Consider the following 55,103-nt stretch of genomic DNA (forward strand, 5'->3'; position numbering starts at 1 on the left):
GGTCGACAAGTTCGAATACCGCCGCGGCTACAAGTTCTCGACCTACGCCACCTGGTGGATCCGTCAGGCCATCACCCGCTCGATCGCCGACCAGGCGCGGACCATCCGCATCCCGGTCCACATGATCGAGACGATCAACAAGATCGTCCGCACCAGCCGCCAGATGCTGCACGAGATCGGCCGCGAACCGACCCCGGAAGAATTGGCCGAGAAACTGGCCATGCCGCTGGAGAAGGTCCGCAAGGTCCTGAAGATCGCCAAGGAGCCGATCAGCCTCGAGACGCCCATCGGCGACGAGGAAGACTCGCACCTGGGCGACTTCATCGAGGACAAGAACGCCATCCTGCCCATCGACGCGGCCATCCAGAGCAATCTTCGCGAAACAACGACGCGGGTGCTCGCGTCGTTGACCCCGCGCGAGGAAAGGGTCCTGCGCATGCGTTTCGGCATCGGCATGAACACCGACCACACCCTGGAAGAGGTCGGCCAGCAGTTCTCGGTCACCCGCGAACGCATCCGCCAGATCGAGGCCAAGGCCCTGCGCAAGCTGAAGCACCCGAGCCGGTCGCGGAAGCTGCGGAGCTTCCTGGACAGCTGAGGCGCAACGGCGCCAACGAAAACAGAGGGCCGCTCCCGCAAGGGGGCGGCCCTTTTTGCATCTTCCTTCTCCCCTCGTGGGAGAAGGTGTCAGGCGGAGCCTGACGGATGAGGGGGTGGTCGGTCCGCATGCCGGCGGACGGCGTCGAACACGATGTTGGGGTTGGTCAGGACTGCCTCGTTTCCGAACCTCAGAACCACGAAGCCCCGGCGGTTCAGATCGGCGTCCCGCAGCCGGTCCCGCGCCTCGCGCAGCCGGTGAATTCCGCCATCCAGTTCGATCACCAGCTTGAGCTCGTAACAGCAGAAGTCCGCGATCCACGGCCCGATCCGGGTCTGACGGCGAAATTTCAGGCCTTCGAACCGCCGGTCGCGCAGCAGCCTCCACATCGCCGTTTCCGCGAAGGTCATGCCTGCCCGCAGACGTCGTGTCTGGTCCGCCATACCCCTCATCCGTCTCGCTTCGCGAGCCACCTTCTCCCACAAGGGGAGAAGGGCGAAGCCTCCCGGACCGATGTTCGTTCAGGTACAGCGCAAGTACAGCGTCCCGCGGCGCTTCATCACCAAATCGACCAACCCCGAACGGCAACCTGACCAAAATCGCCAGCGGCTCCGACCGATTCTGGCGTACCGGCGGTCCATGATGCGCACATGACAGAGCGACGCGAGATCAAACAGCGGTCCCCGGCGGTGTGGGCCAGGGTCAGGGCGGCCTATCTGGCCGGCGAACCGGCGGCCTCGGTCGCGCGGCGGTTCGACGTCGGCCTCGGCAATCTCAGATATCGGGCCAATGCCGAGGGCTGGACCCGCAAGGCGATGATGGCCCGGGCGGAGACCGAAGAGGCGGATGACGACATCCGGCTGGCGGGTCGCGCGGATCCGGTACTCCCCGCGCCGGCCGAAGCGCCGATCGACATCGACCCGGAAGAGGCGAGCGAGGCCGGCATCCGCCATGCCGCGGCCCTGATCGCCGCCGGGAGGGGCGCCGAGGCGCTCAGCCTGCTGAAGGCGGTTCAGGGACTGGCGCAGACGCTGGAGGCCACGGCGGCGCCCCATGACGAGGAGCCGGAGGCCGATCACTTCGACTACAGGGCCTTGCAGAGACATTCGCTCGAGATGGCGGTGAAGAACGCCGAGGCCATGCTGGGCGACACCGGCTACGGCATCACCTGCGCCTTCGGCCATGCGGCCTATCACTGGCGCGCCGCCAACCTGGGCCCGGAGATCGCCCGACACGATTTCGAACAGGGTGTCAGCGGGGGCTGGGCGGCATCGTACTGGGAGGAAGACGGGACGCTGAAGCCGCTGGATATCCGGCCGCAGCGAAGCTGGTAGGTCAGGCCGCGCGCTTCGCGGCGAGATCGATATGAGCGGAATCGAATGGCCGCCGACCCCTTGTCTCCGCCACACAGTCGCACGAGACCCCTCTCCCGGCGGGAGAGGGCTTGAGGCTCGCAGAGCGAAGCGATGCGCCAGCCGAAAGGGTGAGGGGCTGGCGCTCGAAGTTGCGCACGATCGCCCCGAAACGGCTGACGCCGACTGATCCGCCAGCCCCTCACCCTTTCGCGCAAGAACGACGGCGAGCCGTCGTGCGCTCAAGCCCTCTCCCGCCGGGAGAGGGGGACTATGCCGCGCGCCTGGCGGCGAAGGTCCCGTTGGGCAGGGGGGTGATCTCGGCGTAGCGGACGAGGGTGTTGAGGGCCTGGACCACGCGTTGTTCGATGCCCTTGCCGCCGCGCTTGAAGGCGCGGGAGACGGCGGCGGCGTCCATGGGGCGGCCGGAGGCGACGAGGACGGCGCGGATGGCCATGACCTGTTCGCCCTTGTCCTTCGGGAAGGCGGGCAGGCCCTTGTCGAGGGCGACGACCGTGTCCTGAAGGTCCAGTTCGCCCGACTTCGGTGCGGCGGCGCCCTTGGCGAAGCGCGGGATCTGGTAGTCGGGGCGCAGCCAGCGGACGTGACCGGCGGCCTCTTCGGCCGCGCGCTCGGCGTTCAGGGCGACGAGGCGTTCGAGGATGATTTCGTCGAGCTTTTTGCTTTCGTCATCCTCCGGCGCGAAGCGACCGGGGGACGCTTCGTCATCCTTCGGCCGAGCGAAGCTCGGACCGGGGGAGGCGCCGAAGGCGATCTGTTCACGTGAGGTGTCAGAATCCGGCGTGTGTGACAGGTTCGCGCTCTCGCGCGCCGCTGCGCCCCCCGGTCTCCGCTGCGCTGCGCCGGAGGATGACGAAAGGGAGGGTGAAAGCAGGGGGATCAGGTCGTCCCAGCCGTAGGCCTGCATCGTTGCCCGGTCGATCTGGTCGTGCAGGTCCTTGAGGATCAACACCCGGCCGCGACCCTTGACGTCCTCGTCCTTCGCATCGAGCGGCGTTCCGGCGCGGACCTTCTCCAGCACATTGTAGAGGCCGGTCAGGGTCAGGTCGGGATGTTCGGCCTGAACCGTCTTGCGCGTGGCGTCGAGCTCCTCGCCGAGGTCGCGGAGGGTGGCGCGGATGACCTCGGAAGGGTCGGGGAAGGGGAAGGGGTCGAAGGATTGCTGCTTCACATAGACCGGCCGATCTTCCAACAATCCGCCGGTTGCGCTCGCCCAGACGAGGTGCGCTCGGGAGCTGAGAACTGAGAGCGCTTCGCCGGTGCTGGCCGCAATGGCGATTAGCTTGTTGTCTGGCAGAATGGACTGGTCGAGATACTGAAAGATGCGGTGCTTTGCGGTCTCGACCGTTGCGATGTAACGCGGCACTCCGCTTAAAGCCTTACGTGCCTCGGGAACATTTTCTCCGAAGAGCCACCAGTTTTCTCGCCTATAGGCTCGTGGATTCTGATCCCGCTCTGGCTTCACGTGTTCTAATACATGCTGATAAACCTCAGGGAAATCACGGCGAACGATCTCCGCTGAGAGGCCGAACAGGTCGATAACCATCACTCCACGTGGAGCAGCGGTGAGGTCGCGACCGTTCCGATAATCTCGGATGTGACGCTCCAAGCCAGGGCGAAGTCCGAGACCCAAGTGCTCCGCTTCATTGGGCAAAATGATGAAGCCAGCACCGTGAAGCACCACGCCTCGGGAGGCTAAGCCCGCGTTGGCTAGGAGCTTACCGGCCTTTGCTAGATCGACACCCACCGTAAGGTCCGAGTTGATCCGGCCCTCGCGAGCCTTCATTTCTATCCTCGGATCATCCGTATCGAGAGCCGCCTCAGCGACAATCTCTCGTACCTCGCCGTCATGCGACCCCGCCCGTGCCACGGTCATTCCAATCCGCACCGCCGCGCTATCCTTGGTAGCCTTGGTCCACGGATGGTCCGGTACCGCGAAGATGATCGAGACCGGTGCCTTGGCGTTCAAGTGGCGCTCCATCACCCGGCGCTGGAACACCTGACTGATCGAATTGGTCGTCACGAAGCCGAAACGGAGAAGCGGCGTCTTCTTGCGGGTCAGGAGTTCGGCCGCCCGATCCCACCAGTACATGACGAAGTCGGCGCTCTCGTTCATGTTCTTGTGCACTTTCCACAAGGCCTCGGCATAGCCGGGCATCATGCGGGAGCGCAGGTCCTTGCCACCGATGAACGGCGGGTTCCCGACGATGAACTCCGCAACCGGCCAGTCCGGCCGCCGGGCGTTCGGATAGACCTGGACCGCGACGCCGTCCCGCATCTCGAACTGAAGCTCGGGATAGCCGTCCCAGGTCAGGACGGCGTCCTTCTGCTGGATGTTGCCGAAGGCCTTGAGGATGGGTTCGGCCGGGTGTTCGGAGCGGTTGCGGTAATGCTGTTGCAGATAGCCGATCCACAGCACCAGTTCGGCGATGGCGGCGGCGCGGACGTTCAGCTCGATGCCGAGGAACTGGTGCGGGTCGACGGTCTCGAAACCGATCCCCTCGGTCTCGCCGAGTTCGGCCAGGGCCTCCAGCACCTCGCCCTCCAGCCGTTTCATCAGCTCCAGCGACACATAGAGGAAGTTGCCGGTGCCGCAGGCGGGGTCGAGGACGCGGGTGGTGCAGAGCTGGTGATGGAAGGCGCGCACGGCTTCCACCGCCTCTTTCGGTTCGTTGCGTTCGCGGGCGTCGGCAGCCTTGACCAGGGCCGTGTTCCAGTCGGCGCGCAGGGGCTCCATGACCGTGACCTCGACGAGGCGTTCGACATAGGAGCGGGGGGTGTAGTGGGCGCCCAGCTTGCGCCGTTCGCCCGGCTCCAACGCCTGTTCGACCAGGGTGCCGAAGATGGCGGGCTCGACATAGCGCCAGTCGTGCCGGGCGGCCGCCAGAAGTTCGCCGATCTCTTCGCGGCCCATGGGGAAGGCCTTGGCCTCCTTGAACAGGCTGCCGTTGAAATGCTTCAGGTGCAGGCCGAAGCCGGCATAGAAGCGGTTGTCGTAGTCGGGCGCGTCCATGCTGCGCCACAGGGCCTGGAGCATGGGTGCGAAGCTGTCGGGGTGGTCCAGCTGTTCCTGCAGCAGGGCGGTGAACCGGCCCCGGGGCAGGAGGTCGGTGTCCTCCGCGAACATCGTGAAGATGCAGCGCATCAGGAAATGGGCGACCTCTTCGGGCGGATGTTTGGCCTCCAGACGTTTGGAGACCTCAGCCAGGCGTTCGGCGATCTGGCGCGTGACGCGGGCGGCCTCCCGCGTCGGGTCCAGCGACTGCGGCTCCGTCCAGATGGCGGTGAGCCGTTTGACGACGTCCGGATCGCGCAGGTCCTCCAGCCGGATGCGGAAGCCCTTGCGGTCGGGGAAGTGGGAATAGGCGCGGCCGGAGCCGGAGAAGTCGGCATAGACCTCGAACACATAGCCGACGTCGCAGACGATGATGAAGGGCGGGGCTGGATGGTCGGCGGGCAGGCGGAAGACATAGTCCTCGGCCTGTTTGCGGGCGTTGCGCATCAGCACGTCCCACTTGCCCTCGGAGGCGGCGGTGGAGGCGGCCTCGTCGGCCTTAAACAGGGCCTGCTGGCCGTCGTCACGGTGGGCGGCGCGCGACTGTTTGGCCTCCAGAATGAAGGCCCCCTTCTTGTAGAGGTCGATCCGCAGGGTGGAGGCCGTGCCCTCGGACTCGCGGCGTTTGACGCCCCGTTCGAAGACATAGTCGTTGGTGCGGGTATCGTCGGAGGCGGGGTCGGGACGCGGGAGGTCGAGCGCCTCGCAGAGTTCGGACAGGAACATCTGGTAGTTGGCGCGCTCGGCGCCGCCGCGCGCCTGACTCCAGCGCTGGATGAAGGTCTCGATATCCACGTGCGGCGTTTCCCCTTGGGATGACCTTAGGGTTGCGCGGGCGCTCTGGGAAGGCGGGTCAGCGTCGGCCTGTTCCACCCCCCAAAAAAAGGGGCGGCTCATGCGAGCCGCCCCTGTCAGTTACACCGCGTCGTTCAGTCCGGTGGGGCCAGTCAGAACGGTCGGTAGTTGAGGCCGATGAAGAAGCGGCGGCCGTAGGGGTCGAAGTTGGAATAGAGGGTCTGGGCCAGGGCCGGGCTCTGTTCCGCATCGAAGGCGTTGACGACGCCGACCCGCACCGAGAGGTCTTCACGCACCTTGTAGCGGGCGGTGAAGTCGTTGCGGACGAAGTTGCCGGTGTCGTTGTATTCGGTCTCGCGGTTGTCGGCGTTCAGCACGAAGTCGCGGTTGCGCTGGATGTTGTTGGCCGACTGCCAGTCCGCGGTCCAGTTGACGCTCCAGGTCTCGTTGGGCGTGTAGGTCAGGGACGAGGTGAAGCGGACGTTGGGGTAGAACAGATTGCCCCGGTCGCTGGTGAAGTTGGTCGGAACCGCCGGATCCAGGAAGTTCTCCTGTTCGATCAGCCAGGAGCCGCCGATCGAATAGTCGAGACGACCCCAGGCGCGGCCCATCATCTCGTCGAAGTCGTAGCCGTAGCGGGCCGTGAAATCGAGACCGCGGGTGGTCAGGGCGGCGTAGTTGCCGGCGCCCTCGATGAAGCCGCCGATCGGGTCGTTCGCCGGCGCGCCCAGGCCGAACGGAACGGCCGGGTTGTTGCGGAAGATGACCGCGCAGGCGGCGCTGTTCAGGCCCGGGCCGCTGACGCAGTTGTTGGCGGCGGTCTGGGCCGAGATGAAGGCGATCACCTGGTTGATCTCGATCTCGTAGTAGTCGAGCACCAGGGTGAAGTTCGGGATGAAGCGCGGCTGGAGCACGGCCGAGACGGTGAAGGACTCCGACTCTTCCGGCGTCAGGAAGGGGTTGCCGCCGGTGACGCCGGACACGCCGCCGCCGTCGTACTGCGGGTTGAAGTCATCCGTGTTGGTGGGCGTCGCGCCGTTGAAGTCGAAGGTGCGGCCCTGTTGCGCGGCCAGGGCCGTGCAGTTCGCCACCCGGTTGGCGCGGATGTCCGCGTTCTGGACGATGATGTTGGCCGTGGCGCAGGGGTCGGCGAAGCCGTTGGCGAAGGTCTCGCCCAGGGGGGAGAAGTTCTCGCCCAGGTCCGGCGCGCGGAACGAGGTGTTGAAGCTGGTCTTGAAGGTGATGTCCTCGATCGGACGATAGACCAGGTTGACGCCGTAGACGTCGCCCTTGCCGGCGGTGGTGTAGTCGAACGAGCGGTAGGAGCCGCTGAGCTCGGCGTACTCGCCCAGCCAGGTGTCGCGGAACAGGGGCAGGGAGGCCTCGGCGAAGAATTCGTCGCTCTGGTACTCCGCGGCCGGGAAGTCCGGGCCGCCGTTCAGGAACAGGACGCGGCCGGCGGTCGAGGCGTCGCGACCGACGGCTTCGGTGTATTCGCGGCGGTGCTCATAACCCAGGGCCACGCCGATCGCACCGGCGCCCCAGAAGTCCCACAGCTGGCCGGCGACCGACCCGATGAAGTCTTCCTGTTCGTTGCGCTCGGTGTAGGTGATCTCGGCGTTGATATAGTCGCGCGCGGCCTGGCTCTGGTTGCCGACGCCGAAGACGTTCAGCGGCTGGCACTGGGCCACGGCGGCGGCGCCGACGGCCGAGTCGCGCAGGTCGTTGTTGCCGATCAGATAGTCGTCGACGACCCCGCCCTGGGCGGCGATGACGCGCGAGCGGCAGACGATCGCGCCGCGGGCGCCGAGCACGCCGTTGGTGTCGACGATGGCGTCGGAGGCCAGCAGGACGCGCAGGGCGTCGGTGCCGGTCTCGGTCTCTTCGACGTCGACCTGGCCGTAGGTGTAGGACAGGCTCCAGTCGATGTTCCTGACGAAGCTGAACTGGTCGTAGCTGCCCTGGAGGCCGACGACGTAGCGCTGCAGTTCGCGGGTGCTGATCTGGTTGCGATCCTCGCCGAACAGGGTGTGACGCGCGTAGGGCGCGGCGACGCTGCCGGTCGCGACGCTGGGGGCGTTACGGTCGGTCGAGCTGGGCGGTGCATAGGTGGTGATGCGGTTGGCCAGGATCGCGGACCGCAGGTTGGCCGGCAGGTAGGCGTTGTCCCCGAGGTTGATGCCGTAGACGTTGAAGCCATAGGCTGGCTGGACCTCATTGGTCCCGACCACGCCGTTGCGGATGATGAAGTCGTAGAAGTCGGGCTGGGACGAGAACTCGGTGTCCTCGGTCACGTATTTGGCTTCCGCGAAGGCGGAGATGTCGCTGGTCAGCTGGAAGTTGGCGCCGACCTGGTAACGCTGCGATTCCGACTGGGGTACGCGGGTGATGGTGCTGAAGGTCGCGGGGTTGTCGCCGTCGCCGCCGATGTTGTTCGGCCGGTTGGCGCCCGTCGCGCCGATACGCTCGCCGAAGTTGGCGAGTCGCGCGGTCGTGCCGTCGAAGACATAGGTGCGACCCGGCTCGACCGAATAGCAGGCCGCCGCCGTCAGGCCCGAGAGCGTCAGGCCGCAGTTGGCGTACGGGACGTCGGGATCGTTGAGGGCGCTGGCCTGCTGGTTGTTGGCCAGGGTCGTCTGCCCCCAGCGCGGACGCTGGAGCGTGACATAGTTGGAAAACAGGCGGGTGTCGGTGACGCCGTCATACCGCGTGGCCGCCGGGTCGGCGTCGACGCCGATCAGGCCGCGCGACTCCCGCAGCCAGTCGATGTCCAGCGAGTTGACGGCGTCCAGCGTCTCGTACTCGGCGAAGGCGTAGAGGTTCAGACGATCGTCGAGGAAGTTGTGGCCCAGCAGAGCCGAAATGCGCTGGCTGGCCTCGCCGTCCTGGTTGATCTGGCCGTAGTTGGCGTCGATCTCGAGCCCTTCGAAATCCTTGCGCAGGACGAAGTTGAGCACGCCCGAAACGGCGTCGGCGCCGTAGATCGACGAGGCGCCGCCCGTGACGATCTCGATGTCCTGGATCAGCAGGCGCGGGATGGTGTCGACGTCCACCGACAGGGAGCCGCCGGCAGACCCGACATGGCGACGACCGTCCACCAGCGTCAGGGTCCGGCCGGCGCCGAGCGAGCGGAGGTTGGCGAAGGACAGGCCACCGATGCCGAGGACGCCCGTGGTGTCGGACGGCACCTGGGAGTTCGACAGGGCCGGGATGGTGGCGAGATAGTCGATCACCGTCGACTGTCCCGTGGTCAGCAGCTGCTCGCGCGTGACCTGGATCAGCGGGGTCGGGGCGTTGGTGGGGTCGCGACGAATGCGCGAACCGGTCACGACGATTTCGTCGACCTCGGTCGCCTCGTCCTGGTTGACGTCGATGTCGGCGACCCGCGTGTCGTCAACGGCCGGGGCCTGGGTTCCGGCGGCGGGGGGAAGTTGCGCGTCCTGGGCGAAGGTCGGCAGGGCGAAACCCAGGCTGCCGACGAGAATGGTCGACGCCAGCAGATACTTACGCATAACGAACATTGATGATCCTGAGAACAGTCGGCCATCCGCATATGCCCGGAAACAGCCTGGAAGCGGCCACAAACGGACGAATGTGGTGACAACGTCAAGCGTTGCTGTAACAATTTACACGAAAGTGGGCGAATATATCTCAATTCGGACACACGGCGGCTCTCAGAATAAATCACCGATATTTATGGAACCAAATCCAGTATCGAGAAATCGAGACGAATATTTTTAGATTACTTTGTTATATCGACCGCTGCTTTGGACCGGGAATGGCGTCAGGGGTCACGAAGAAAAGGCGGCGTCTCGTGCGAGACGCCGCCTCCGGAGTTTGGGGGGAACTGCCGGACGTTCCCGGCGGGGCCTCGCGCCTCAGAAGAAGCCGAGCTTGTCGGGGCTGTAGCTGACCAGCAGGTTCTTGGTCTGCTGATAGTGGTCCAGCATCATGCGGTGGTTCTCGCGGCCGATGCCGGACTTCTTGTAGCCGCCGAAAGCCGCGTGGGCCGGATAGTGGTGGTAGCAGTTGGTCCAGACGCGGCCGGCCTCGATGCCGCGACCGGCGCGGTAGGCGGTGTTCATGTCACGGGTCCAGACGCCGGCGCCGAGGCCGTATTCGGTGTCGTTGGCGATCTCGATCGCTTCCTCGAAGGTGCGGAAGGTGGTGACCGACAGGACCGGACCGAAGATCTCCTCCTGGAAGACCCTCATGTCGTTGGTCCCCTTGAAGATGGTCGGTTTGACGTAATAGCCGCCGGCCAGGTCGCCGGAGAGTTCGGGCTGATCGCCGCCGGTCAGGACCTCGGCGCCCTCGGCGCGGCCGATGTCGAGATAGGAGAGGATCTTCTTCAGCTGCACGTCCGAGGCCTGGGCGCCGACCATGGTGTTCGGGTCGAGCGGATCGCCGGCGACGATGGCCTCGACCCGCTTGATCGCCTTCTCCATGAAGGCGTCATAGATGTCCTCGTGGATCAGGGCGCGCGAGGGGCAGGTGCAGACCTCGCCCTGGTTCAGGGCGAACATGGCGAAGCCTTCGAGCGCCTTGTCGAGGAAGGCGTCGTCGTGATCCATCACGTCCTTGAAGAAGATGTTGGGCGACTTGCCGCCGAGCTCAAGGGTGACCGGGATGATGTTCTGCGTCGCATATTCCATGATCTTCTGACCCACGGCGGTCGAGCCGGTGAAGGCGATCTTGGCGATGCGCGGATTGGTGGCCAGCGGCTCGCCGACGGCCTTGCCCGTGCCCGAGACGACGTTGAGGACGCCGGCGGGGATCAGATCCTGGATCAGTTCGATGACCAGCAGGATGGAGGCGGGCGTCTGTTCGGCGGGCTTGAGCACGATGCAGTTGCCGGCCGCGAGGGCGGGGGCCAGCTTCCAGGCGGCCATCAGGATGGGGAAGTTCCAGGGAATGATCTGGCCCACCACGCCCAGGGGTTCGTGGAAGTGATAGGCGACGGTGTCGTTGTCGAGCTGTGAGATCCCGCCTTCCTGGGCGCGGATACAGCCCGCAAAATAGCGGAAGTGATCGATGGCCAGAGGGATGTCGGCGGCGAGGGTCTCGCGCACCGGCTTGCCGTTCTCCCAGGTCTCGGCCTCGGCGATGGCCTGGAGGTTCTGCTCCATGCGGTCGGCGATGCGATTGAGCATGATGGCGCGTTCGGTGACGCTGGTGCGGCCCCAGGCGGCTTTCGCCTTGTGGGCGGCGTCCAGGGCCAGTTCGACGTCGGCGGCGTCGGATTGGGCGACCTCGCACAGGACGCGGCCGTTCACCGGGGACGTGTTCTCGAAATAGCGGCCGCCGACAGGGGCGATCCACTCGCCGCCGATGAAGTTCTCGTAGCGCGGCTTGAACTTCGGCGTCACGGCACGGGCGAATTCGGGCTTGGTCATGGAGGGCTCCTTTGTTTCCAGGCGCGCCGGTTGGTGGCGTCGTCGTTGGCGACAGAAGGGACCCTGGCCGGGGATGGGGGAAGACAGGCTCGCGATGGTGCGGCGCACATGTGTCGCAGGGATGCGACACATCTTCCTTCTCCCCTTGGGGGGAAGGCTTTTACAGACCCAGCCGGTTCAGCTTCCGGTGCAGGGTCGCGCGGCTGACGCCGAGCGCGCGGGCGGCCGCGGAGACGTTGCCGCCGGCGCGGGCCAGGGCGCGGCGGACGGCGCCGCGTTCGGCTTCCAGGAGGTCGGCTTCGGCGGCGCGGCCAAGCAGGTCTGAGGCGGGCAGCTGAGCGGCGATGCGGGCGTCGGTGATCTTGAGCGCCTGACGGGCGGCGCGAGTGGCGCCGATCACCAGATCATCGCGGTCGACGGCCAGGAGGGCGGCCGAGCGGTCGGCGCCGTCTCCCGCCAGCACGATGCGGGCATCGGCGAAGGCCTGACGGAAGGCTTGCGTCTCGATGGCGCGGGCGGCGTCGCCGACTGCGTTGGAGATCAAGCCGAGCATGATCGCCGTGGCGTCGGCGCGGGCGGAGGAGACGTCGAGCGCTCCGGCCAGTCGCCCGAGGTGGTCGTGGATCGGATGGGTGGTGCAGCTGAGGCCGGTGTTCCGCGTATGGAAATGCTGGTCGCGGTGGATGGTGACCGGGCGATGTTCGGCCAGGGCCGTGCCGATGCCGTTGGTGCCCTCGGCGGCTTCGGACCAGTCGGCGCCTGGCCAAAGGCCCCAGAGGTGGAAGGTGTCGTCGTCTACGGGCGCTCCGCGACGGTCCACCGCAATGCCCTCGGCGTCGGTCAGAAGGACGCAGCAGCCGGTGTCGCCGACGGCGAGGAACAGGCGGTCGAGCACGGGCTGCGCCGCGAGGGTCAGAGGTTCCATCGCCTCCCGGGCCTCACGCAGGCGTTCGGCGGTGACGGTGCGGGCGCGGCCGCGATCCTCGGGCGCGAGGCCGTGGACAGTCATGGACCGGCGCCACGAGGCGGCAATCGCAGACCGTGCGGGTCCGGCCCCGTCGTCGAGCGCCTGCCGGATCCGGTCCGGGTGGTCTGCGTCCGCCCTTGAGTCCACGTCTGCTCCGTGGCTTCGATCTGCCCGCAGCAAAGGCCCGATCGAGCCCGGTGTAAAGCGGAGCGGTCTTTTTCCTGCGAAGGCGGGTGATCCGCCCAGCCTCGCCGCCCGCGGGGCGTCAGCTCTCGAAGATGGGCTGGAAGCCGCCCCACATCATGCGCTTGCCGTCGAAGGGCATGTCCATGCCCTCGAAGCGAGGGTCTTCCATCATCTTCTGCCAGGCGGCGTCTGCGGTCGCCTTGTCCGGCCATTTGAGCCAGGAGAAGACGACCGCCTCACCGTCTTCCAGCTTTACGGCCATAGGGAAGCTGGTGGTCTCTCCGGTGGGGACGTTGTCGCCCCAGGTCTCGACATGTTCGAGGGCGCCGAACTCCTTGAACAGGGGCCAGCTCATCTCGGCGGACTTGATGTAGCGGTCCTTGTTCGCAGCAGGGACTGGGATCAGGAAGCCGGTGACGTAGGGCATTCTGGTTCTCCTTCAGAGGGGGGCTGGTGGCCCTATGCTCGGCTCGCGGAGCCTCGCGACTTGAGGGCCGGTGGGTAGAGGGGGGCTCAGTCGGGCGTCTTGCAAGAAGGCGTCAGCAGGCCGCTTCGGCGGCGGCCTCGAGGGCGGCGATGTCGATCTTGCGCATCGCCATCATGGCGGCGAAAGCGGCCTTCGCGCGGGCGGGGCTCTCGTCGTAGAATTGCATCAGCCGCTTCGGGGTGATCTGCCAGCTGACGCCCCAGCGGTCCTTGCACCAGCCGCACTGGCTTTCCTGGCCGCCGGCGCCGACGATGGCGTTCCACAGTCGGTCGGTTTCGGCCTGGTCGTCGGTGTAGATCTGGAACGAGACGGCCTCGGTCTGGGGGAACCGGGGGCCGCCGTTAAGGCCAAGGAAGCTCCGGCCGGCGAGGGTAAATGCCACCGTCAGTTCCTCGCCCGCCTTCGAAGACGGGTTGTCGACTGGGCTGTCATGACGGGCGTCGATGTGACTGTCGGGCAGGCCGAGGGAGACATAGAACTCTGCGGCCGCGCGGGCCTGTCCGAGGTCGTACCAGATGCAGGGGGTAATCTTGTCAGGCACCGGATCCTCCTTTTTGGCCCTCTGGTCGGCTCGCGGAGCCTCCCGAATTGAGGACGGGGCCACTGTAGCGAATGCGGCCGGAGGATTCGAGTTCGCCGAACGAACCTAGGCGAGGATGTCCAGAAGGGCGCCGGCCATGTCGTCGGCGGTCCTGAGTACGGCGAGATTGGCCGAGACGGAGGCCTTGGCCTCGATCCGTTCGACCATCTCGGCCTCGAGATTGTCGAGCGGGGCGTTCGACGTTCTCAGGGCGCTCTGTTCGAACCGGGCCGTGGCCGAGGCCAGACCTCCGGCGGCGATCGCGGAGGCGATCACCGCGAGATCCTGAGGTTCTCGATAGCCCCGGCGATACGGTCGAAGGCTGCGCCGATGCCCCCTGCATTGTCGACCGGGAAATAGTGGTCGTCGTCGGTGGCGCAGCGGCGCAGCAGGGTCTGGGCCGTGCCGTCGACCTGGACGGCGACGGTGTACACCTCGATGTCCTGATCCTTCATGTTGCCGCACATGTCCTCGACGCCCGCGGTCGGATGGTCGAAGCGGTTGTCCATGGCGGTGCGGCGCTGGGAGTCGCTGCCGGAGGTGATGCCGAGGCGGTTCTGATAGATGTAGCCCATGCCGCTGTAGGTCCCGCGGTTGGGGTTGCTGGCGTCGCTCATGACGTTCTCCCCATCGGTCATGATGATGATGATCTTGGTCAGCCGCTCGGTGCCATAGGCCCGGCCGTCGCCGAACGGGGCGTTGGGCGACAGGGTGTGCCAGCCCCACATCGTGCCCAGGGGGACGTTGGTGTTGCCGCTGGCGATCATGTTGTTCACCGCTGTGCGCAGGGCGTCATAGTCGTCGGTGAGCCGGATCAGGGGTTGAAGATTGCAGCCGCGGTTCGGACCCCAGGACGTACTGTACGATCCCGATCGCTTGTAGGCCGACGCGTATTTGGTGCGGTTGCGCAGGCGCAAACCCCACTCGTTCTCGCGGGCTGTCGTGCTGGCGAAGGTGCTGTTGTTCCCGTTGCGGGCGTCCTCGAGATAGTCGTTGCCCTCGTCGGCGTAGTTCACCCAGGTCCAGTCGTTCGGATAGTCGCCTTCGTCCGGCTGGTCCGGAGCGAAATAGGGCACGAACAAGCGGGTCTGGGTGGAGCCCGAGGGCCCGTCGTCGCGGATGTCGTACGGCGCCGGCCGGGACTCGACGCAGCCGCCCCAGGTGGCGCCGATGTCGCCGAACAGGGTGAAACGCCCGCGCGCCGCGCTGAACAGGCTGGTCGGGTTCGATGAGGCGTTCCAGGCGCCGCCGCCCGTGTGGGTCGTGGCATTGGACATATAGCTGGGCACGGTGTTCGAGCCGCCGGCGGAGATCCGCACCGTCTGGGAGAACGGGACCAGCGAGATCTTGATCGCGTCCGGTTCGATCGACCGGCTGTCGGCCGCCTCCAGACGGTCGATCAGGTCGATCGCGGCGGCCTTGGTGTTGGTCAGTTTCGCCCCCGACATGGAGCCGGTGTTGTCGAGCACCAGGGCGACCTCGACCCGGTTGTTGGAGCGTAGCACCTCGGAACGGGCGCCGACGGGGATCTGGTCGCCCGTGCCGCGACCCACCATCGGCAGGATGATGTTGGCGACGAGGGCCGTGACATTGACCTTGGCGTCGCCGACCACGGCGCCGGTGCTGGTGTCCAGAGCGAAGGTCGTCTGGGCGGTCAGCAGGGTGATGTCGCTATAGGGCGCAAGGTTGGCGCGGAGCGAGGCCAGGCCCACGCGGGTGATGTCGGTATTGCCGGTGTAGGGCGACCGGGCGGCGGCCAGGGTGGCGGCGTCGAGGGCGTCCTGAAGGTTGGCCTTCACGGTCGAGGCGCGGTGGATGTCGATGCCGCCGAAAGTGATGAGCAACAGCACCGGGATCACGAAGGCCGAGATCATGGCGATGTTGCCGCGCGTGTCGGAGGCGAAACGGCGTGCGACGTCCCGCAGTCGACGGTTCCTCCGGTTCTCGATCGTCATGGCCCACCCGTGCGCGCGGCGGTCCCGGACGAAGGACCGCAATCGACCTCGTCTAGCGCGTGACGGTTAAGGCTTAGTCGCAGAGGGAGGGTTAATCCTCATCAGCGGAGGACGCAGGCCGCCAGGCCTTCGTTGCGCACGACGCGGGCGTTGGCCTGGACGCCGGCAGCGCGCCTGCGGACATAGGGACCGGGAGCGCCGGCGTTGTAGCGGCGCGGGCTGGGCAGGATGGCGGCGATCCGGGCCGCCTCGCGCGGGGTCAGGTCGGCGGCGGACTTGCCGAACCAGTGCTGGGCGGCGGCTTCCGCGCCGAAGACTCCCGGCCCCATCTCGGCGACGTTCAGATAGACCTCCATGATCCGGCGCTTGGACCAGACCGTCTCGATCATCAGGGTGTAGCCGGCCTCAAGGCCTTTGCGGATCCAGTCGCGGCCGGGCCAGAGGAAGACGTTCTTGGCGGTCTGCTGCGAGATGGTGGAGCCGCCACGGATCTTTCGCCCGCGCTCGTTGTTCTGCAGGGCCTTTTCGATGGCCTCCAGGTCGAAGCCGCTGTGGCTGCAGAAGCGGGCGTCCTCGGCGGCGATGGCGGCGACGACAAGGTTTGGCGAGATCCGGTCCAGCGAGCGCCAGCGATAGTCGAGCCCGTGGCCGGCCAGGAATTCGCGCGCCATCAGGATGGTCAGGGGCGGGGGGGCGACCGCGTGGATCAGGACCCCGCCGACCGGCAGGGCGGCGAGCACCATGAGGGCGGTCAGGATCGGTCGGCGCCTGCGACGCCGGGGCTGTGTGTCCGTCATGATCCCTCCCGGGCCGGAGTTTTGGCCGGGAAGCGTGGCCATGCAAGGGCAGGCCTATTTCGCGTTGACGTCCCAAAGGAAGATGACGGCGAAGGCGCCGAGGGCGAGCAGGACCAGAATGCCGACGGCCATGCAGCCGAAGGCCAGTCTCGGCGTCTCGCCTCCCCGTCGACCCGGCATCAGGACCCCCCGTTCGCGACGACGATAGGGTGCGTCGGCGCGGAGTGTCGAGGTTCAGAGGTCGTGGACGCCGGCGTTTCCGTCCTCGTCGGCCCAGGCCACGCGGGTCGCATCGGGGCTCAGGGCCAGGGCGACGATCGGGGCGCCCTTCTCGGCCTTGATGAAGTTGAGGCCATGGCCAGCCGGATCGGCGACCCAGACGCGGCCGTCGGCCAGGCCCGCGGCGAGGCGGCCGTGGGGGTTCGAGGCGGCGACGAGGTTGACGAGGGTGGTGTCGTCGAAGCCGATCTCCGAGGCCTCGCGCCCCATCGGGCCGTTGGCGCCGTCGAACGGCCAGAGGACCGCGCCCTGGGCCCCGGAGGTGGCCAGCAGCCGGCCTTTGGCCATGAAGGCGACCGAGCGGATCTTGGACGGATAGCCGCCCATCCGCATGTTTTTGGCGTCCTTCAGCCGCCAACCGTGAAGCTGGGCGTCCTGCATCATGGTGACCACGAAGGCGCCGTCGGGCGAGAAGGCGACGCCGGTGTGCGACCCGGCCCAGCCCAGTTTGGTCGGCTTCTGGTCGGCGATCCGGGCGTACCAGAGCCAGGCCCCGCCATAGGTCGAGGCCGCGATGCGACGGCCCTTGGGATCGAAGGCGACGCCGGAGACGGTGCGCTCATGGACGAAGTCGCGGCGGAAGCCTGCGTCGGTCGCATCGATCACCGACAGGGTCTTGCCCGCCGAGAAGGCGATCAGCTTCGTCTCTGACGAGGCGTCGATGGAATCGATCCACTGCCCCCCCTTTGAGGTGGCGAGGACGCCCGCCTCGCCCTTTCGGCTCCAGATGACCCGGCCGTCGTCGCCGCCGGTGACCAGGCCGTCGCCGGAAGGGTGGACCACGGCGCACAGGATCGCGCCGTCATGGACAGCGTCGAAGGTCCGGTCTTCGAACCGCACGGAGCCGTCTCCGAGGGCGAAGACCGCGCCGGAGGATTCGAAATGGGCCGAGGTGACCTGGGCGTCGAAGGTGAAGGTGGGCATGGGGCTCAGTCTGTTGGCGCGCGGGCGTTCAGACCGAGCTTTTTCAATCGGGTTATGGCGCGGCGGTCGAAAGAAACGAAGATGTCGGCGCCGAGCTGGCGACCCTGTTCAGCGATGACGCCATCAGCGAAGTCCGCGCCGGCCCGGAGAAGCGACAGGCCTGTTCGCACGCAGGCCTGGTCCATTGAGAAGCGAGGCTGATCGAGAAGGCCTTCGACGAAATAGGCGATGCTCTCCCGATCGACCCGGTAGTGGGCCCGGAGCACCCAGACGAGTTCGCAAAGCGCTGGAAGGCTGAGGATCACCTCGGCGGCCTGATCAACTTCCTGGCGGGCCTGCGCTGTCTGTTCCGGCGTGTCGTCTATGAAGAGGCGAACCAGAACATTGGTGTCAATCGCGATCGTCAAGCTCGCCTGCCCATCCCTTGGCGATGAGTGCGTCCATCTCGTCGATGGAAAGCGGCGGCGTGCCAGGCGGAATTTTAAGACGACCGCTGATCGCGTCCCAGTCGATGGGCTTTCGATCGCCTTGCGACGGCGAGACGACCCGCACCTCGACTTCGAGAGTGTCACCCGCGCGAGCGCCTGCACTCTCGAGAAGCGCCTTGCGGAGCGTGACTTCGCCATTCGCGTCGACAACGACCATCGTCATCCGGCCAGTCTACCTCCCGGCACGACCCGCCTCAAGCCGCGCAGCTTTCGAAGCCCGCCCGGATCGCGGCCTCGTCAAGGTCGCGGCCGATGAAGACGGCGCGGGACCAGCGGCGTTCGGCGGCGCCCCACTCGCGCTGGAGGTCGCCCTCCAGGATCATGTGGACGGCCTGGAAGACGAGGCGTCTGTCCTCCCCCTCGACATTGATGATGCCCTTGGCGCGCAGGATGTCCTGGCCCTTCTCGCCCAGCAGCTTGTCGAGCCAGGCGGTGAATTTCACGCCGTTCATGGGGCGGTCGAGCGACAGGGAGATGCCCTTGATGTCGTCGGCATGATTGTGCCCGCGCGGACCGGGACCGGACGTCGAAACACCGTCCGAACCGTCCGAACCGTCCGGTCCATCCGCATGGTCGTGCCCGTGACGGGCGTGATCGTGCTCATGATGATCGTGGTCGTGGCCGCAGTGTTCATCGTGGACATGGCCGGCCTCGCCATGGGCGGGGTTGGCGAACTCCGGATTGATGTCGAGGATCCGCTCGAGGTCGAAACCGTGCAGGCCGAGGACCTGGTCGAGCGGCACATTGGCCCGTTCGGCGCGGGTGATAGGGGCGAGCGGGTTCAGCTTGCGCAGGCGTTGTTCGACGGCGACCAGTTCGGCCTCGCCGACCAGGTCGGTCTTGTTGAGGATAATGCGGTCGGCGAAGGCGACCTGTTCGCGGGCCTCCTTGGAGTCGTCGAGCCGGGCCATCACGTGTTTGGCGTCGACCAGGGCGGTGACGCTGTCGAGGGTGGTCTTGGCCTTGACGTCCTCGTCGACGAAGAAGGTCTGGGCGACTGGGCCGGGGTCGGCGAGGCCCGTGGTCTCGACGATGATGGCGTCGAAGGCGGGGGCGCCCGGCTTCTGGCGCTTCATCAGGCCGGCGACGACGCGGATCAGGTCGCCGCGCACCGTGCAGCAGACACAGCCGTTGTTCATCTCGAACACGTCCTCGTCGGCGCCGACCACGAGGTCGTTGTCGATGCCGATCTCGCCGAACTCGTTGACGATGACGGCGTACCGCTTGCCGTGGTCCTCGGTCAGGATGCGGTTGAGCAGGGTGGTCTTGCCCGCGCCGAGATAGCCGGTGAGGACGGTGACGGGGATTTTGCCGGAGGTGGCGCTGGCGGTGGTGTCGGTCATGGGCGCTAGATGGCGGCTGGTGTCCGGGAATGGAAGTCCCTCTCCCGCCGGGAGAGGGAAGTCAGCAGGTCGGGCAGTCCGGCATGACGTCGGTCTCGAGCTGGAGCGTCGTGTGGGCGATGGCGAACCTCGTCTTCGCCAGGGTCTGGGCCTCGGCCAGCAGGGCGCGGGGGTCGCCGCGGTCGTGGACGAGGTGGGCGGTCAGGGCGGTGGTCGTCGTCGACAGGTTCCAGACGTGCAGGTCGTGGACGGCGCGGACTCCGGGCAGGGCGACGAGGGCCTCCCGCACCGCCGTGACATCGACCGAGCCGGGGGCGGCGTCCATGGCGAGGCCGACCGAATCCTTCAGCAGGCCCCAGGTGCCCCACAGGATGACGGCGACGATCACGATCGACACGACGGGATCGAGGATCGACCAGCCGGTGAACATGATGATCGCGCCCGAGAGAACCACGCCGATCGACACCCCGGCGTCGGCCATCATGTGCAGATAGGCGCCGCGCGCGTTCAGGTCCGAATGCTGGTCGCGCATGAACATCAGCGCCGTGCCGAGGTTGATGACGAAGCCGATGCCGGCGACGATCATGATGACGCCCGACTGGACCGGGGCGGGGTCGGCCAGGCGCTGGAGGGCCTCGAAGGCGATGGCCCCGCAGGCGAAGATGAGCAGGAGGGCGTTGGCCAGGGCGGCGAGAATGGTCGCCTTGCCGAAGCCGTAGGTCAGCTGTTTGCCCGCCGCGCGACGGGCGAGGACGGCCGCGCCCCCGGCCATGGCGAGCCCGAGGACATCGGACAGATTGTGCCCGGCGTCGGCCAGAAGGGCGGTCGAGCCGGAATAGAGGCCGGCCCCGAATTCGCAGGCGACGAAGGCGAGGTTGACGATCAGGCCGACGAGGTAGCGCCAGTCGCCGGTGTCGACGGGCCCGTGGGCGTGACCGTGATGGCCGTGGGAATGACCGTGGCCATGCGAATGGTCGTGACCGTGGTGGTTATGCCCACTGTGGTCATGGTCGTGATGGGCGTGGTCGTGGGAAGCCATCCGGCTACCCTAGTGCTGGTGCAGCACGACGAGAAGGCCGATCGCGATCAGGGCGAGGCCGAGGATGGCGCCCTCGTAGCGCGCCCATCGCTCCAGCCTGAGCACCGAGGCGCCCGCGCGGGCCAGGGTGGTGAAGGTGGCCATGCCGAGAATGGTGCCGACGGCGAACACGAGCACCAGCAGGGCGAGGGCCCCGACGCCTTCCTGGGCCGAAGACATATAGATGGGCAGCAGCACCTCGCCCGGCGACAGGGCCATGACGGCGACCAGACCCCAGAAGGCCGTCGCATGGCCGACCGTGGGCTCGGCCAGATCGAGGGCGGGCCCTCCGGCCATGACCGGGCGGCGGATGGCCGACTTGATCAGGTAGAAGCCGCCGAAGCCGAACAGGAGGACGGCGGACAGGTGGGGCAGCAGGCCCGCCACCAGTTCGTCCAGGGCCAGGCCTGCGGCGACGATCAGTGAGCCGACCAGGGCGGTGGTGGCGATATGGGCCAGACCGGCGGCGCTGACCGCCATAAGGCTGCGCGGCAGGCTCCAGCGCTGGGCGCGGCCGACCAGGACGAAGGGCAGCCAGTGGGTCGGCAGGGCCGCATGCAGAAAGGCCGCCGCGAATCCGCCCCCCAGAAGGGACCACAGGACCGGCTGTTCGAGATCGGGCGGCGACATTGACCCCGCTATAGCGTGTTACTTTATAACGGTCGAGGGGTTTCGTCGCTGATTGCGATCGAGGGGGTCTCGACGATCGCCCAGACCTCGGGGACGGCCAGCGGCCGGTCGCAGACGGCTTCCAGCGTCCGGCCGTCGCGGGCGCCGTAGCGGACGGGCAGGTTCCGGGCGCAGCGCGCCTGGACGGCGTCGAACATGGCGCGGCTGGCCTGTTGCGGATCATAACCTTCGACCGTGTCGATGACCGGCTCGCCGGACAGGACCCCGCAGTCGGCTCCATCCAGCTTCAGCGCGCCGGGGGTGTCGTAGAAGCCCCGCGGACCGGAGCAGTTGCGAGCGGCGACGTGCATCAGGGCGGCGGCGCGCAGATCCTCATCATCGGGGCGGTTGTCGAGGGTCACGCCAAGGCTGGTGAGGCGCGTCTTGATCATCGCCCAGCGGGTGGCGCCGGGGCCGTCGAGCAGGACCGCGACGGCGCTGTCCGGACCGATCAGGGCGCGGAAATCGCTGACGCCATAGCCGGTCGGGCTGAGACGAGCGGCGTCAAGCAGGGCCTTCCAGAGGGTGAAGACGTCGCCGCTTCCGGCCTTGCGGGCTTCAAGATCGGCGATCCACTGGATCAGGACGCCGCAGTCGTAGGGACCGTCGCCGGACTGCAGACGGGCGGGATCGAGATCGCGGTCCCCGAGGGTGTGACGGCAGCCGTTCAGGCGCCGCGTGATGCGCGCCCGGGCATCGGACTCGTCCATGGCTCCGGTGGAGACCGCGCCGATCAGGGCCGCATAGTCGGCACCGCCCTCGTGCAGCCAGGGCGCCGTGTCCTCGTCGCGGGATTCCACGCTGTGGCCGTTCCACAGGTGGAAGGTCTCGTGCCAGACAAAGGGAGTCACGTCTTCGATCGTCTGGCGCCAGGCGTCGCCCCGGAAGCGGACGGAGATGACCCCCGTGTCGGTGACGTCACCCCGGAAGGTGGGAGGGCCGGGGCTGTCGATGCTGCCGATCAAGACAGAATGGAATGGCAGTCCGGTGCCGAGCCGCGCCTCATAGAAGGCCAGGGAGTCGAACAGGCTGCGGCGCAGGGACCGGACCAGTTCCGGGTCGACATTGGCGCCGGTGACGACGGTGCCGCCCGCGTCGGTCGCGATGTCGGAGGCGGGCCCGACATAGGCGTAGCCGTCGATGGCGCGGGCGTCGGGCAGGGCGGCCTCTCCGGGCGCGAGTTCGAACGACAGGGTGGTGGGAACGCCCTCCAGCTTCAGTCCGGGCCCGTAGACGACGCGGCCCTCGCCGGCGAGGCTGAGGCCCATATAGATGCGATCGACCTCGGCGGCGTCAGGGCGGATCTGGAGTTCGAACGCGTCGAACGGCTTGTCGCCGGTGATCGCGCCGTCGGCGAGGGTCAGACCCGGGGTGGTCACGGTCCACAGGGTGCGGATGGTGTCGTGGTCGGAGAAGGCGACGCGAGTGACCGGGCGGGGCAGGGTGTAGCGAACCGTGACACCCGCATCGGTGTCCGAGGCGACGGCCTGGGCGACAGGCGTGTCCTGGGCGGTCGCGTCGGTCGTGAATACCGCCAAGGCGAGCGCGGCGGCGACTGTGAACGGTTTCAGCATGGCGCGGTCCCCCGAAGCTCCACGACCGGGACTGTGGCTGATGAGTTGTGGCGAGGTCTGGGCGGACTCCTTACCCTTTCGTCATTCTGCGGCTCCGCGGCCCGGGCCCCGGAATGACGAAAGAGGCCTCACCGATACAGGCTGCCCCGGTCCAGCGGCAGGCCGCTCGGGCCGGCGCGGCGGCGCTGGGCGACCGTCTGGTAGACGAGGATGGAGCCGCGCTCGAAGCCCTTGGCGCACATGGCGAAGAAGATGAGCCACAGGCGGGTGCGTTCCTCCCCGACCAGGGCGACGGCCTCGTCGCGGCGGGCCATCAGGCGGCGGGACCATTCGGCGGTGGTGGCCTGGAAATGTTCGCGCAGGTCCTCGACGTCCAGAACCTCGAAACCGAGGCGGCCGAGGTTGGTCACGGTCATGCCGATGGTGTCCAGCTCTCCGCCCGGGAAGATGAAGCGGCCAATGGTGCGGGTCGCATTGGTCTGGGGGGTGATGTTGCCGGGATCGCGGCCGCCGCGCCGGGTCGAGGCCTGGTGGAAATAGAGGCCGCCCGGCTTCAGCAGCCGATGCATTTCGAGGAAGTGGCGGTCGTGGTTGGCGAAGCCGACGTGTTCGAACATCTCGACCTGGGAGATGGCGTCGAAATGGTCGCGCATCATCAGGTCGCGGTAGTCCTTGAGCTCCAGGGTGATCCTGTCCTGCAGGCCGAGGCGGGCGACCTTGGCCTCGGCGAAGGCGAGCTGTTCCTCCGACAGGGTCACGCCGTGGACGGAGACTCCATAATGCTGCGCGGCCCAGCAGGAGAGCCCGCCCCAGCCGCAACCGACGTCGAGCAGCTTCTGGCCGGGCTTGAGGCGCAGCTTGCGGCAGATGAGGTCCAGCTTGCGGGTCTGGGCGTCTTCCAGCGACTGGTCCGGGTCGGCGTAGGAGGCGCTGGAATAGACCATCTCCGGATCCAGGAAGAGGCCGTAGAAGTCGTTGCCCACGTCGTAATGGAAGGAGATGAAGTCTTTGTCCTTGCGCGCGGACTTGTCCCGGCGCTGGCCGGCTTCTCCGGTGGGGTCGTAGGCGGCGTCGCCGACGCTGCGTTTCGACCCGGCCATCAGGAAGGGAATCAGTTCGCGCGCGATCAGACCCTTGTCGACCCGGCGCGGCAGGTGGACGGCACGGCCGTGGTCCCAGCGGTCGGCGGCCTCCAGCGGCGACCCGCCCTCGATGCGGATATCGCCGGTGGCGTAGAGCTCGAACAGGGTCATCAGGCCGGGCTTGAGCACCAGACGACGGACGGCGGACGGGTCGGAGAGCACAATGCGGATGTCGTCGCGCGCCTTCGGGCCGAGGGGAATGACCTCGCCGGTCCAGAGCTCAAGCGACAGGTCGGCCTGCAGATGCCCGGCTATATGGGAGGCGATGCGGCGGGCGGCGGTGACCCGGCGGTCGATCGTCTGGGTCATGGCAAGGGTCCCTCGTAGCGCGGCTTCGTCTTTGCACGGCGGGTGAGAACGGGGCTAGATCAGCCGTCGAATTGAGCGCCCGAGGGCGTTTTCGGCGCCTTTCGCGTTGACTCGGGACCCGCCCTCCGTATATGTCGCCGCTCTTCGCCCGCGGGGTCTACCCGGCGGGCGCATCCTTTTTTGCGTTACGCTGAGGCTCCAACATGTACGCGGTGATCAAGACCGGCGGCAAGCAGTACCGGGTTCAACCGGGCGACACGATCGTCGTCGAGAAGCTCGATGGCGATGCCGGCCAGGAACTGAAGTTCGACAGCGTCCTGATGCTGGGCGGCGACAAGGGCGTGACCCTCGGCGCACCGCTGATCGACGGCGCCTTCGTCGGCGCGACCCTGATCGAGACCCGCAAGGGCGAGAAGATCAAGATCTTCAAGAAGACCCGCCGTCAGGGCTATCGCCGTACCAACGGCCATCGCCAGATGGAATCGGTCCTGCGCATCACCGGCATCGACGGCGCCGGCGAGACCGCCAAGTGGGACGGCAAGATCGACCTGATGACCAAGGCCGAGATCAACCTGCGCGCCCGTGGCCTGGCCAAGCGCGCCGCGACCTCGGACCTCGGTTCGACCGAGACGGTCGTCGCCCAGGGCTCCAAGTCCTCGGCCAAGGTCGAAGCCGGCGTGGTGGAAGCTTCGGCCAAGCCTGCGAAGGCTCCGGCCAAGAAGGCCGCCGCCAAGACCGAAACCGCCGCTTCGACCGACGAAGCCTAAACAAGACGCGCGCCAGCAGGTCCTACGGCCGCTAGCGCAACGAAGAGAGAGTTCAGATGGCTCACAAGAAATCCGGTGGTTCGTCGCGTAACGGTCGCGACTCTCACTCCAAGCGCCTCGGCGTGAAGAAGTTCGGCGGCGAGAACGTTCTGGCCGGCAACATCCTCGTGCGCCAGCGCGGCACCACCTTCCACCCGGGCGACAACGTCGGCCTGGGCCGCGACCACACCCTGTTCGCCACCGAGCACGGCGCCGTGAAGTTCACCAAGAAAGCCAACGGCCGTTGTTACGTGTCGATCATTCCGGCGAATGACGACCAGATGGCCCTCGCCGCCGAGTAACGCGACACCGGATTTCGGATCGCGTTGCTCCTGAAAAAGCAGCCGATCCGGACCAAGGGAAATATTCCGCGGGGAGTCTGGATCACCAGGCTCCCCGTTTGCGTTTCCCCGCCTCGAAGTCCGCCCGAGCCCTCCAAGGAGGCGGACCGCATACCGAGGCTGGAACCATGTGCGTCATCGAAACCTCTCCGGTCGTTGAGACCCGGCGTCTTGTGCTGCGCGCGCCGTCGCCGCAGGACGTGCCCACGATCGCCCGCCTGGCCAATGACGAGGCCATCACCCGCAACACGCTGCGCATGCCCTATCCCTATCGTCCGGCCGACGCCGAGGCGTTCGTGACCGATGTGGCCGCCCAGAACCCGGCCAGGGCCAACACCTTCCTGATCGAGCATGAGGATCTGGGGCCGGTCGGGGTCATCGGGCTGTTCGAGGATGCCGATCTGGCCCCCGAGATCGGCTACTGGATCGGCCGGTCCTTCTGGGGGCGGGGCTTCGCCACCGAGGCGCTGGAAGGGGCTCTGGTCTGGGCCGGCAAACGTTGGCGCAGACGGGCGCTGATGTCCGGACATTTCGCCGACAACCTGGCGTCGGCGCGCGTGCTGGAGAAGGCCGGCTTCCTCTACACGGGCGAGGTCCGGCGTCAGTTCAGCAGGGCCCGGGGGGCTCCGGTCGAGACGCGCCGGATGGTCTGGCTGGCCTAGCCAGTTGTTACCTTCTCCCCTTGCGGGAGAAGGTGGCAGCCGAAGGCTGACGGATGAGGGGTCATGCCGGCGGCGAGGTTTGCGGCGACAAGGCTGACTTCGAATGTCAGCGTGACCCCTCACCCGACCGCGCAAGAACGACGGCTTCGCCGCCGTGCGCGATCTCCCTCTCCCGCAAGGGGAGAGGGCCTTTACCCTGTGACGCTCGGGCCGAAGGCGACGACGGCGGCCACGACGCCGCCGACGACGGCTGCGCAGGCGCCGGCCACGAAGGCGAAGGCCGTGCGGGTCTGGCGACGGCGCATGCCGCCGGTGCGGACCGAACGGATGATGACGAACGGCGACCGGTCGAAGGCTTCTGAGCCTATGATGTTATGCTGGGACATGGAGACGCTCCCCGAACTGATTGGGTCCGAGGAAGGCAGTCAGGGTGCGTCTGAAAGATGGCGAACGGCGTTCAGGCGCGAATCCGTGATCGGATAATCGTCGTTAGCCGCAGAAGACCAGCCGGCCCGAATACGCGCGATAATAGCCGCTGACCGGATCGTAGGAACGATAGCGCGAGGCGCAGTACGACTGGCGGCCTTGATCGCGGCCGTTCGAATAGCCGCCGCCATAGTATGCGCCGACCTGCCCGCCGTAGCCCGAGCCGGGATAGACCTGATCCGGGCGGCCGTAGGCGCCATAGTACTGTGTGCCCTGATTGTAGGGCTGGTAGGTGTAGCCGCCGCCGTCGTGCTCGCGCCCATAACGGCTGTAGCGGGGGTTCGACGTGTAGGAGCGCACAGGCCGCTGATCGCGCCAGCGGGCGTTGCAGTCGTCGCGCGCCCGGTCCCAATAGGCGTCGCAGCGATAGTCGCCGGGGCGGTCCTGCTGGCCGTTGTAGTCGTTGCCGTAGCGGCCGTAGCTCGAATACGACCGGGCCTGATCCGGATAGCTCCAGCTCTGGGCAGCGGCCGGGGCGGCGGCCGGAAGCGCGACCGAGGCGGTCAGGAGGGCGGCGGCTACGGCTGCGGCTTTCATGGTCAAGGCCTCAGGCTGTGCGGGCCATGCCCGCCGGTGGATCGGGGGGTAAGCCTTTTACAGGGTGACGTTGGCGGTCGTGCCGGCGCGGGTGATGACGTGGCGCATCAGAACGATGCGGTCGCCGCCGGCGCTGACCGGGGTGATCAGGAACCAGCCGCCGTCGGGCAGGCCGTCGAAGCGGAAGCGGCCGTCCTGGCAGGTCGCCGAGCGGACGTAGGAGCGATAGTCGGCATTGGGATCGGGCACGGTACGGGCGCGCACCACGGCCTCGGGGATCGCGGCCTGGTCGGTCGAACCGTAGAGGGTCTGGACCCGCGCGCGGGTGTAGGGGGTGTCCGGCGTCAGGGCGACGGAGCCGGTGCAGGCGAAGCTCTGGCCGTCGCGACCGAATGCGACGCGACCGTCGATGCCCGCCGTACCCGTGAGGACCGACCAGCCGAAATCGGCGGCGGTGAAGGCGGCGGGCGGAGCCGGCGTATAGCCGGACGGGCCGGGAGCGGAGGCGCAGGCGACCAGGGTCGCAGCAAGCGCGGCCGTGGCGACGAGGGTGGAAGCGAGGCGTATCGACATCGGAGTTCTCTCGGACAGGCACGCGACGTGGCCCCGAGGGGCCAGGCCACATGACGCCTAACGCAGGCGTAAGGTCAAGGTTGCGAGACCTGACGACGGGCGCCACAAGTCCCGGATAACTGAGCGACCGGCCGGTTCGGACCGGGCGCCGATCCGGTCTACAGGGACCCCATGACAGTCGTATTCGCAGATATCCAGGCGGCGCAGGCGCGCATCAGGGGCCAGGTCGATCGAACCCCCGTGCGGCATTCCCGACGGTTGTCGCAGCTGACCGGGGCCGAGGTCTGGGTCAAGTACGACAACCTCCACTTCACCGGCAGCTTCAAGGAGCGCGGGGCCCTGAACCGGCTGCTGTCGCTGACGCCGGAGGAGATGAAGCGCGGCGTGGTGGCGGCGTCGGCCGGAAACCATGCCCAGGCCCTGGCCTATCACGGCGGACGGCTGGGCGTGCCCGTGACCATCGTCATGCCCGAGGGGACGCCCTTCACCAAGATCGACGGCACACGCAGCCACGGCGCCAACGTCGTCATCAAGGGCGCCGACTTCACCGGCTCGACCGAGGAGGCGCATCGTCTGAGGGACGAGGAGGGATTCGTCTTCATCTCCGCCTTCGACGACGAGGGGATCGTCACCGGTCAGGGCGTCTGCGCCATCGAGTTTCTCGAGGATGCGCCGGATCTCGACGCCCTGATCATCCCCATCGGCGGCGGCGGGCTGATCGCCGGCTGTTCGATCGCGGCCAAAGCGATGAAGCCGGACATCCGCATCTTCGGCGTCGAGGCGGCCATGTATCCCTCGTTCAGCGCGCGGAGGAAGGGCGAGACGCCGAAATGCGGCGGGGCGACGATCGCCGAGGGTATCGCGATCAAGGCGGTCGGCGACATTCCGTTCGCGCTCGCGGACCCGCTGGTCGAGGAGGTGCTGGTCGTCGACGAGGAGGATTTCGAAAAGGCCGTGGCCCTGTTCGCGACCCTGGAAAAGACGGTGGCCGAAGGCGCCGGGGCCGGCGGGCTGGCGGCCCTTCTCCGCTACCCCGAAAGGTTCCGGGGGAAGAAGGTCGGACTGGTCCTGTGCGGCGGGAATATCGACGCGCGCATGCTGGCCGTGGTGCTGAACCGCGAGATGGTCCGTGAACGGAGGCTTATCGTCTACCGGATCCTCGGCGACGACCGGCCGGGCATGCTGTCGTCCATGGCGGCCGTGATCGGGGGTCTGGGCGGCAACATCATCGACGTCGTGCACAACCGTCTGGCGCTGGACGTTCCGGCCAAGGGGGCGGAGTTCGACATCATGGTCGAAACGCGCGATAGCGCCCATTCCGACGCGATCGGACAGGCTTTGAAGGACAAGGGTTATGCGCTTCGGATGGGTTAGCGTCGCCGCCATCGGCGTTCTCGCACTGGCCGGCTGCAACCGCGACGCAGCGGGCGGCGCCGACCTGGAAGCCAATGCCAGGGCCGCCGCCTTCTTCATGGAGTCCAACGCCAAGGCGGACGGGATCCAGACCCTGCCCTCGGGCCTGCAATACAAGGTGGTGCAGTCGGGGCCGTCGGGCGCGGCGACGCCGGACCGGAACGACCTGGTGCGGGTCGACTACGAGGGCGCCCTGACCGACGGGTCGGTGTTCGATTCATCCTTCTCGCGCGGCCAGCCCTATGTGACCACGGCCGAACAGGTCGTGCCCGGCTGGACCGAGGCCCTGCAGCGGATGAAGGTCGGCGACGAGTGGATGCTCTATGTGCCGCCGGCCCTGGGCTATGGCGAGCGCGGCCAGGGGGCGGACATTCCGCCGAACTCGGTGCTGGTGTTCCGGATCAAGCTGCTGGACGTGGCCCCGGTGCCGGGCGGCGGACGGGGCGTCGGGCTGGCGCAGGGGTGATGGAGTCCTTCTCCCCTTGCGGGAGAAGGTGGCAGCCGAAGGCTGACGGATGAGGGGTCGCGCCGGCGGTTGGAGTTGACGTGATTGGACGCCGACGTTTGACATCGGCGTGACCCCTCATCCGACCTCGCTTCGCTCGGCCACCTTCTCCCGCAAGGGGAGAAGGGCCCACTCACTCTGAACGCCTTCGTCGGTCTCCGCGGCAAGCTTCGCATCCCGCAACCCCGCGAACGCCTCCGCCCCCATCAGCCGTGACAGCGCCCACACGGCCGCGCCACGGACCAACGGCGACGCGTCGTCCAGCAGCCGTTCCGCGCTCGCGACCAGCCGAGGATCGCCGCTGTTGCCGATCGCATAGAGGACGTTCCGCACGAACCGGTCGCGACCGATGCGCTTGATCGGGCTTTTCGAGAACAGGATGCGGAAGGTCGGGTCGTCGAGCGCGGCGAGGTCGGCGAGGCGGGGGCCGACGGAGATGTCGCGAGCGGCCAGCCGGGTCTCGCGCGACGCCTGCGCGAACTTGTTCCACGGACAGACGGCCAGACAGTCGTCGCAGCCGTAGATCCGCGACCCGGTCAGGGCGCGGAACTCCACCGGCCAGGGTCCGGCATGCTCGATGGTCAGATAGGACAGGCAGCGGCGTGCATCGAGCTGGAACGGCGCGGGGAAGGCGTTCGTCGGACAGGCGTCGAGACAGGCGGTGCAGGAGCCGCAATGTTCGGTCTCGGCCGGGTCGGGCTCGATCTCTGCGGCCGTCAGGATGACGCCCAGGAACAGCCAGTTGCCCTGGTCGCGGCTCAGCAGATTGGTGTGCTTGCCCTGCCAGCCGAGGCCCGCACGCTGGGCCAGGGGCTTTTCCATCAGGGGGGCTGTGTCGACGAAGACCTTGACCTCGGCGTCAAGGCGTGAAGCCAGCTGGCCAGCCAGGGTCTTCAACCGGCCCTTGATGACCTCGTGATAGTCGTCGCCGCGGGCGTAGACCGAGATGTAGCCGGCGCTGCGGTCGGCCATCTCCGGCAGGGGATCGGACGCGGGGCCGTAGTTCATGCCGAGCACGACGGCGGTGCGGGCGCCGTCCCACATGGCCGTCGGATGGGCGCGGCGTTCGAGGGTGGTCTCCATCCAGCCCATCTCGCCGTGACGGCCGGCTTCGACGAAATGCTGCAGCCGTTCGCCGGCGGACCAGGGCTCCGACGCCGACGCGAACCGGCAGACGTCGAACCCGAGTTCGGCGGCACTGACGCGGAGGGTGTCGCGGAGGTCGGACATGGGTCGCTTATGGCATCCCTTCTCCCCTTGCGGGAGAAGGTGGCAGCCGAAGGCTGACGGATGAGGGGTTGTGCCGGCGGTTGGAGTCTGGATCAGCAGCGCCGACCTTCGACGTCAGCGTGACCCCTCATCCGACCTCGCTTCGCTCGGCCACCCCTCCTCGGATCGCATGCGATCCTTCGTCGACCCGCAAGGGGAGAAGGAAGGATCGCTAAAAATCCAGATCCGCGTAGTGCGGTGCAGGGGCCAGGCCCTGGAAGCGGTCGGCCAGCAGGGGCCGGAAACAGGGGCGGGACTTGATCTTCATGTACCAGGTCTTCAGCCCCGGCCAGTTGGCCCAGGCGACCTCGCCGAAATAGTCGAGCGTCGACAGATGGGCGGCGGCGACGATGTCGGCCTGGGACAGACGTCGCCCGGCGAACCAGTCGCGGCGGGACAGCAGGGCGTCGAAGATGGCGAGATGGTGCTTCAGCGCCTCGCGCCCCTCGCGCAGCATCCGGGCCTCGGGCGGACCGAGGCGGAGGAGGGGCTTTTCCATCCGCTCATGCAGCAGGACGGCGTTGACCTCGTCGGTGAAACGGCGGTCGAACCAGGCGGTCAGACGGCGCGCCTCGGCGCGTTCGGCGGCGTCGGACGGCATCAGGAGCGGCGTCTTCTGGGCGTCCTCGATCCAGCCGAGAATGGCCCCCGCCTCGCACAGGGTCAGGCCCTCGACCTGGAGCACGGGCGGCATGCCCGACGGGTTCAGATCGCTGACGGGACAGTCGTCCTCCCATGGACGCACCAGAACCTCGGTCCATTCGATGCGCGCCTCGCCCAGGGCCAGACGCGCGGTCCGGCTGCCAGGATCAAAGGGGAAATGGAACAGGACGTTCGCCGACATGCGACCGTCCTGCACCTGTGGCCGTTAAAGGCTCGTTTACGTTGAAGGCGAAACGGGGACCGCAGGTGCGACCGGACCGTGCGGGTCGGCGTGGATCAGGACGTCCGCGCCGGGGAAGGCGGCCGTCACACGGTCCTCGGCGGCGACGACGATGTCGTGCGCGGCCTCGAACGACAGGGTGCGGTCGAGGTCGATGTGCATCTGGACCATCAACCGGTCGCCCGATAGCCGGGTGCGCAGCTGGTGCACGCCGCTGACCCGGGGGTCGGAAAGGACGGCATTGGTCAGGGCGACGCGGTCAGCGTCCGACGCCTCCCGGTCCAGCAACTGGTCGGCGGCGCCCTTGAGTACGCCGAAGGCGCCCCAGAACAGCCAGACGGCGACCACGAGACCGGCGGCGGCGTCGAGGCCGGGGGCCGCCAGCCAGGCGCCGGACACGACCCCGATCAGGACGACGACGCTCGACGCCAGATCGGCGGCGTAGTGGGCGCGGTCGGCCGAGACGGCAATGGAGCCCGAGGCCTTCAGCGATCGGGTCTGGAGCCAGACCAGGAGGCCGGTCAGCAGGATGGAGACGAGGACGACGCCGACGGCCCAGGACCCGCCGACGACCGGACGGGGGTCGAACATCCGCTGGAGCGCCTCCCAGCCGATGAAGACGGCGGAGGCGAACACCAGTCCGGCCTGGACCAGGGCGGCCACGGCCTCGCCCTTGCCGTGGCCGAAGCGGTGGTCGGCATCGGCGGGGGCGGCGGCCCAGCGCACGGCAAGGAAGGTGGCCAGGGAGGCGATCAGATCGAGCGAGGAATCGGCAAGGGAGGCGAGGATGGACACGGACCCGGAAGCGCCCAGCGCGAAGGCCTTCATCGCGATCAGCAGCACCGCGACCCCGACCGACAGGCCGGTGATCTGACGCGTCGAAAGGGTGGCGGCTGAGCCCCAGGGACCTGGGTTGGGACCGGATTTCGGATCGGGCGCGGGCGAAGGCGTGACGGGAGCGGTCATCGATGCCCTTTTCGCTGATCGCCCGTGAGTTGCCAATGGAGGACGGATCAGGAACCGTCGTTAGGCTTGCGGTCATCAAAGCGCCCCATGGTGAGCGCGGATTAACCTTGACGGGTCGGGACTTGCAGCGATGACGCCAGGCGTTAGCGAGCGGGAAGTGGAGACGGCGGATCGATGGATCCCCCGCGCAGAGGTCCTGTCGCTGCTGGGGGTCAAGACCCAGACCCTCTACGCCTATGTCAGCCGGGGGCGGATCACGGCCCGGCCGGATCCGAACGATCCCCGCCGCAGCCTGTACGCCGCCGCCGATGTGGCCCGGTTGAAGGGGGCGAGCTCGGGTGAGATGCCCGGCGTCGTCGTGCCGTTCGAGCCGCCGGCGGTAAAGGGCGAGTCCCTGATCCAGTCGAAGGTCAGCCTGATCTCGGACGGGCGGCTCTATTATCGCGGTCGCGACGTGGCCCAGTGGGCCCAGAATGCGACCCTGGAAGAAACCGCCCGGCTGTTGTGGGGCGCCGGAGAGACGAATCCCTTCGCGGGCCTGGGCGTGCGGGTCGACAGCGCCGGAGGCGCCTCGCATCGCGCACGGCTGTTCGCGGCCCTGTCACGCCGCGCCGAGGAAGATCCCTCTTCCAGCGGCCGGTCGTCGGAGGCGCTGAACGCCGAGGCGGCCTCGGTCATGAACGAAGTGGTGGACGCTGTCTCCGGGCCGGGGCCGCGGCTGTTCTTCCATCAGAGACTGGCGCGCGGCTGGAAGATGCTGGAGCGCGACAGCGTGCATCTGAGACGCGCCCTCGTCCTGGCGGCGGATCTGGAACTGGATCCGGCGGTGCTGGCGACCCGGGCTGCGGCTTCGGGCGGAGCGTCTCCGGCGGGCGCGGCCTTCGCAGGCCTGGCCACGGTGGCGGGGTCGCCGGGGGCCAGGACCCTGACGCGCGCCATCGCCTATGTGGCCGAGGCGCGCCGCGACCCTGCGGGTGCGGCCCAGCGCCAGATGGCGCACGAGGGCTCCATTCCCGGCTTCGGCAGCGAGAGCTTCCCGCACGGCGATCCGCGCGTCGAGGCCCTGCTGGCCCTCGCCGACCTGCCCGCCGACCTGACGGCGGTGATCCGCGAGGCGGAGGCGGCCAGCGGACACCGGACGGGCTTCGCCGGCGCCCTGGCGATCATGGCGCGGCGTCTGGACCTGCCGCGCAACGGCGCGTCGGACGTCCTGCTGATCGGGCGGCTGACCGGGCTAATGGCCCATGCACTGGATCAGATCATCGACGGCTCGCCGATACGGGCGCGGCTGCGCTATGTGGGGCCACGCCCTTGATCGGCTGAAGCCGATCACGAACACACTTTCAAATTGCCGTCCGATCGTAGATCAGGCTGGGCACCGCAGGGCGAGTGACCCGGGCGCGTAGAGCTGGGGAACTTCATGGCGGACTGGATCGCGGCGATCATCCTGGGGCTGGTCGAGGGACTGACGGAGTTCATTCCGGTCTCGTCCACGGGCCATCTGCTGCTGACCAAGAGCCTCCTGGGCCTGCCCAATCAGCCGTGGGACACCTTCATCGTCATGATCCAGCTGGGCGCGATCCTGGCCGTGGTCGCCCTCTATTTCGCCCGGCTGTGGAAGGTGCTGACCGGCCTGCCGGGCAGGGATCCGGCCGCGCGCCGGTTCGCCTACTCGGTCCTGCTGGCCTTCTTTCCCTCAGCGCTGGTCGGTCTTCTGGCCCACGATTTCATCAAGGCGGTGCTGTTCAACCCGACCATCGTCTGCGTCAGCCTGATCGTCGGCGGTTTCGCCCTGATCGCGCTCGAGCGCTGGGCGCCGCAGCCGAGGGAGCATGACGCCATGGGCTTCTCGCTGAAGACCGCCCTGGGCGTCGGCCTGTTCCAGTGCCTGTCGATCATTCCCGGCGTCTCGCGCTCGGGCGCCACGATCGTGGGTGGCCTGCTGCTGGGCGTCGACAAGCGGGCGGCCGCCGAGTTCTCCTTCTTTCTCGCCATCCCGACCATGGTCGGGGCCTTCGCCCTGGACTTCTGGGAGAGCCGGGACTTCCTTGTCGGGGACACCGTCACCCTGATCGCGATCGGCTTCGTGGTGTCCTTCGTCAGCGGCCTGTTCGTGGTCCGGACCATGCTGGATTTCGTGGCGAAGCACGGCTTCACCCCGTTCGCCTGGTGGCGGATCGCGGTCGGGGTCATCGGCCTCGGCCTGCTGTACTCGGGCGTGATCGCCTGAGGCTTGTCAGCCCGCGTTCGTCGGGTGCAAGCTGAGGCCATGAGCATCCAGCCCGCTGACGGCGAACGCTTCGCCTCGTTCGAAGCCTTCTATCCGTACTATATCCACGAGCACTCCAATCAGGTCTGCCGGCGCATCCATATCGTCGGCTCGGCGCTGGTGATCGTGGCGGCGCTGCTGGGTCTGTTCGTCAACGCCTGGTGGTTCGCCGCCATGCCCCTGGTCGGCTACGGTTTTGCCTGGGTCGGGCATTTCTTCTTCGAGAAGAACCGGCCCGCCACCTTCCAGTATCCGCTGTGGAGTCTGATGGGCGACTGGCGGATGTTCTTCGAGACCGTCAGCGGCCGGCGGAAATTCTGACGACGAGCGATCACCGTTCCGTCAGTCGACTCGCGCGCCAAGCGAGCGCATGGTTCCGGCGGGGGCGTCGGGACAGATCGCGATGTTGGGACATATCAAGAGACGACTGGGGCAGTATGGTGCGGCCTGGGTCGCCGCATTCCTTGTGACAGGAGCCGCCATCCTGACCGGCTGGCTGTTCGAAGACCTGATCATGGTCGCGGACATCGTCTTGCCGGTCATGCTGGCCGCAACGGTGCTGGCGACCGGCGTCGTGCTGATCGCCACCCTGATTTCAAGGCAGACGCTCGGGACGAAACTGGCCGTCGGGGCGCTGGCCCTGCTTCTCGTCCTGCCCCTGATGTGGGCGCCGATGGCCGCCGCCGTCGCGATCGCCTTCTTCGCCGACCGTTCGATCGAGTATTCACAGGTCTATGCCGGCTTCCAGATCGGGGTCAGCGAACTGCTGTTCCCGCTGGAGGAACTGGTGCGGTCAGGCGCAGTGTTCGGCAGCGTCTGGGCCCTGTTCCAGGGGGTGGCCAGCATCGTGGGTTTCATCTCCGCCCTGTCGAACATCTGGCCGATCCTGCGTCGGCTGCTCGGTCCGGAGCCGGCGACCGCGGCCTAGTCCCCGATCCGGGTCAGCCGGGTCTGGTTGCGGAAGCGCCAGGCCTCGTCGCCCGCCCCGACCGGACGGACTTCCTTGATCTCCAGAAGCGCGTCGCCGTCACGCGTCTCGGTGATCCGGATGTCCGCCAGAGCGTCGCCGTCCTCGGCCGTCTGGCGATAGATCAGGGTCCAGTGGGTCGCGTCCGTGAAGGCAGCGATCTCGACCGTCTCTGTCGAAAGCTCGGGCGGTCGGCCGGCGCGGAAACTGGCCGAGGTCGAGGTGCCGGCGGCCGGATCGTCGAGGCTGACGGTCGTGATCCAGACCGGCTTGTCGGGACCGTCGTCGAACAGGCTTTTCCGGATCAGGGTGGCGCCGTCGCCGGGGGTCTCGATCGCGGACACAACGGGAATCTCGAACAGCCGGTCGGTCTGGTAGTCGCGATAGCCGAGGGCCCCGCTCCATTGACCGGCCAGGCCGAGACGCAATCCGGACGCGGACGGGGCGTCCTGCGCCTCGGCCGCGACCGGCAGGAGCAGGGTCAGGGCGAATGCGGTCAGCAAGAGTCGACGGATCATGATGGGTCTCCGGATCAGGCGTTGAGAATGAGGGCGGTCGCGGCCGCCATCTGGGGATCGTGGCCGGCAGCGACGTCGGCGGCGGTGGTCGGCACGAACACATCCGGATCGATCGCGGCGTCGGGCTGGGGCGTGTCCGGGATGCTGGCGATCAGCGGCAGGTCGACCTCCATTCCCGAGGTCGGCAGGCGCAGGAAGACGAAGGCGCCGCCGTTGATGCCGCGACGATTGCCGCCGGTGGTCGACCCCAGCAGGGTCGCCAGCCCGTTGTCCTTGACCGCCTGGGCGAACTGGAAGGTCGCGGACGAGTTCGAGGAGTCGCACAGCACCACGACCGGGCCCGCGAACCGGCGGCCCTGTGGCTGGATCATCGTCGTCTCCGGGCCGTCGTCGTAGCGGGTCAGACGATAGAGGCCGCGCTCGTCGGGTCCGACCGCCTGGTCGCCCCAGTCGAGGAAGGACCGGTCCCAGGTGTCGAGGTGGGGACGGAGATTTTCGGGGGCGTGGCGATAGCGGACGAAACGCCGGCTCCGCGACAGGGGCAGGTCGCGGTCGATCAGGCGGCTGAGGATGACGTTGCCGCAGTCCTCCCCGCCCTCGTTGCCGCGCAGATCGACGATCAGGCCGCGTGCGCCGTCGCCGGTCAGGTCGTCCATGACCCCGCCCAGCCAGGCCTCCCACGCGAAGTCGGAGTTGTAGAGCGCCCATCCGGGCATGGTCAGGCGGACGACGCCGTCGGCATCCTTTGCCAACGTCCAGGGATTGGCGTCACGGTCCGGCTCGAGCGCCCCGGGGGCACTCGCCCTGCGCTCGGCCAGGGTCATCAGACCGGCGCGGACCACCCGGCCGTCCGCCAGGGTGAAGGCGGCGACGTCGCGGACCGGCAGGACCAGCGGCAGGTGGATGTCGAAGGTCTCGTAGCCGTCGTCGCCCCTTACCGACATCAGGCTGATCCGCTTGGCGTCGCTCGCGCCGTCGGCGCGGGCCAGGGGCAGGAGGCGGGCGAGAATCTCCGGGGTCGCGATCCCGTCGACGGCCGTGATCCGGCTGCCGCGCGGCAGGAGCGACCCGGCGGTGTCGTCGCCGGTGACGACCATCTGTCCATCGATCCAGACGAAGCGGAAGGGGACCAGCGACCGGTCCGGATACAGCCGGGCCACCACCGCATCGGCGGCATTGTAGGGATTGGGATAGGTGTGACCGCAGCGGATCGAGGCGGTGACCCGCGTCAGGGCCGCGAACCGGTCGCGGAACGACCCCGGGGCCGCCCAGTCGCGCGCCAGCCGGTCGAGCCGTTCGGTGATCGCGGCGGGGGTGGAATAGCGATAGAGGCCGGGATGCATGGTCTCCCAGGCCCGGCGCAGGATGGCGACATCGGAGGACCAGTCCTCGCCGATCGCCTCGGCGGCCCGGGCCGGCGCCGAGGAGGCCAGGGCAAGGCCGCCGGTGATCTGCAGCAGGCGACGACGGGACAGACGATGCATGGGCGGGCGGCTCCGGATTCGACGCCACCCTGCCCCGCTTCAGCCCGGCGCGCGCCTCAGTTCCGCGCCGGATGCGGGAAAATCATGATCTGAGACGCCACGGCGATAGCGGGAGGGGGCGACGCCGTAGCGGGCGTGGAAGGCGCGGTTGAAGCTGGCCTTGGAACTGAACCCGGCGTCGAAGGCGAGTGTCAGAAGGTCCTCCCCGGACCCCTCATCGAGGGCGGTCGCGACGGCCTCGGCGCGCAGGCCGTTGATCCAGGCGGAGAAGTTCACGCCGAGACCCTGATTGATGGTGCGCGACAGACGGCCGGTGTTGGTGGCGAGGCGACGGGCGAGCACAGGCAGGCTGAGGTCGGGCTCGCGCGCCCAGCCGGCCTCCCGCACCCGGGCGTCGACGTCGGCGGCGACGGCGACCCAGTCGGGTCCGGCCGCCGTCTCCGTCGCGGCCGTCGGAACGGGGACCGGGAAGCGCAGGGCTGCGTGTCGCCAGCCCTCGACGCCGAGATACAGGCCGATCCCCGCCAGTGAGAGATAGAGGCCGGTCTCCTGGAAATAGTCGATGCCTCCGCTGATCCAGTCCCAGACTGTGAAGGCGGTGTAGATGCCCAGGACGGCGACGAGGGCGACAATGACCCGGCTCAGCCAGGCCGCGGCGAACCGGTCGTCGTCGCTTCGCGCCTCGGCCAGATCCCGACGGTAGTCGCCCAGACGGCGCAGGGACAGGGCGGCGTAGACGCCCAGGGAAACCAGCAGTGCGACCTCGAACACCGGGTTGACGAAGCGGGCGTGGCCGCCGGTGTACCAGTCCCATTTGGCGTCGAGCGGCAGGGCGAAACAGACGAGGAAATAGACGAGCTGCAGGGCGGCGGGCGCGAGATGCAGGCCGAAGCGGTCCGGCAGGCGGCCGCGCACCAGGGCGTGGGTGTAGCCGAACAGAAGCGGCGGCAGGGCCAGGGTCAGGGCGAAGGGCGCGAAGGTCAGCCAGCGCCAGGCGTCATAGGCGCCCGCGAAGCCGATCGAATAGGGGGTGAGGACGCCGGTCAGGACGATCAGGACGGCGGCGAGGACGCGGTTCGCCGTCCGGTTCGCATCCTGTCGGCTCACGGCGACGGCGAGCGTGAGAAGCTGCACGCTGGCCAGGCCCAGCAGCGCGACGCGCCATCCGAAATGCAGTTGAACCCCGTCCACGGGGTCAGACTAGTCCGCGCCGGCCGTCAGCGCGAGGCGCTGTTCCAGGCGGGCGGGCAGCCGTCGAACCGGCCGGCGTTGGTGATGGTCAGCCGCTGCTGGTTGAAGCGCATGACCGGCTGCATCGAGCCCCGGCCGTTGCCGGTGTAGAGGTCGACGCGCTGGCCGCGGATCGCGCCGCCGGTGTCCGAGGCATACCAGTAGCCGTCGTGGATGGTGCCGTCCGGAAGGCGCATGCCGACCGTCTCGCGGATGAACAGCTTCGTCCGTCTCGGAATCACGCGCGGGTCGGTGGCCAGGGTGCGCATTGGGATCGGACGGCAGCCCAGGGAATCGTTGCCCGTCGCTCCGCCGCCGCCCGCGTGATACAGGCTGGCGCGGGCGTTCCAGTCAGGATCGCGGGCCATCAGTTCCGCCTGTTCGGGGGTCAGATCGGCCGGTTCGGCGGTTGCATCCTCGCTGGAACCGTCCGCGACTTCAGGGCTTACCGCTACCACGGGATCGGCCGCGACGACCGTCTCGTAGGGAACAGGATCTCCGGCCGAAAAAGCCGCAGCCCAAAGCATGGCGAACGCCGCGAGGGTGTCGAACACAGGTCGAACTCATAGTGACGCCGGTCCCCAGAACTGTACCGGCAAGGGGCTGTGTCGGTGCGGGCTGTGGCGAGAATGTGTCCGCAGGCCGCGATGCGACCGTTCGTCCCCATGCGCGGATGGATCAGTCAACCGTTGCCTGAGATAAGCGGAACCGGGGTTGGGCAACGTCTGAAATCGCGTTAGCAGTATAGCCGGTTCAGAAATCCTTTGCTGGGACACGATGCTTACTGTTCACGGAGATATTCGCTCGGGCAACTGCTTGAAGGTCAAGTGGATGCTGGACGCGCTCGGGCGTGATTATCGATGGATCGAGGTCGATATCATGTCGGGCGGAAGCCGGACGCCGGAATTTCTCCTGCTGAATCCGTTCGGTCAGGTCCCGGCCCTTGTTCTTGAAGACGGCCGGACCCTGGCCCAGTCGAATGCGATCATCCTGCATCTGGCCGAGGGCACGCCGTGGATCCCGGTCGATGCCTGGGAACGGGCGAAGATGCTGGAGTGGCTGTTCTGGGAGCAATACAGCCATGAACCCTATATCGCCGTCGCCCGGTTCCAGCGTGTCTATGCCGGCAAGACCGCCGACGAGGTCGAGCCGCGACTGATCGAGCGGGGCAACGTCGCCCTGTCGCGGATGGAGACGGCTCTGGCAGGGTCGGAGTGGCTGGCGGGCGGACAGGGGGCGACGCTCGCCGACCTGGCCCTGGTCGCCTACACGCGCGTCGCGCATGAAGGCGGGTTCGATCTGGGGATTTATCCGAACGTGGAGGGCTGGATTTTGCGAACCGAAACGGCGTTCGGGATCAAGTGATCCTTCTCCCCTTGCGGGAGAAGGTGGCCGAGCGAAGCGAGGTCGGATGAGGGGTTACGCTGGCATCGAAAGGTCAGTGCTTGATCCAACCGCTCCAGCCGCCGGTGTGACCCCTCATCCGTCAGCCTTCGGCTGCCACCTTCTCCCGCAAGGGGAGAAGGACGCTTCAAGGCCTCCGCCTTGACTTCGCCGCACTCAGCGCCCATTTGCGCTGCGTCGCACAATTGCGATCCCCGGCGTCTCCAGCGCGTGTGGGTCTTCCTCCCGAGCGAAGACCTGACTGTAGCAGCCGCCGGACCCTCAAGATTCATTCGCTGCCCGGACACGCGGGGCGGCGCCCGATCCACCCCGCGAGCGCCACTCTGGTGCTCCGTCGGGACTGGCGGTGCGCGGCCTTATCGGCGTTGAGCCATGGCTGATGCGCGTCGCCGCATACGCGAAAGAACACGGCTCCATGAGCACCACCTTCGAATCCTTCGGCCTGAACAAGGCTCTGCTGCAGGCTCTCACCACCGAGGGCTATACCGTCCCCACCCCGATCCAGGCCCAGGCCATTCCCTCGGTCATGCTCGGCAAGGACCTGCTGGGCATCGCCCAGACCGGCACCGGCAAGACCGCGGCCTTCGCCCTGCCGATCCTGCATCGTCTGGCCGAGAACCGCGTCGCCCCCCTGCCGCGCACCACCCGCTGCCTGATCCTGTCGCCGACGCGCGAACTGGCCAGCCAGATCGCTGACAGCTTCAAGGCCTATGGCCGCCACCTCGGCTTCAAGGTCGCGGTCGTCTTCGGCGGCGTGAAGTACGGCCCGCAGGAACGCGCCATCCAGGCCGGCCTCGACGTCCTGGTCGCCACCCCCGGCCGTCTGCTGGATCACATGCAGCAGAAGACCCTGGACCTGTCCTCGACCGAGATCTTCGTCCTCGACGAGGCCGACCAGATGCTGGACCTCGGCTTCGTCAAGCCAATCCGCCAGATCGTCAGCCGCATCCCGGCCAAACGCCAGAACCTGTTCTTCTCGGCCACCATGCCGACCGAGATCGGGAAACTGGCCGGCGAGCTCCTGAAGGACCCGATCAAGGTCCAGGTCACGCCGCAGTCGACCACGGTCGAGCGCATCAACCAGTCGGTCATCCACGTCGAACAGGGCCGCAAGCGCGCCCTGCTGACCGAGATGTTCGCCGACGACAACTTCACCCGCTGCCTGGTCTTCACCAAGACCAAGCACGGCGCCGACAAGGTCGCGGCCTATCTGGAAGCCGGCGGCGTCCAGGCCGGAGCCATCCACGGCAACAAGTCCCAGCCCCAGCGTGAGCGCACCCTGGCCGCCTTCAAGGCCGGCAAGCTGCGCGTCCTGGTCGCCACCGACATCGCCGCCCGCGGCATCGATGTCGACGGCGTCTCGCACGTCGTGAATTTCGAGCTGCCCTTCGTGCCGGAAGCCTATGTTCACCGCATCGGCCGGACGGCCCGCGCAGGAGCCGACGGCTCGGCCATCAGCTTCGTCGCCGGCGACGAGATGAAGCTGCTCAAGGACATCGAGAAGGTCACCCGTCAGAAGATCCCGGCCACCGACCGTCGGAACGACAAGTCGCTGGGACTGCTGGACCAGTCGATCATGGCCGCCGGCGTCGGCGCCAAGGCCTCAATGCCTGACGACGGTCGCGGCGACCGCCAGCAGCAGCGCGGTCCGCGTAATCCGCGTCGCGACGGCGTGAAGAAGGAGCACGGCGGCCAGCCGCATCGTGTTCGCGGCAAGGGCGCTCCCCGTGGCGGCCAGGGCGACCGGACCCACCACGCTGATCGTGGAGATCGTCCTCTGGCCTCGACCCAGCCGTTCGACCCGCTGGCGGCCGACCGCGCCCGCTCGGCCGCGATCGCCAACCGCCCGACGTCCAGCCATCAGGGGGGCGAGGCCAAGCCCGACGGCGAAATCCGCCGCCGCCCGCGCGGCCGTCGCCCGTCCAATGGCGGCAAGGGCTACGCGGCCAAGGGCTGAGGCTCTGAACTGAACTGACGACGGCGGGCCTTGCGAGAGGCCCGCCGTTTTCACGTCTGGAGCGCGGTCACGACGCCCGCTGCGGCCAGCACCTCGGCAAGGGCCGCGACCGCCGCCTCGACCCTGGCCGCATCCCGGCCACGCACCACCAGGTTCGTGCCGATCTCGCCGTCCGATCCGGCACCGAAGGGGTAGCTGCCGAACGATAGGTCGCGCTCTGCCTTCGCCGCCTCGGCCAGGGGGGCCGCGATCGCGCCTTCACCGACGCCGATGACCCTCAATGTCCGCGCCTGCACCACCGCCCCCGTGCGCAACCTCGGCGCCACGTCTTCGAGCATCGCGGTCATGATCCTGGGCACCCCCGCCATGACGAAGACGTTGCCCATCTGAAATCCCGGCGCGTCCGTCACGGGGTTGGCGATCAGAAGGCCGCCGTCGGGAATCCGCGCCATGCGCCGTCGCGCCTCATTCAACTCGTCGCCGTAGCGCCGCTCCAGGATCGCCAGAGCGTCCGCCCGCTCGGCGATCCCGACGCCGAACGCCTCCGCCACGCAGTCGGCCGTGATGTCGTCGTGCGTCGGGCCGATCCCGCCAGTGGTGAAGACATAGTCGTGTCCGGCTCTCAGCGCGTTCAGCGCCTCGATGATCTGGCCCGGTCGATCGCCGACTGTCCGCGCTTCCATCAGGTCGACGCCCAGTGCGGCGAGGAAGCGCGCGATGGTGTTCAGATTGGTGTCGGCCGTCCGCCCGGACAGGATTTCATCGCCGATGATGAGTACGGCGGCGGTCGGTGAGGCATGGGTCATGCGCCACACCTACGCCGCCCCGGCCCAGCCACAAGGGCCTGGCTGTCGCGGCCCCTGAAAAGCCTTGAGGAACCGTGCTACACTGCCCATCTGACTCCCGACGGCGCTGCCCAGCGCGACCTTGAGACCGCCGAATGTACGAAACGCCTGAGCTGGACGCCGAGACCTGGACGCGCACCAGCGCCATCCGCCTTTATCAGCCCGAGGATTTCGAGGGCATGCGGGTCGCCGGCCGCCTGGTCGCCGAGGCGCTCGACATGATCACCCCCTTCGTCGTGCCCGGCGTGACGACGCAGGAGATCGACGACCGTATCCGCCAGTTCACCCTGGACCGCGGCGGCCTGCCGGCCTGCCTCGGCTACAAGGGCTACATGAAGACGGTCTGCACCTCGATCAATCACGTGGTGTGCCACGGCATCCCGGGCGACCGGGTGCTGAAGGACGGCGACATCGTCAACATCGACCACACCATCATCGTCGACGGCTGGCACGGCGATTCCAGCCGGATGTACGCGGTCGGCAACGTCGCGCCGCGCGTGAAGAAGCTGATCGACGTGACCTATGAATCCCTGGCCCTCGGGCTGGAGCAGGTGAAGCCCGGCAATACCTTCGGCGACATCGGCTTCGTCATCCAGCGCCACGTCGAGGCGAACCGGATGAGTGTCGTGCGCGACTTCTGCGGCCACGGCATCGGCCGGCTGTTCCACGACAGCCCCAACGTCCTGCACTATGGCCGCAAGGGCGAGGGCGCGGTGCTCAAGCCCGGCATGTTCTTCACGATCGAGCCGATGGTGAACCTGGGCAAGCCGCACGTGAAGGTCCTGTCCGACGGCTGGACCGCCGTCACCCGTGACAAGTCCCTGTCGGCCCAGTGCGAGCACACGGTCGGGGTCACCGAGGACGGCGTCGAGATCTTCACCGCCAGCCCGGCCGGCCTGTTCAACCCGAACTAGAATCAGGTCTTGAAGCCTGCTCGCCAGCCGCTAGCCTGACCCCGGTTCAGGGGAGGGAGCGTGACGGATCAGGGCGATCAACCGAGGCTTCCGGCGAAGGTCGCCCCTCACCACGCCGGTCACCGCGAGCGATTGCGCGAGCGTGCCCGGACCGCAGGCCTGAACCACCTGCCCGACTACGAACTGCTGGAGCTCTTCCTGTTCCGCAGCCAGCCGCAGGGCGACGTGAAGCCGATCGCCAAGGCTCTGCTGTCGCGGTTCGGATCGTTCGCCGCCGTCCTCGCCGCCTCGGTCGAGGACCTGATGACCGTCCGCACCGAGGACACCCGGGGCCGGAAGAAGGGCGTCGGCATGGAGACGGCACTGGACCTCGCCGCCCTGCACGAGGTCGCCCGGCGCGTGGCCAGGGAGCCGGCGATCAAGCGCCCGGTCATCTCGTCATGGAGCGCTCTGCTCGCCTATGTCCGCGTGGCCCTGCAGCATGAGCCGCGCGAACAGTTCCGGGTGCTCTATCTCGACAGGAAGAACCAGTTGATCCTCGACGAGATCCAGAATCGCGGCACCGTCGACCATGCTCCGGTCTATCCGCGCGAGGTCGTGCGGCGGGGCCTCGAGGTTTCCGCCGCCGCCATGATCCTGGTCCACAACCACCCGTCGGGAGATCCGACGCCGAGCCGCGCCGACATCGACATGACCCGGCAGATCGTCGAGGCCGCGAAGTCGCTGGGCCTCGAGGTTCACGACCATCTGGTCGTCGGGCGCGAGGGCGTGGCCAGCTTCAAGCAACGGGGACTGATGTGACCGGACCTGTCCTCACCACCGCCCGCCTGACCCTGACGCCGGTCGGTCCGGGCGACTACGATGACCTCGTCGCCCTGTGGCGGGACGAGGCCTTCACCCGCCACATCACCGGCCGGTCCCTGTCGGCGGAGGAGGTCTGGTTCCGGCTGCTGCGCGATCTCGGCCACTGGTCGGCGCTTGGGCGGGGCAACTGGTCGATGCGTCTGACCGGGACCGGCGCCTACGTCGGTTCGGTCGGGGTGCTGGACTACCGTCGCGACGTGACGCCGCCGATGGAGTCGCCCGAGCTCGGCTGGGGCATCGGCGGGGCGTTCCACGGTCAGGGTCTGGCCGGCGAAGGCGTGTCGGCGGCCCTGGCGTGGGCGGACGGGGTGCTGAAGGCGCCGCGCACCGTCTGCATGATCGGACCGGGCAATCTGCCGTCCCTGCGCCTTGCGGGCCGCGTCGGATATGTCCGCTATGCCGACGGCGTCTATCACGGCGAGCCGACGATCCTTCTGGAGCGGATCCGCCCGTCCGGGCTCAATTAGCGCGACCGCGCGGCAGCCCGACAGGACTGTAGCGTCACATTAAGGTTTACGCGCCATTCTCCGCGCCATGCCGATGCCCGTCGAAACCCTGCATGCCTATCTGACGGAGGCGTTTCCCGACGCCGAGATCGTGATCGACGATCTCGCGGGCGACGGCGATCACTACAAGGCCCGCATCGTCTCGACCGCCTTCGCCGGCCTGCCGCGCGTGAAACAGCACCAGCTCGTCTATGCGGCGCTCAAGGGCCATATGGGCGGCGAACTGCACGCCCTCGCACTCGAAACCTCCGCTCCTCCCACGACAGGCTGATCGCATGCGCTATCGCCCCTTCGGCGCGTCGGGCGCCGCCATCTCGACCCTGACGCTGAGCCTCGGCGTCGAGAACCTGGCCCGTGGTGTCGCGGCCGCCAACGACCTGATCTATTCGGCGCTGGAGGCGGGCATCAACTCCTACCGGCTGGAGACGGCCGATCCGGTCCTCGCCGAGGTGGTCGGCCAGGCCCTGGCCAATGTCGATCGCAAGCTTCTGAACGTCAGCCTCGAACTGGGCGCCGGCGACGGGCGCAAGGGCTCGCAGCGCGACTTCTCCGCCGCGGGCATGACCGGCGCCATCGACCGCTGCCTGCATGTGTCCGGTCTCGGCTGGATCGACGTGGCCCTGCTGGAAGAGCCCGGCGAGGACGAACTGCCCCAGAGCTCGCTCAACGCCCTGAAGGCCCTGCGCGCGACCGAACGGGTCCGTTACCTCGGCGTCTCGGGCTCGGGCGAGGTGATGGACGCCTATGTGTCGACGGGCGCCTTCGACGTGCTGGGCACCCCCTTCCACGTCAATGTCGACTGGAAGATCCGCTCCCGCGTCCGCGCCGCGCGCGAGAAGGACATGGCGATCCTGGCCTATGACTATTTCCCGGCCGAGCTCGACACCGAGAAGAAGGCCGCGACCCTGCATCAGCCGAAGAAGGGATTCTTCGGATTCGGCGGATCGAAGCCGAAGAACGCGCCCCTGGCCGACGCCGGCACCTTCGCCTTCCTGCACCGCACCTCCTACTGGACCGCCGAAGAGATCTGTCTGGCCCACGCCATGACCGATCCGGCCATTTCCAGCGTCCTGATCACCGCCCGGGACGCAGAGCGCCTGAACGCCCTCGCCAGCGTACCCGAGCGCGATATGCCGCCCGGCCTCGCCGCCCAGATCGAGATGGCCCGGGTCGCAGCGTAGGTTTGCGGCGCGGGTCGCGGCCGGGACACGCAGGCTTGAGGCTCGCCTCCCTTGACCGGCTCCCCCGCCGTCCCTAGCTGACGCCTGCAACGAAAGGCGTCTCCCCGTGTCCGACCAAGCTCTCGATACCGCTGCCGATCCGGTCCACGCCTTCATCGCCCGGACCGTGGCTGATCATGACGTCGTCCTGTTCATGAAGGGCACGCCGGACAGCCCGCGCTGCGGCTTCTCGTCCCTCGCCGTCCAGATCCTCGACCATGTCGGTGCGCCCTTCGTCGGCGTCGACGTGCTGCAGGATGACGGTCTGCGTGACGGCATCAAGACCTTCACCGACTGGCCGACCATCCCTCAGCTGTATGTGAAGGGCGAGTTCGTCGGCGGGTCGGACATCGTGCGCGAGATGTTCCAGGCTGGCGAACTGACCGCCCTGATGGTCGAAAAAGGCGTGCCCCTCGGGCAGGAATAGTCGGGGGCCTGACGGTTGGCCCGCCAGACCCTGACGCCGCGCGAGGACCGCGAGGTCTTCGAGGTTCCGCTGGATATCCAGCCCGGGCACATCGACGACAACGGCCACGTCAACAATGTCGTCTACGTCGGCTGGCTTCAGGAGGCCGGCACGGCTCACTGGAACGCCCGCTTCGACGAGCCGACGCGCGCCAGATGGTCCTGGGTCGCCCTGCGTCACGAGATCGATTACCTGCGCGCCCTGATGCCCGACGACACGGCCGTAGCCCGCACCTGGGTCGGGGACCCGCAGGGTCCGCGCTTCGCCCGCTATGTCCGCATCGAGGACGGAGAGGGCCGGTTGTGTGCGCAGGGGGTTTCGGAATGGTGTCTTGTCGACGCCGTCACGATGCGGCCGACGCGGATCCCGGCGGACATGCTGCCGACGTTTGAGCGCCGCTGACGGACCAGTAACGGTCGCCCGGGGCTTTACCTTGAACGCCCTGTCGCGATCTCGAAGAGCGGTGCTATTTATTCGCCGATAACGCAGCGCGCATGGTAGAGATACTTCTATTCTGGGGCGCTTTTAGAAAATCCGTTCCCCGGTTTCTCCGCAAAACTCGGCTGGGGACGGCTTTCGATCCGTGAGCCTCCAGATCACCTGAAGGGTCAGCCATGGCTGCCCACCCGCCTCTGCATCCCGATGGTCCCCTGAGCCTGGCGCTTGCTGTGGTGGAGTCCTCAGCTGCGCCTTTGCTGCTTCTGGACCAGTCGCTGAAGGTTATCGCCGCGAGCAGTTCTTTCGGACGCGTATTCGATGTCGATCCGGATCGGGTCGTCGGCCGGTTTCTGGGCGAGATCGGCACCGGCGAATGGAACAGGCCCCAGCTGCGCGTTCTGCTGGATGCGACCGCTGCGGGCGACGCCAGCATCGACGCCTATGAAATGGACATGAAGGGGCCGCGCCAGGGCGTGCGCAAGCTGGTCATCAACGCCCAGCGACTGGTCCTCGCCGACGATCAACCCGTCAGGCTGCTGTTGACGGTTCAGGACGTGACGGTCGCCCGCGAAGGTGAAAAGCAGAAGGACGACCTGCTCCGCGAAAAGGCCATCCTGCTGCAGGAGTTGCAGCACCGTGTCGCCAACAGCCTGCAGATCATCGCCAGCGTCATTCTTCAGAGCGCCCGGAAGACGAACTCCGACGAAACCCGTGGGCATTTGAAGAATGCGCACAGCCGCGTCATGTCGGTCGCCGCCCTGCAGCAGCAATTGGCGACGTCGCGTCTCGGCGAGGTCGAGCTGGCCCCCTATTTCACCCGGCTGTGCAAGAGCATCGGCGCGTCGATGATCCACGATCCCACGCGGGTGTCGCTGCGGGTCGAGGCGGACGACAGTTCAACCACGGCCGATGTCTCGGTCAGCCTGGGTCTGATCGTGACGGAACTGGTGATCAATGCCCTGAAGCACGCCTTTCCCGGCGGTCGCTCGGGCAAGATCGTCGTGGGGTACAGCAGTCACGCGCGGAACTGGACCCTCACGGTCCGGGACGACGGCGTGGGCATGCCCAAGGATGCGGCGAGTGCGACGCCGGGTCTGGGCACGAGCATCGTTGAAGCCCTGGCGAAACAGCTTCATGCGCGCATCCAGGTGGAAAGCCCGGGCAACGGCGTCGTCATCTCGGTGATTCACAGCCAGCTCGCTGCGGTCGAGACCCCCTCGCTGGCGGAGAGCGGGACCGCCTAGGTCGTCGGTATGGTCGAGGGCAGCTGGTAGGGGTTGTTGACGGACACGCGCGAGCCGGGGATCAGACCCAGTTCCTCGAACGACCAGATGACCTCGACGCCGTCGGCCATCGGGGTCTTGCAGTCATCCTGTTCGATCCGGCGCAGGGTGATGGTCGAGGCGGCACCCACGTGATCCACGATCGGCCGCAGGTCCGACTTGTCGGTACAACCGTTGGAGCTGACCCAGAAGACGGCCAGGTCGCGGGTGATGGCGGCGGCGTGGATCGGCTCGATCTGGCCCGGCATGGCGGCCGTCTGCACCGGCGTCTCCCGCTGGAGCCATGCGCAGCCGGACGTCACCAGCGCGGCTGACGCGATCAGTGCGAATGTGCGGATGGGCGCCATGTCCCGGGTCCTTGAACAGCCTTGAGCACCACCATCCCCCAATTCGGCCGTTTTCGCACCTGAATTTCGCGGATCCGGCGAGCCGGTCACCCCGGCAGGTCGAGCCGATGCAACTCGACACCGATGCCGAACACAGCCACCCCGGCCCCGTTCGGGACGACCCGCACCTTGTTGACCGCCAGGCCCATGGCGACCGGGGCCCAGGTCGCTCCGCCGTCCCGGGTCTCGAACCCGTTCGGAACCGCACCGATCCAGCCGCGGTTCTCGTCCACGAAGCCGATGCCGAATTCGCGAACCGCCGCATTGTCGATCAGGGGCAGTTCCGACCAGGTCAGGCCGCCGTCGGTGGTCTTGGCGAAGACCCGCTGCGATACGGTCGTATCCGGATTGTAGCTCTGCACCGTCACATAGCCGGTGCTCTCGGTGGGGAAGGCCATCTTCCATGTGAGTTCGAACGGCCGTGAGCCTTCATAGACCCGGGCCCAGGTCCGGCCGCCGTCGCCGGTCCGCAGGATCACCGCGCGGGACTGTTCGACATTGGTGTCGGACGCGCCGCAGATGAAGCCGATCCGTTCGTCGACGAAATGCACGTCGAGGATCATCGCCGTCAGGGCCGACAGGTCCTCCGAGGTCCAGGTCTCGCCGCCGTCGCGCGAGGTGGCCAGCAGGGCCGGGCCGCCGACCCGACCGCCCGCGCGGATGGTGACCCGGTGACCCAGAACGCCGGCGTTGATGAAGGACGCCTTGTGCACGTCGATGGCGCAGATGCCGGTCACGGCCGGGCCGTCGATCGTCACGGCCTCCCACGAGGCGCCGCCGTCCCGCGTGCGATAGAGCGGCGTCGCATCCGTCACGCCGGGGAAATAGTCCGGTCCGATATTGCCGAGGAAGCCCAGGTCGGTGTCGACGAAGCCGAGCGCCCGCACGAAGGTGCCGGGCCGGTCCAGGATCTGGGTCCAGCTCCGGCCGCCGTCGGTCGTCTTGAACAGCTTGCCCGCGCCGTTGCCGTACCAGCCGGTCAGGGCGTCGACGAAGACCACGTCGTCCTGCTTGCCGCGATAGGGCTCGGTCGGCAGCTTGATCCACGCGGGCTCGAGCGCCTGCGCCCAGCTCAATCCCGGCAACGCCCCCATGGCCACGCCTGCGGCCAGCACCTGTCTGCGATCCATCCTGCCTCTCCCCGTGCAAGCGATATGGAAAGCGTGCTTTACGTCTGGCGGCAAGTGAACAGTCTGTAATCCGCGCACGAAAAAGGCCCCGGATCGCTCCGGGGCCTTGCAAGTTCCGATCGGGTTGCGATCAGGACGAGTAGTATTCGACGACCAGGTTCGGTTCCATCTTCACCGCGAACGGCACGTCGGCCAGTTCGGGGAAGCGGACGAAGCGGACCGAGAAACCACGGTCGCCCAGTTCCAGGTAGTCGGGGATGTCGCGCTCGCCGGACTGCTGGGCTTCGAGCACCAGAGCCATGTTGCGGGACTTTTCCTTGACCTCGACGACGTCGCCGACGCGCAGGCGGTAGGAGGCGATGTTCACCTTCTTGCCGTTGACGGTGACGTGGCCGTGGTTGACGAACTGACGGGCGGCCCAGGGGGTCGGCACGAACTTGGCGCGATAGACCGTGGCGTCCAGACGGGCTTCCAGCAGGCCGATCAGGATTTCGGAGGTGTTGCCCTTGCGGCGGGCGGCCTCGTCATAGGTCTTGCGGAACTGCTTCTCGGTCAGGTTGGCGTAGTAGCCCTTGAGCTTCTGCTTGGCCTTCAGCTGCAGGCCGAAGTCGGAAACCTTGGACTTGCGGCGCTGGCCGTGCTGGCCGGGACCGTAGGAACGCTTGTTGACCGGCGATTTGGCGCGGCCCCACAGGTTCTCACCCATGGCCCGATCGATTTTATACTTGGCGCTATGGCGCTTCGACATTCTGTTCTCTTTTTAATGATGCGGCCCGGCCCCTCCGCGAATGGAGGGACGATCTCAACGGCGGTCCACGCATCGTCCGTAGTGAATTCGCGCCGCCGACAGGAGCCGGTGACGTGAAGGCGGGGCTTATGCGTGCCCCACCTGAAGGAGTCAAGGCTGGGCGGGGACTTCCGGGATCCAGACGAAGCCGTCGGCCTGACGCCGGAAGGTGCCGAGGCCGGGGAAGGGGAAGTGGACGCCATAGGTGCGAAGCGACTGGGTCGCCCCGCGTCCGAGCAGGGCCAGCCGGGTCGCCACGGCGGCGTCGGAGTCGAAGTCCCAGGCATTGACGAACTCCGGCCGCTCGACCGAGATGATCGCGCTGTGCAGGGCATCGCCGAAATACAGCAGCCGGTCCTCGCCGGAGACGATCTCATAGCCGGTGTGGCCGGGCGTATGGCCCTGCAGGGCGACGGCCGTGATCGAGGGAGTCACCTCGGCGCCGGGCTCGAAGGTCTCGACCTTCGGCGTGATGACAGGGATCAGGGCGGCCTGTTCGGCGTCGGCCTGAAGCGCGGTCCATTCCGCGGCGCTCATGCGGATCGTGGCGTTGGGGAATGCGAGGGCGCCGTTCTGCACCAGACCGCCGACGTGGTCGCCGTGGCCGTGGGAGATCAGGATGTCGGTCACCTGGGCCGGCTGGACCCCGGCCGCCGCCAGCGAGGCCGGCAGCCTGTTCTGCGTGCCCATGCCGCCACCCGCGCCGGTGTCGATCAGAACGACCTTGTCGTCGCCCCGGATCAGCAAGGGCTGGATCGACAGATGGATCTTTGCGTCGCCCGTGGGGCGCAGCACCTCGGCGACCCCGGCGTTGTCCGCCCAGGGGCTCTGGCCCGTGACGTTGTCGAGTGTCAGTTCGCCATCCTTCAGCGCCACGGCCTGAAGCGTGCCGATGGTGAAGGGATAGACATCGGTGCTTGCGACCGGCTGTGCCGCAGGCGCGGCCGGAGTTGCGGCCTTTTCTGCGGGCTTCTGGCATCCGGCGACGATCAGGCCGGACAGCATCAGGGCGGCGGCGAGCTTGAACTGGGCGGTCATGGAATCCCTCGGGAGAACGTTCGGCTCAGCTCAGATAGGTCGGCGTGATGGAAGCGCCAGACGGCGAACCGTGAAGCTTTTTCACGATCCGCCGACTGTTGCAGAAGCGCCAGATCAGGCCGTGGCGGCCGCGAACAGGGCGTTGGCCTTGTTCCAGTTCACCACGGTCCAGAAGGCCTTCAGGTATTCGGGACGGCGGTTCTGGTATTTCAGGTAGTAGGCGTGTTCCCAGACGTCGGCGCCCAGGACGACCGCGCCCTTCTGTTCGGCGACGTCCATCAGGGGATTGTCCTGGTTCGGGGTCGAGGTGACCTTCAACTTGCCGTCCTGGATGATCAGCCAGGCCCAGCCCGAACCGAACTGGCCCGCGCCGGCGGCGTTGAAGTCATCCTTGAACTTGTCGAGCCCGCCCAGGTCGCGATCGATCGCGGCGGCCAGTTCGGCCGAGGGTTCGCCGCCCTGACCGACGGGGGCCAGAAGTTCCCAGAACAGGGCGTGGTTCCAGTGACCGCCGCCGTTGTTGCGGACGGCCTTGGGCGCGGTCGAGATCGAGGCGAACAGCTCTTCCAGCGACTTGCCCTGAAGGGCGACGTCGGCGTCGACGGCCTTGTTCAGATTGTCGACATAGGCCTGGTGGTGCTTGTCGTGGTGGAAGGTCATCGTCTCGGAGTCGATGGCGGGCTCCAGCGCGTCATAGGCGTAGGGCAGGGGCGGCAGGGTGAAGGCCATGGGGAGGCTCCTTGTGGGCGATGAAGGCGTAACGCGCATGTAGGGCTCCCGGCGCGGGAGCCAAAGGCGTCAGGCGCGGCATTTCGCTAAAATTCGGTCGCGCCGGTCCGCCGGCGATCGGGTCAGGCCTGACCCGGGGCACCGGGCAGGTTCGCCTTCAGACAGTCCCGCACCGCCCGTTTCAGGCTGCCCGGCGCATTGAGGAAGTCGACGCCGTCGGCCTCCAGCACCACCTTCACCGCCGCGTCGAGACCCGACGGCAGGGCGGCGATCACCTTCTTCTGACCCTTGTCGTGCAGGCAGTGACCCAGTTCGTTGCACAGGGCGGCGAACAGGTCGTCGTAGGCGGCGTCGGTCATCGCTTCAGTCTTTCCGCATGGAAGGCGACATGGTCGGCGATAAAACTGGCCATGAAGAAATAGGAGTGGTCGTAGCCGGGCTGCATCCGCAGGGTGATCGCCTGGCCGGTCGCCTCTCCGGCCGCGATCAGCTGTTCGGGCTTGAGCTGTTCGATCAGGAAGGTATCGGCGTCACCCTGGTCGATCAGGATGTCATCGAAATGGCCGCGGGCCGCGCCGGCCTCGATCAGCAGGGCGGCGTCATGGTTCGCCCACCCGGTGCGGTCTTCGCCCAGATAGGCGGTGAAGGCCTTCTCGCCCCAGGCGCAGCGCGTCGGCGAGGCGATCGGCGCGAAGGCCGAGACCGATCGGAACAGCGCCGGGTGACGCAGGGCCAGGGTCAGGGCCCCGTGCCCGCCCATCGAATGGCCGCTGATCGAACGGGTCCTGGTCGTCGGGAATTCCGCATCGATCAGCGCGATCAGTTCGTCGACGACATAGGTCTCCATGCGGAAATGCGGCACCCACGGCGCCTGTGTCGCATCGACGTAGAAGCCCGCGCCCTGGCCCAGATCATAGGCCGGGTCGTCGGCGACCGCCTCGCCCTTCAGATCGGGGCCGCGCGGCGAGGTGTCGGGCGCGACGATGATCACGCCGTGCTCCGCCGCCGCCCCGTAGGCCCCGGCCTTGGTGGTGAAATTGTCCTCGGTGCAGGTCAGGCCAGACAGCCAGATCAGCACCGGGAACGGACCCTCGCCCGGCGGGACGTAGACCGACAGGGTCATAGGCGTGCCGGTCGAGACGCTGTCGTGCTTCAGATAGCGCAGGGTGCCGCCGTGGACGGCATGGGTCTTGGTGGTGTGCAGGGTCACGAAGCGCCTTCCGGGAGGTTCAGCAGTTGAACATCGATGCCCTCGATCTGGAGCAGTTTCCGCGCCAGCTTGCCGTCTGCGGTGATGAGGGGCATGGCGCGCCGGCGCGCCAGCACGGCGTAGAGACAATCGGTCATCGAGTGGTTGAGATCACAGGCCATGGCGAAGGCCTCGGCCAGCAGATCGCCATGGTCGATTGCATCGACCAATGACGCGAGGACAGCCAGATTGTCCCGCGCGGCCGAAGGCTCCAGGTCGCCGCGCACCACATAGCGACGAAACGTGTTGGCGGCCTCGACCAGCATCAGGTCCGGCGCGACGACCACACCATAGGCCCGCCGCGCATCGATCGCGGCTTCAGTCAGCGGATCGTCGATGAACCATTTGACGACCACACTGGCGTCGAAGACGGCGCTCACCGATCACGGTCTTCGCGGATCAGGGCCGTGGAATCGAGGGGTGATCCACGGGTCTGTTCGCGCGATCGGCGTGACACCGCCTCAAAGCGCGCTTCGAGTTCTGTGGCTTCACGCGCCGCCATGTCTCTGAACTTTTGTTCCAGAGACACCTTCTCCGCCTTCGCCATCACCTTGAGGCGAGCGACGAGGCTGTCATCGAGGTCGCGAACGAGAACCTGGGCCATAGCCGATGATAGCATGGGGCTAGCATCGGCTTCAACCCGTCAGCCCACGCGATGCAGGGCGCAGATCTTGTTGCCCGACGGATCGCGCAGATAGGCCAGGTTCAGGGTGCCGAACGCGCCGACGCGCTCACCGGGCGGGTCCTCGATCGACGTGCCGCCCGCGGCGACCCCGGCGTCGTGGAAGGCCTTCACCGCGTCCGCGTCCCGGGCGGCGAAGCCGATGGTGCCGCCGTTGGCATGACAGGCGGGCTCGCCGTCGATCGGCTTGCCGATGGCGAAGGCGCCCCGTTCCGTGCGCCACCAGTAGCGACCCTTCGGATCCGGTCCGCTCGACGCCGGAATGCCGAGCGCGCCGAGCGCCGCATCATAGAATTTCCGC

61 protein-coding genes (1 of these 61 running past the window's edge) are annotated in these 55,103 nt (G+C 67.5%); 21 read left to right on the forward strand and 40 right to left on the reverse strand.

Annotated features, from left to right (window positions below; all coding sequences use genetic code 11):
* Positions 1-598, forward strand: a 598-nt coding sequence (locus tag Q0044_RS05620; protein WP_298160574.1) for a sigma-70 family RNA polymerase sigma factor, incomplete at its 5' end; no start/stop codon positions are given.
* Between the two features lie 89 nt (positions 599-687).
* Here Q0044_RS05620 and Q0044_RS05625 read toward each other — a convergent pair.
* Entirely contained in the window at positions 688-1,041 is a 354-nt protein-coding gene (locus Q0044_RS05625; protein ID WP_298160576.1) for an endonuclease domain-containing protein, read from the reverse strand.
* Between the two features lie 207 nt (positions 1,042-1,248).
* Between Q0044_RS05625 and Q0044_RS05630 the strand changes: the two genes are divergently transcribed.
* Positions 1,249-1,932, forward strand: a complete 684-nt coding sequence (locus Q0044_RS05630; RefSeq protein WP_298160577.1) for a hypothetical protein — start codon at positions 1,249-1,251, stop codon at positions 1,930-1,932.
* Between the two features lie 289 nt (positions 1,933-2,221).
* Here the strand turns inward: Q0044_RS05630 and Q0044_RS05635 are convergent, their stop codons facing one another.
* The 18 genes from Q0044_RS05635 to Q0044_RS05720 form a co-directional block, all read right to left on the reverse strand.
* Positions 2,222-5,821: a class I SAM-dependent DNA methyltransferase gene (locus tag Q0044_RS05635; RefSeq protein WP_298160580.1), complete on the reverse strand. Its 3,600-nt coding sequence runs from the start codon at positions 5,819-5,821 to the stop codon at positions 2,222-2,224.
* A 152-nt stretch (positions 5,822-5,973) separates the two neighbouring features.
* Positions 5,974-9,333 (reverse strand): TonB-dependent receptor domain-containing protein, encoded by a 3,360-nt coding sequence (locus Q0044_RS05640; RefSeq protein WP_298160581.1) that lies wholly within the window; start codon positions 9,331-9,333, stop codon positions 5,974-5,976.
* Between the two features lie 366 nt (positions 9,334-9,699).
* A complete protein-coding gene (gene exaC / locus Q0044_RS05645; RefSeq protein WP_298160582.1) occupies positions 9,700-11,217 on the reverse strand; it encodes an acetaldehyde dehydrogenase ExaC in 1,518 nt (505 codons plus the stop codon).
* A gap of 160 nt (positions 11,218-11,377) precedes the next feature.
* Complete coding sequence (locus Q0044_RS05650) at positions 11,378-12,331, reverse strand: GAF domain-containing protein (RefSeq protein ID WP_524536150.1); 954 nt, start codon at positions 12,329-12,331, stop codon at positions 11,378-11,380.
* Between the two features lie 118 nt (positions 12,332-12,449).
* Complete coding sequence (locus tag Q0044_RS05655; RefSeq protein ID WP_298160586.1) at positions 12,450-12,797, reverse strand: DUF1428 domain-containing protein; 348 nt, start codon at positions 12,795-12,797, stop codon at positions 12,450-12,452.
* Between the two features lie 112 nt (positions 12,798-12,909).
* Positions 12,910-13,398, reverse strand: a complete 489-nt coding sequence (locus Q0044_RS05660) for a VOC family protein (protein WP_298160588.1) — start codon at positions 13,396-13,398, stop codon at positions 12,910-12,912.
* A 105-nt stretch (positions 13,399-13,503) separates the two neighbouring features.
* Positions 13,504-13,713 (reverse strand): flagellar hook protein FlgE, encoded by a 210-nt coding sequence (locus Q0044_RS05665; RefSeq protein ID WP_298160590.1) that lies wholly within the window; start codon positions 13,711-13,713, stop codon positions 13,504-13,506.
* Positions 13,710-15,392: a TadE/TadG family type IV pilus assembly protein gene (locus tag Q0044_RS05670; protein ID WP_298160592.1), complete on the reverse strand. Its 1,683-nt coding sequence runs from the start codon at positions 15,390-15,392 to the stop codon at positions 13,710-13,712. Before Q0044_RS05670 ends, Q0044_RS05665 begins: the two co-directional genes overlap by 4 nt.
* A 101-nt stretch (positions 15,393-15,493) precedes the next feature.
* The gene (gene mtgA, locus Q0044_RS05675; RefSeq protein WP_298160594.1) at positions 15,494-16,189 is read right to left on the reverse strand and encodes a monofunctional biosynthetic peptidoglycan transglycosylase; all 696 of its coding nucleotides are present in this window, start codon (positions 16,187-16,189) and stop codon (positions 15,494-15,496) included.
* Positions 16,190-16,243: 54 nt separating this feature from the next.
* Positions 16,244-16,369, reverse strand: a complete 126-nt coding sequence (locus tag Q0044_RS05680; RefSeq protein ID WP_298160595.1) for a hypothetical protein — start codon at positions 16,367-16,369, stop codon at positions 16,244-16,246.
* A 54-nt stretch (positions 16,370-16,423) separates the two neighbouring features.
* Complete coding sequence (locus tag Q0044_RS05685; RefSeq protein WP_298160597.1) at positions 16,424-17,392, reverse strand: WD40 repeat domain-containing protein; 969 nt, start codon at positions 17,390-17,392, stop codon at positions 16,424-16,426.
* Between the two features lie 5 nt (positions 17,393-17,397).
* The gene (locus Q0044_RS05690) at positions 17,398-17,799 is read right to left on the reverse strand and encodes a type II toxin-antitoxin system VapC family toxin (RefSeq protein ID WP_298160599.1); all 402 of its coding nucleotides are present in this window, start codon (positions 17,797-17,799) and stop codon (positions 17,398-17,400) included.
* Positions 17,783-18,043: a hypothetical protein gene (locus tag Q0044_RS05695; protein ID WP_298160601.1), complete on the reverse strand. Its 261-nt coding sequence runs from the start codon at positions 18,041-18,043 to the stop codon at positions 17,783-17,785. Before Q0044_RS05695 ends, Q0044_RS05690 begins: the two co-directional genes overlap by 17 nt.
* Positions 18,044-18,074: 31 nt before the next feature.
* Positions 18,075-19,223 (reverse strand): CobW family GTP-binding protein, encoded by a 1,149-nt coding sequence (locus Q0044_RS05700; protein WP_298160604.1) that lies wholly within the window; start codon positions 19,221-19,223, stop codon positions 18,075-18,077.
* A gap of 61 nt (positions 19,224-19,284) precedes the next feature.
* Complete coding sequence (locus Q0044_RS05705) at positions 19,285-20,262, reverse strand: cation diffusion facilitator family transporter (protein WP_298160605.1); 978 nt, start codon at positions 20,260-20,262, stop codon at positions 19,285-19,287.
* A gap of 9 nt (positions 20,263-20,271) precedes the next feature.
* Positions 20,272-20,931: a hypothetical protein gene (locus Q0044_RS05710; RefSeq protein WP_298160613.1), complete on the reverse strand. Its 660-nt coding sequence runs from the start codon at positions 20,929-20,931 to the stop codon at positions 20,272-20,274.
* Positions 20,932-20,954: 23 nt separating this feature from the next.
* The gene (locus Q0044_RS05715; RefSeq protein WP_298160614.1) at positions 20,955-22,544 is read right to left on the reverse strand and encodes a hypothetical protein; all 1,590 of its coding nucleotides are present in this window, start codon (positions 22,542-22,544) and stop codon (positions 20,955-20,957) included.
* 128 nt (positions 22,545-22,672) lie between these two features.
* Positions 22,673-23,995, reverse strand: a complete 1,323-nt coding sequence (locus Q0044_RS05720; RefSeq protein ID WP_298160616.1) for an SAM-dependent methyltransferase — start codon at positions 23,993-23,995, stop codon at positions 22,673-22,675.
* Positions 23,996-24,198: 203 nt separating this feature from the next.
* Between Q0044_RS05720 and rplU the strand changes: the two genes are divergently transcribed.
* From rplU to Q0044_RS05735, 3 genes are all read left to right on the forward strand, one after another.
* The gene (gene rplU / locus Q0044_RS05725) at positions 24,199-24,762 is read left to right on the forward strand and encodes a 50S ribosomal protein L21 (RefSeq protein ID WP_298160617.1); all 564 of its coding nucleotides are present in this window, start codon (positions 24,199-24,201) and stop codon (positions 24,760-24,762) included.
* A 56-nt stretch (positions 24,763-24,818) separates the two neighbouring features.
* On the forward strand, positions 24,819-25,103 hold the full coding sequence (gene rpmA / locus Q0044_RS05730; RefSeq protein WP_298160619.1) for a 50S ribosomal protein L27: 285 nt from the start codon (positions 24,819-24,821) through the stop codon (positions 25,101-25,103).
* 167 nt (positions 25,104-25,270) lie between these two features.
* Positions 25,271-25,804 carry a GNAT family N-acetyltransferase gene (locus Q0044_RS05735; RefSeq protein ID WP_298160621.1) on the forward strand — a complete coding sequence of 178 codons (534 nt, stop codon included), beginning with the start codon at positions 25,271-25,273 and terminating at the stop codon, positions 25,802-25,804.
* Positions 25,805-25,995: 191 nt separating this feature from the next.
* Here Q0044_RS05735 and Q0044_RS05740 read toward each other — a convergent pair whose 3' ends face one another.
* The 3 genes from Q0044_RS05740 to Q0044_RS05750 all read right to left on the reverse strand — a co-directional run bounded on the left by Q0044_RS05740 (position 25,996) and on the right by Q0044_RS05750 (position 27,400).
* A complete protein-coding gene (locus tag Q0044_RS05740; RefSeq protein WP_298160623.1) occupies positions 25,996-26,190 on the reverse strand; it encodes a hypothetical protein in 195 nt (64 codons plus the stop codon).
* Positions 26,191-26,293: 103 nt separating this feature from the next.
* Entirely contained in the window at positions 26,294-26,827 is a 534-nt protein-coding gene (locus tag Q0044_RS05745) for a BA14K family protein (protein WP_298160625.1), read from the reverse strand.
* A gap of 57 nt (positions 26,828-26,884) precedes the next feature.
* Positions 26,885-27,400: a hypothetical protein gene (locus tag Q0044_RS05750; protein WP_298160627.1), complete on the reverse strand. Its 516-nt coding sequence runs from the start codon at positions 27,398-27,400 to the stop codon at positions 26,885-26,887.
* A gap of 171 nt (positions 27,401-27,571) precedes the next feature.
* Between Q0044_RS05750 and Q0044_RS05755 the strand changes: the two genes are divergently transcribed.
* Together Q0044_RS05755 and Q0044_RS05760 are read left to right on the forward strand one after the other, a co-directional pair.
* Positions 27,572-28,774 (forward strand): threonine ammonia-lyase, encoded by a 1,203-nt coding sequence (locus Q0044_RS05755; RefSeq protein ID WP_298160629.1) that lies wholly within the window; start codon positions 27,572-27,574, stop codon positions 28,772-28,774.
* Positions 28,755-29,279: an FKBP-type peptidyl-prolyl cis-trans isomerase gene (locus tag Q0044_RS05760; RefSeq protein WP_298160630.1), complete on the forward strand. Its 525-nt coding sequence runs from the start codon at positions 28,755-28,757 to the stop codon at positions 29,277-29,279. The genes Q0044_RS05755 and Q0044_RS05760 overlap by 20 nt, the downstream gene beginning before the upstream one ends.
* Positions 29,280-29,396: 117 nt before the next feature.
* On the opposite strand, the gene queG is transcribed toward Q0044_RS05760, so the two are convergent.
* From queG to Q0044_RS05775, 3 genes are all read right to left on the reverse strand, one after another.
* A complete protein-coding gene (gene queG, locus Q0044_RS05765; RefSeq protein WP_298160632.1) occupies positions 29,397-30,548 on the reverse strand; it encodes a tRNA epoxyqueuosine(34) reductase QueG in 1,152 nt (383 codons plus the stop codon).
* Between the two features lie 211 nt (positions 30,549-30,759).
* On the reverse strand, positions 30,760-31,431 hold the full coding sequence (gene fzlA / locus Q0044_RS05770) for an FtsZ-binding protein FzlA (RefSeq protein ID WP_298160634.1): 672 nt from the start codon (positions 31,429-31,431) through the stop codon (positions 30,760-30,762).
* A gap of 36 nt (positions 31,432-31,467) precedes the next feature.
* Positions 31,468-32,436, reverse strand: coding sequence for a cation diffusion facilitator family transporter (locus tag Q0044_RS05775; protein WP_298160636.1), 969 nt, complete (start codon positions 32,434-32,436; stop codon positions 31,468-31,470).
* A 130-nt stretch (positions 32,437-32,566) separates the two neighbouring features.
* Here Q0044_RS05775 and Q0044_RS05780 point away from each other — a divergent pair, with 130 nt between their 5' ends.
* From Q0044_RS05780 to Q0044_RS05795, 4 genes are all read left to right on the forward strand, one after another.
* Positions 32,567-33,751 (forward strand): citrate/2-methylcitrate synthase, encoded by a 1,185-nt coding sequence (locus Q0044_RS05780; RefSeq protein WP_298160637.1) that lies wholly within the window; start codon positions 32,567-32,569, stop codon positions 33,749-33,751.
* Positions 33,752-33,856: 105 nt separating this feature from the next.
* On the forward strand, positions 33,857-34,666 hold the full coding sequence (locus Q0044_RS05785; protein WP_298160639.1) for an undecaprenyl-diphosphate phosphatase: 810 nt from the start codon (positions 33,857-33,859) through the stop codon (positions 34,664-34,666).
* 39 nt (positions 34,667-34,705) lie between these two features.
* The gene (locus Q0044_RS05790; RefSeq protein ID WP_298160641.1) at positions 34,706-35,026 is read left to right on the forward strand and encodes an Mpo1-like protein; all 321 of its coding nucleotides are present in this window, start codon (positions 34,706-34,708) and stop codon (positions 35,024-35,026) included.
* A gap of 82 nt (positions 35,027-35,108) precedes the next feature.
* Positions 35,109-35,633 carry a hypothetical protein gene (locus Q0044_RS05795; RefSeq protein ID WP_298160643.1) on the forward strand — a complete coding sequence of 175 codons (525 nt, stop codon included), beginning with the start codon at positions 35,109-35,111 and terminating at the stop codon, positions 35,631-35,633.
* Here Q0044_RS05795 and Q0044_RS05800 read toward each other — a convergent pair.
* The 4 genes from Q0044_RS05800 to Q0044_RS05815 are packed head-to-tail and all read right to left on the reverse strand — an operon-like array spanning position 35,630 to position 39,458.
* Positions 35,630-36,190, reverse strand: coding sequence for a hypothetical protein (locus tag Q0044_RS05800; RefSeq protein ID WP_298160645.1), 561 nt, complete (start codon positions 36,188-36,190; stop codon positions 35,630-35,632). The two genes, Q0044_RS05795 and Q0044_RS05800, sit on opposite strands and share 4 nt — an antisense overlap.
* Before the next feature lie 14 nt (positions 36,191-36,204).
* Positions 36,205-37,674 carry a S41 family peptidase gene (locus Q0044_RS05805; RefSeq protein ID WP_298160647.1) on the reverse strand — a complete coding sequence of 490 codons (1,470 nt, stop codon included), beginning with the start codon at positions 37,672-37,674 and terminating at the stop codon, positions 36,205-36,207.
* 39 nt (positions 37,675-37,713) lie between these two features.
* Complete coding sequence (locus Q0044_RS05810) at positions 37,714-38,865, reverse strand: AraC family transcriptional regulator (RefSeq protein WP_298160648.1); 1,152 nt, start codon at positions 38,863-38,865, stop codon at positions 37,714-37,716.
* Positions 38,866-38,891: 26 nt separating this feature from the next.
* Positions 38,892-39,458, reverse strand: coding sequence for a 3D domain-containing protein (locus Q0044_RS05815; protein WP_298160650.1), 567 nt, complete (start codon positions 39,456-39,458; stop codon positions 38,892-38,894).
* Positions 39,459-39,681: 223 nt separating this feature from the next.
* Here Q0044_RS05815 and Q0044_RS05820 point away from each other — a divergent pair, with 223 nt between their 5' ends.
* Positions 39,682-40,269, forward strand: coding sequence for a glutathione S-transferase family protein (locus tag Q0044_RS05820; RefSeq protein ID WP_298160652.1), 588 nt, complete (start codon positions 39,682-39,684; stop codon positions 40,267-40,269).
* 454 nt (positions 40,270-40,723) lie between these two features.
* Positions 40,724-42,265 carry a DEAD/DEAH box helicase gene (locus tag Q0044_RS05825; protein WP_298160654.1) on the forward strand — a complete coding sequence of 514 codons (1,542 nt, stop codon included), beginning with the start codon at positions 40,724-40,726 and terminating at the stop codon, positions 42,263-42,265.
* A 50-nt stretch (positions 42,266-42,315) separates the two neighbouring features.
* Here Q0044_RS05825 and Q0044_RS05830 read toward each other — a convergent pair whose 3' ends face one another.
* A complete protein-coding gene (locus Q0044_RS05830; protein WP_298160656.1) occupies positions 42,316-43,071 on the reverse strand; it encodes a competence/damage-inducible protein A in 756 nt (251 codons plus the stop codon).
* A 134-nt stretch (positions 43,072-43,205) separates the two neighbouring features.
* Here Q0044_RS05830 and map point away from each other — a divergent pair, with 134 nt between their 5' ends.
* The 8 genes from map to Q0044_RS05870 all read left to right on the forward strand — a co-directional run bounded on the left by map (position 43,206) and on the right by Q0044_RS05870 (position 48,762).
* Positions 43,206-44,024, forward strand: a complete 819-nt coding sequence (gene map, locus Q0044_RS05835; RefSeq protein ID WP_298160657.1) for a type I methionyl aminopeptidase — start codon at positions 43,206-43,208, stop codon at positions 44,022-44,024.
* Positions 44,025-44,084: 60 nt separating this feature from the next.
* Complete coding sequence (gene radC, locus Q0044_RS05840) at positions 44,085-44,825, forward strand: RadC family protein (RefSeq protein WP_298160659.1); 741 nt, start codon at positions 44,085-44,087, stop codon at positions 44,823-44,825.
* Positions 44,822-45,355 carry a GNAT family N-acetyltransferase gene (locus Q0044_RS05845; RefSeq protein ID WP_298160661.1) on the forward strand — a complete coding sequence of 178 codons (534 nt, stop codon included), beginning with the start codon at positions 44,822-44,824 and terminating at the stop codon, positions 45,353-45,355. Before radC ends, Q0044_RS05845 begins: the two co-directional genes overlap by 4 nt.
* Positions 45,356-45,422: 67 nt before the next feature.
* Positions 45,423-45,665 (forward strand): BolA family protein, encoded by a 243-nt coding sequence (locus Q0044_RS05850; RefSeq protein ID WP_298160663.1) that lies wholly within the window; start codon positions 45,423-45,425, stop codon positions 45,663-45,665.
* Between the two features lie 4 nt (positions 45,666-45,669).
* Positions 45,670-46,575, forward strand: coding sequence for an aldo-keto reductase family protein (locus Q0044_RS05855; RefSeq protein WP_298160665.1), 906 nt, complete (start codon positions 45,670-45,672; stop codon positions 46,573-46,575).
* A 106-nt stretch (positions 46,576-46,681) separates the two neighbouring features.
* Entirely contained in the window at positions 46,682-47,041 is a 360-nt protein-coding gene (gene grxD / locus Q0044_RS05860; RefSeq protein WP_298160666.1) for a Grx4 family monothiol glutaredoxin, read from the forward strand.
* A gap of 15 nt (positions 47,042-47,056) precedes the next feature.
* A complete protein-coding gene (locus tag Q0044_RS05865; protein WP_298160668.1) occupies positions 47,057-47,482 on the forward strand; it encodes an acyl-CoA thioesterase in 426 nt (141 codons plus the stop codon).
* Positions 47,483-47,694: 212 nt separating this feature from the next.
* Positions 47,695-48,762: a sensor histidine kinase gene (locus Q0044_RS05870; RefSeq protein ID WP_298160669.1), complete on the forward strand. Its 1,068-nt coding sequence runs from the start codon at positions 47,695-47,697 to the stop codon at positions 48,760-48,762.
* On the opposite strand, the gene Q0044_RS05875 is transcribed toward Q0044_RS05870, so the two are convergent.
* The 10 genes from Q0044_RS05875 to Q0044_RS05920 form a co-directional block, all read right to left on the reverse strand.
* A complete protein-coding gene (locus Q0044_RS05875; RefSeq protein WP_298160671.1) occupies positions 48,759-49,148 on the reverse strand; it encodes a hypothetical protein in 390 nt (129 codons plus the stop codon). The genes Q0044_RS05870 and Q0044_RS05875 overlap by 4 nt on opposite strands.
* An 86-nt stretch (positions 49,149-49,234) precedes the next feature.
* Positions 49,235-50,317, reverse strand: coding sequence for a WD40/YVTN/BNR-like repeat-containing protein (locus tag Q0044_RS05880; RefSeq protein ID WP_298160673.1), 1,083 nt, complete (start codon positions 50,315-50,317; stop codon positions 49,235-49,237).
* Positions 50,318-50,447: 130 nt separating this feature from the next.
* Positions 50,448-51,065, reverse strand: a complete 618-nt coding sequence (gene rpsD, locus Q0044_RS05885) for a 30S ribosomal protein S4 (protein ID WP_292152148.1) — start codon at positions 51,063-51,065, stop codon at positions 50,448-50,450.
* Positions 51,066-51,215: 150 nt separating this feature from the next.
* Entirely contained in the window at positions 51,216-52,142 is a 927-nt protein-coding gene (locus tag Q0044_RS05890) for an MBL fold metallo-hydrolase (protein ID WP_298160677.1), read from the reverse strand.
* Between the two features lie 114 nt (positions 52,143-52,256).
* The gene (locus Q0044_RS05895) at positions 52,257-52,871 is read right to left on the reverse strand and encodes a superoxide dismutase (protein ID WP_298160679.1); all 615 of its coding nucleotides are present in this window, start codon (positions 52,869-52,871) and stop codon (positions 52,257-52,259) included.
* Between the two features lie 122 nt (positions 52,872-52,993).
* The gene (locus Q0044_RS05900; RefSeq protein WP_298160682.1) at positions 52,994-53,230 is read right to left on the reverse strand and encodes a hypothetical protein; all 237 of its coding nucleotides are present in this window, start codon (positions 53,228-53,230) and stop codon (positions 52,994-52,996) included.
* The gene (fghA, locus tag Q0044_RS05905) at positions 53,227-54,075 is read right to left on the reverse strand and encodes an S-formylglutathione hydrolase (RefSeq protein ID WP_298160864.1); all 849 of its coding nucleotides are present in this window, start codon (positions 54,073-54,075) and stop codon (positions 53,227-53,229) included. The genes Q0044_RS05900 and fghA overlap by 4 nt, the downstream gene beginning before the upstream one ends.
* A 2-nt stretch (positions 54,076-54,077) precedes the next feature.
* The gene (locus Q0044_RS05910; RefSeq protein ID WP_298160684.1) at positions 54,078-54,500 is read right to left on the reverse strand and encodes a type II toxin-antitoxin system VapC family toxin; all 423 of its coding nucleotides are present in this window, start codon (positions 54,498-54,500) and stop codon (positions 54,078-54,080) included.
* Entirely contained in the window at positions 54,497-54,724 is a 228-nt protein-coding gene (locus Q0044_RS05915; protein WP_298160686.1) for a FitA-like ribbon-helix-helix domain-containing protein, read from the reverse strand. Before Q0044_RS05915 ends, Q0044_RS05910 begins: the two co-directional genes overlap by 4 nt.
* 39 nt (positions 54,725-54,763) lie before the next feature.
* On the reverse strand, positions 54,764-55,103 hold the 3' portion of the coding sequence (locus tag Q0044_RS05920; protein ID WP_298160688.1) for a VOC family protein. It continues 44 nt past the right edge of the window; only the last 340 of its 384 coding nucleotides appear in the window; its start codon lies off the right edge, out of view; its stop codon occupies positions 54,764-54,766.

This window comes from Brevundimonas sp., from assembly GCF_027484365.1.
Classification (GTDB): Bacteria; Pseudomonadota; Alphaproteobacteria; order Caulobacterales; family Caulobacteraceae; genus Brevundimonas.

Coding starts and splice junctions, on each gene's coding strand:
- Q0044_RS05625 (WP_298160576.1), bottom strand. CDS start 1,041: ATGGCGGACCAGACACGACGTCTGCGGGCAGGCATGACCTTCGCGGAA.
- Q0044_RS05630 (WP_298160577.1), top strand. CDS start 1,249: ATGACAGAGCGACGCGAGATCAAACAGCGGTCCCCGGCGGTGTGGGCC.
- Q0044_RS05640 (WP_298160581.1), bottom strand. CDS start 9,333: ATGCGTAAGTATCTGCTGGCGTCGACCATTCTCGTCGGCAGCCTGGGT.
- exaC (WP_298160582.1), bottom strand. CDS start 11,217: ATGACCAAGCCCGAATTCGCCCGTGCCGTGACGCCGAAGTTCAAGCCG.
- Q0044_RS05655 (WP_298160586.1), bottom strand. CDS start 12,797: ATGCCCTACGTCACCGGCTTCCTGATCCCAGTCCCTGCTGCGAACAAG.
- Q0044_RS05670 (WP_298160592.1), bottom strand. CDS start 15,392: ATGACGATCGAGAACCGGAGGAACCGTCGACTGCGGGACGTCGCACGC.
- mtgA (WP_298160594.1), bottom strand. CDS start 16,189: ATGACGGACACACAGCCCCGGCGTCGCAGGCGCCGACCGATCCTGACC.
- Q0044_RS05680 (WP_298160595.1), bottom strand. CDS start 16,369: ATGCCGGGTCGACGGGGAGGCGAGACGCCGAGACTGGCCTTCGGCTGC.
- Q0044_RS05685 (WP_298160597.1), bottom strand. CDS start 17,392: ATGCCCACCTTCACCTTCGACGCCCAGGTCACCTCGGCCCATTTCGAA.
- Q0044_RS05695 (WP_298160601.1), bottom strand. CDS start 18,043: ATGACGATGGTCGTTGTCGACGCGAATGGCGAAGTCACGCTCCGCAAG.
- Q0044_RS05700 (WP_298160604.1), bottom strand. CDS start 19,223: ATGACCGACACCACCGCCAGCGCCACCTCCGGCAAAATCCCCGTCACC.
- Q0044_RS05705 (WP_298160605.1), bottom strand. CDS start 20,262: ATGGCTTCCCACGACCACGCCCATCACGACCATGACCACAGTGGGCAT.
- Q0044_RS05710 (WP_298160613.1), bottom strand. CDS start 20,931: ATGTCGCCGCCCGATCTCGAACAGCCGGTCCTGTGGTCCCTTCTGGGG.
- Q0044_RS05715 (WP_298160614.1), bottom strand. CDS start 22,544: ATGCTGAAACCGTTCACAGTCGCCGCCGCGCTCGCCTTGGCGGTATTC.
- Q0044_RS05720 (WP_298160616.1), bottom strand. CDS start 23,995: ATGACCCAGACGATCGACCGCCGGGTCACCGCCGCCCGCCGCATCGCC.
- rplU (WP_298160617.1), top strand. CDS start 24,199: ATGTACGCGGTGATCAAGACCGGCGGCAAGCAGTACCGGGTTCAACCG.
- rpmA (WP_298160619.1), top strand. CDS start 24,819: ATGGCTCACAAGAAATCCGGTGGTTCGTCGCGTAACGGTCGCGACTCT.
- Q0044_RS05735 (WP_298160621.1), top strand. CDS start 25,271: ATGTGCGTCATCGAAACCTCTCCGGTCGTTGAGACCCGGCGTCTTGTG.
- Q0044_RS05740 (WP_298160623.1), bottom strand. CDS start 26,190: ATGTCCCAGCATAACATCATAGGCTCAGAAGCCTTCGACCGGTCGCCG.
- Q0044_RS05745 (WP_298160625.1), bottom strand. CDS start 26,827: ATGAAAGCCGCAGCCGTAGCCGCCGCCCTCCTGACCGCCTCGGTCGCG.
- Q0044_RS05750 (WP_298160627.1), bottom strand. CDS start 27,400: ATGTCGATACGCCTCGCTTCCACCCTCGTCGCCACGGCCGCGCTTGCT.
- Q0044_RS05755 (WP_298160629.1), top strand. CDS start 27,572: ATGACAGTCGTATTCGCAGATATCCAGGCGGCGCAGGCGCGCATCAGG.
- Q0044_RS05760 (WP_298160630.1), top strand. CDS start 28,755: ATGCGCTTCGGATGGGTTAGCGTCGCCGCCATCGGCGTTCTCGCACTG.
- queG (WP_298160632.1), bottom strand. CDS start 30,548: ATGTCCGACCTCCGCGACACCCTCCGCGTCAGTGCCGCCGAACTCGGG.
- fzlA (WP_298160634.1), bottom strand. CDS start 31,431: ATGTCGGCGAACGTCCTGTTCCATTTCCCCTTTGATCCTGGCAGCCGG.
- Q0044_RS05775 (WP_298160636.1), bottom strand. CDS start 32,436: ATGACCGCTCCCGTCACGCCTTCGCCCGCGCCCGATCCGAAATCCGGT.
- Q0044_RS05780 (WP_298160637.1), top strand. CDS start 32,567: ATGACGCCAGGCGTTAGCGAGCGGGAAGTGGAGACGGCGGATCGATGG.
- Q0044_RS05785 (WP_298160639.1), top strand. CDS start 33,857: ATGGCGGACTGGATCGCGGCGATCATCCTGGGGCTGGTCGAGGGACTG.
- Q0044_RS05790 (WP_298160641.1), top strand. CDS start 34,706: ATGAGCATCCAGCCCGCTGACGGCGAACGCTTCGCCTCGTTCGAAGCC.
- Q0044_RS05795 (WP_298160643.1), top strand. CDS start 35,109: ATGTTGGGACATATCAAGAGACGACTGGGGCAGTATGGTGCGGCCTGG.
- Q0044_RS05800 (WP_298160645.1), bottom strand. CDS start 36,190: ATGATCCGTCGACTCTTGCTGACCGCATTCGCCCTGACCCTGCTCCTG.
- Q0044_RS05805 (WP_298160647.1), bottom strand. CDS start 37,674: ATGCATCGTCTGTCCCGTCGTCGCCTGCTGCAGATCACCGGCGGCCTT.
- Q0044_RS05820 (WP_298160652.1), top strand. CDS start 39,682: ATGCTTACTGTTCACGGAGATATTCGCTCGGGCAACTGCTTGAAGGTC.
- Q0044_RS05825 (WP_298160654.1), top strand. CDS start 40,724: ATGAGCACCACCTTCGAATCCTTCGGCCTGAACAAGGCTCTGCTGCAG.
- Q0044_RS05830 (WP_298160656.1), bottom strand. CDS start 43,071: ATGACCCATGCCTCACCGACCGCCGCCGTACTCATCATCGGCGATGAA.
- map (WP_298160657.1), top strand. CDS start 43,206: ATGTACGAAACGCCTGAGCTGGACGCCGAGACCTGGACGCGCACCAGC.
- Q0044_RS05850 (WP_298160663.1), top strand. CDS start 45,423: ATGCCGATGCCCGTCGAAACCCTGCATGCCTATCTGACGGAGGCGTTT.
- Q0044_RS05855 (WP_298160665.1), top strand. CDS start 45,670: ATGCGCTATCGCCCCTTCGGCGCGTCGGGCGCCGCCATCTCGACCCTG.
- Q0044_RS05870 (WP_298160669.1), top strand. CDS start 47,695: ATGGCTGCCCACCCGCCTCTGCATCCCGATGGTCCCCTGAGCCTGGCG.
- Q0044_RS05875 (WP_298160671.1), bottom strand. CDS start 49,148: ATGGCGCCCATCCGCACATTCGCACTGATCGCGTCAGCCGCGCTGGTG.
- Q0044_RS05880 (WP_298160673.1), bottom strand. CDS start 50,317: ATGGATCGCAGACAGGTGCTGGCCGCAGGCGTGGCCATGGGGGCGTTG.
- rpsD (WP_292152148.1), bottom strand. CDS start 51,065: ATGTCGAAGCGCCATAGCGCCAAGTATAAAATCGATCGGGCCATGGGT.
- Q0044_RS05890 (WP_298160677.1), bottom strand. CDS start 52,142: ATGACCGCCCAGTTCAAGCTCGCCGCCGCCCTGATGCTGTCCGGCCTG.
- Q0044_RS05895 (WP_298160679.1), bottom strand. CDS start 52,871: ATGGCCTTCACCCTGCCGCCCCTGCCCTACGCCTATGACGCGCTGGAG.
- Q0044_RS05900 (WP_298160682.1), bottom strand. CDS start 53,230: ATGACCGACGCCGCCTACGACGACCTGTTCGCCGCCCTGTGCAACGAA.
- Q0044_RS05915 (WP_298160686.1), bottom strand. CDS start 54,724: ATGGCCCAGGTTCTCGTTCGCGACCTCGATGACAGCCTCGTCGCTCGC.